At 62.9% G+C, this 50,132-nt stretch carries 45 protein-coding genes (1 of these 45 only partly in view); 27 read left to right on the forward strand and 18 right to left on the reverse strand.

Going from position 1 to position 50,132, the window contains the following annotated elements:
* The 4 genes from NKI73_RS12300 to NKI73_RS12315 form a co-directional block, all read right to left on the reverse strand.
* Positions 1-1,022: the start of a thiamine pyrophosphate-dependent enzyme gene (locus tag NKI73_RS12300; protein WP_352629874.1), read on the reverse strand. 1,132 nt of this gene lie to the left of the window's left edge; 1,022 of the gene's 2,154 nt are visible here — the first part of the coding sequence; its start codon is at positions 1,020-1,022; the stop codon falls past the left edge of the window.
* 45 nt (positions 1,023-1,067) lie between these two features.
* Complete coding sequence (locus NKI73_RS12305) at positions 1,068-1,550, reverse strand: MarR family winged helix-turn-helix transcriptional regulator (protein WP_352629876.1); 483 nt, start codon at positions 1,548-1,550, stop codon at positions 1,068-1,070.
* A complete protein-coding gene (locus NKI73_RS12310; RefSeq protein WP_352629877.1) occupies positions 1,550-3,121 on the reverse strand; it encodes a phytoene desaturase family protein in 1,572 nt (523 codons plus the stop codon). The genes NKI73_RS12305 and NKI73_RS12310 overlap by 1 nt, the downstream gene beginning before the upstream one ends.
* 311 nt (positions 3,122-3,432) lie before the next feature.
* Positions 3,433-4,224: a cyclase family protein gene (locus tag NKI73_RS12315; protein WP_352629879.1), complete on the reverse strand. Its 792-nt coding sequence runs from the start codon at positions 4,222-4,224 to the stop codon at positions 3,433-3,435.
* 119 nt (positions 4,225-4,343) lie between these two features.
* On the opposite strand from NKI73_RS12315, the gene NKI73_RS12320 reads away from it, so the two are divergent.
* The 13 genes from NKI73_RS12320 (at position 4,344) to NKI73_RS12380 (ending at position 18,492) form a co-directional block, all read left to right on the forward strand.
* Positions 4,344-5,918, forward strand: coding sequence for a phytoene desaturase family protein (locus NKI73_RS12320; RefSeq protein ID WP_352629880.1), 1,575 nt, complete (start codon positions 4,344-4,346; stop codon positions 5,916-5,918).
* A 114-nt stretch (positions 5,919-6,032) separates the two neighbouring features.
* A complete protein-coding gene (locus tag NKI73_RS12325) occupies positions 6,033-7,562 on the forward strand; it encodes an ABC transporter substrate-binding protein (RefSeq protein WP_352629882.1) in 1,530 nt (509 codons plus the stop codon).
* Between the two features lie 217 nt (positions 7,563-7,779).
* The gene (locus tag NKI73_RS12330; protein WP_352629884.1) at positions 7,780-8,787 is read left to right on the forward strand and encodes an ABC transporter permease; all 1,008 of its coding nucleotides are present in this window, start codon (positions 7,780-7,782) and stop codon (positions 8,785-8,787) included.
* Entirely contained in the window at positions 8,780-9,628 is an 849-nt protein-coding gene (locus tag NKI73_RS12335) for an ABC transporter permease (RefSeq protein WP_352629886.1), read from the forward strand. The genes NKI73_RS12330 and NKI73_RS12335 overlap by 8 nt, the downstream gene beginning before the upstream one ends.
* Positions 9,625-10,503: an ABC transporter ATP-binding protein gene (locus NKI73_RS12340; RefSeq protein ID WP_352629888.1), complete on the forward strand. Its 879-nt coding sequence runs from the start codon at positions 9,625-9,627 to the stop codon at positions 10,501-10,503. Before NKI73_RS12335 ends, NKI73_RS12340 begins: the two co-directional genes overlap by 4 nt.
* Positions 10,496-11,332 carry an ATP-binding cassette domain-containing protein gene (locus NKI73_RS12345; protein ID WP_352629890.1) on the forward strand — a complete coding sequence of 279 codons (837 nt, stop codon included), beginning with the start codon at positions 10,496-10,498 and terminating at the stop codon, positions 11,330-11,332. The genes NKI73_RS12340 and NKI73_RS12345 overlap by 8 nt, the downstream gene beginning before the upstream one ends.
* Positions 11,333-11,411: 79 nt before the next feature.
* Positions 11,412-12,011, forward strand: coding sequence for a VOC family protein (locus tag NKI73_RS12350; protein ID WP_352629892.1), 600 nt, complete (start codon positions 11,412-11,414; stop codon positions 12,009-12,011).
* A gap of 140 nt (positions 12,012-12,151) precedes the next feature.
* Positions 12,152-14,440 carry a bifunctional salicylyl-CoA 5-hydroxylase/oxidoreductase gene (locus NKI73_RS12355; RefSeq protein WP_352629895.1) on the forward strand — a complete coding sequence of 763 codons (2,289 nt, stop codon included), beginning with the start codon at positions 12,152-12,154 and terminating at the stop codon, positions 14,438-14,440.
* Positions 14,441-14,639: 199 nt separating this feature from the next.
* Entirely contained in the window at positions 14,640-15,398 is a 759-nt protein-coding gene (locus NKI73_RS12360; protein ID WP_352629897.1) for an SDR family NAD(P)-dependent oxidoreductase, read from the forward strand.
* Positions 15,392-15,862: a MarR family winged helix-turn-helix transcriptional regulator gene (locus NKI73_RS12365; RefSeq protein WP_352629899.1), complete on the forward strand. Its 471-nt coding sequence runs from the start codon at positions 15,392-15,394 to the stop codon at positions 15,860-15,862. The genes NKI73_RS12360 and NKI73_RS12365 overlap by 7 nt, the downstream gene beginning before the upstream one ends.
* The gene (locus NKI73_RS12370; RefSeq protein WP_352629901.1) at positions 15,859-16,671 is read left to right on the forward strand and encodes an enoyl-CoA hydratase family protein; all 813 of its coding nucleotides are present in this window, start codon (positions 15,859-15,861) and stop codon (positions 16,669-16,671) included. The genes NKI73_RS12365 and NKI73_RS12370 overlap by 4 nt, the downstream gene beginning before the upstream one ends.
* A gap of 213 nt (positions 16,672-16,884) precedes the next feature.
* Positions 16,885-18,033: an acyl-CoA dehydrogenase family protein gene (locus NKI73_RS12375; RefSeq protein ID WP_352629903.1), complete on the forward strand. Its 1,149-nt coding sequence runs from the start codon at positions 16,885-16,887 to the stop codon at positions 18,031-18,033.
* Positions 18,034-18,096: 63 nt separating this feature from the next.
* Positions 18,097-18,492: a RidA family protein gene (locus tag NKI73_RS12380; protein ID WP_352629905.1), complete on the forward strand. Its 396-nt coding sequence runs from the start codon at positions 18,097-18,099 to the stop codon at positions 18,490-18,492.
* A 24-nt stretch (positions 18,493-18,516) separates the two neighbouring features.
* Here the strand turns inward: NKI73_RS12380 and NKI73_RS12385 are convergent, their stop codons facing one another.
* Complete coding sequence (locus tag NKI73_RS12385) at positions 18,517-19,608, reverse strand: LLM class flavin-dependent oxidoreductase (protein WP_352629907.1); 1,092 nt, start codon at positions 19,606-19,608, stop codon at positions 18,517-18,519.
* A gap of 121 nt (positions 19,609-19,729) precedes the next feature.
* Here NKI73_RS12385 and NKI73_RS12390 point away from each other — a divergent pair, with 121 nt between their 5' ends.
* The 5 genes from NKI73_RS12390 (at position 19,730) to NKI73_RS12410 (ending at position 24,898) form a co-directional block, all read left to right on the forward strand.
* Complete coding sequence (locus NKI73_RS12390; protein ID WP_352629909.1) at positions 19,730-20,506, forward strand: HpcH/HpaI aldolase family protein; 777 nt, start codon at positions 19,730-19,732, stop codon at positions 20,504-20,506.
* A gap of 175 nt (positions 20,507-20,681) precedes the next feature.
* Positions 20,682-21,881 carry a pyridoxal phosphate-dependent aminotransferase gene (locus NKI73_RS12395; protein ID WP_352629911.1) on the forward strand — a complete coding sequence of 400 codons (1,200 nt, stop codon included), beginning with the start codon at positions 20,682-20,684 and terminating at the stop codon, positions 21,879-21,881.
* Between the two features lie 73 nt (positions 21,882-21,954).
* Positions 21,955-22,752, forward strand: coding sequence for an ABC transporter substrate-binding protein (locus NKI73_RS12400; RefSeq protein WP_352629913.1), 798 nt, complete (start codon positions 21,955-21,957; stop codon positions 22,750-22,752).
* A 151-nt stretch (positions 22,753-22,903) separates the two neighbouring features.
* On the forward strand, positions 22,904-23,578 hold the full coding sequence (locus tag NKI73_RS12405; protein WP_352629915.1) for an amino acid ABC transporter permease: 675 nt from the start codon (positions 22,904-22,906) through the stop codon (positions 23,576-23,578).
* 45 nt (positions 23,579-23,623) lie between these two features.
* Positions 23,624-24,898: a cysteine desulfurase-like protein gene (locus tag NKI73_RS12410; protein ID WP_352629917.1), complete on the forward strand. Its 1,275-nt coding sequence runs from the start codon at positions 23,624-23,626 to the stop codon at positions 24,896-24,898.
* A gap of 31 nt (positions 24,899-24,929) precedes the next feature.
* Here the strand turns inward: NKI73_RS12410 and NKI73_RS12415 are convergent, their stop codons facing one another.
* The 5 genes from NKI73_RS12415 to NKI73_RS12435 all read right to left on the reverse strand — a co-directional run bounded on the left by NKI73_RS12415 (position 24,930) and on the right by NKI73_RS12435 (position 30,193).
* Positions 24,930-25,760: a dipeptide ABC transporter ATP-binding protein gene (locus tag NKI73_RS12415; protein ID WP_352629919.1), complete on the reverse strand. Its 831-nt coding sequence runs from the start codon at positions 25,758-25,760 to the stop codon at positions 24,930-24,932.
* Positions 25,757-26,614, reverse strand: coding sequence for an ABC transporter ATP-binding protein (locus tag NKI73_RS12420; RefSeq protein WP_352629963.1), 858 nt, complete (start codon positions 26,612-26,614; stop codon positions 25,757-25,759). The genes NKI73_RS12415 and NKI73_RS12420 overlap by 4 nt, the downstream gene beginning before the upstream one ends.
* Positions 26,615-26,616: 2 nt before the next feature.
* A complete protein-coding gene (locus NKI73_RS12425) occupies positions 26,617-27,471 on the reverse strand; it encodes an ABC transporter permease subunit (RefSeq protein ID WP_352629965.1) in 855 nt (284 codons plus the stop codon).
* 70 nt (positions 27,472-27,541) lie between these two features.
* Positions 27,542-28,549, reverse strand: a complete 1,008-nt coding sequence (locus tag NKI73_RS12430) for an ABC transporter permease subunit (protein WP_352629922.1) — start codon at positions 28,547-28,549, stop codon at positions 27,542-27,544.
* 51 nt (positions 28,550-28,600) lie between these two features.
* On the reverse strand, positions 28,601-30,193 hold the full coding sequence (locus tag NKI73_RS12435; protein WP_352629924.1) for an ABC transporter substrate-binding protein: 1,593 nt from the start codon (positions 30,191-30,193) through the stop codon (positions 28,601-28,603).
* Positions 30,194-30,648: 455 nt separating this feature from the next.
* Here NKI73_RS12435 and NKI73_RS12440 point away from each other — a divergent pair, with 455 nt between their 5' ends.
* The 4 genes from NKI73_RS12440 (at position 30,649) to NKI73_RS12455 (ending at position 34,975) form a co-directional block, all read left to right on the forward strand.
* Positions 30,649-32,646 (forward strand): long-chain fatty acid--CoA ligase, encoded by a 1,998-nt coding sequence (locus tag NKI73_RS12440; protein ID WP_352629926.1) that lies wholly within the window; start codon positions 30,649-30,651, stop codon positions 32,644-32,646.
* 7 nt (positions 32,647-32,653) lie between these two features.
* Positions 32,654-33,388, forward strand: coding sequence for a class I SAM-dependent methyltransferase (locus NKI73_RS12445; protein ID WP_502905666.1), 735 nt, complete (start codon positions 32,654-32,656; stop codon positions 33,386-33,388).
* Between the two features lie 355 nt (positions 33,389-33,743).
* A complete protein-coding gene (locus tag NKI73_RS12450; RefSeq protein WP_352629930.1) occupies positions 33,744-34,223 on the forward strand; it encodes a MarR family winged helix-turn-helix transcriptional regulator in 480 nt (159 codons plus the stop codon).
* 17 nt (positions 34,224-34,240) lie between these two features.
* Positions 34,241-34,975 carry an NADPH-dependent F420 reductase gene (locus NKI73_RS12455; RefSeq protein ID WP_352629932.1) on the forward strand — a complete coding sequence of 245 codons (735 nt, stop codon included), beginning with the start codon at positions 34,241-34,243 and terminating at the stop codon, positions 34,973-34,975.
* Positions 34,976-35,159: 184 nt separating this feature from the next.
* Here the strand turns inward: NKI73_RS12455 and NKI73_RS12460 are convergent, their stop codons facing one another.
* Positions 35,160-35,786, reverse strand: a complete 627-nt coding sequence (locus tag NKI73_RS12460) for a TetR/AcrR family transcriptional regulator (RefSeq protein WP_352629933.1) — start codon at positions 35,784-35,786, stop codon at positions 35,160-35,162.
* 125 nt (positions 35,787-35,911) lie between these two features.
* Here NKI73_RS12460 and NKI73_RS12465 point away from each other — a divergent pair, with 125 nt between their 5' ends.
* The gene (locus NKI73_RS12465) at positions 35,912-36,790 is read left to right on the forward strand and encodes an SDR family oxidoreductase (protein ID WP_352629935.1); all 879 of its coding nucleotides are present in this window, start codon (positions 35,912-35,914) and stop codon (positions 36,788-36,790) included.
* A 212-nt stretch (positions 36,791-37,002) separates the two neighbouring features.
* Here NKI73_RS12465 and NKI73_RS12470 read toward each other — a convergent pair whose 3' ends face one another.
* Both NKI73_RS12470 and pgi read right to left on the reverse strand, forming a co-directional pair.
* Positions 37,003-37,725: an HAD family hydrolase gene (locus NKI73_RS12470; RefSeq protein WP_352629937.1), complete on the reverse strand. Its 723-nt coding sequence runs from the start codon at positions 37,723-37,725 to the stop codon at positions 37,003-37,005.
* A 5-nt stretch (positions 37,726-37,730) separates the two neighbouring features.
* A complete protein-coding gene (pgi, locus tag NKI73_RS12475; RefSeq protein ID WP_502905661.1) occupies positions 37,731-39,380 on the reverse strand; it encodes a glucose-6-phosphate isomerase in 1,650 nt (549 codons plus the stop codon).
* Positions 39,381-39,674: 294 nt separating this feature from the next.
* Between pgi and pdxR the strand changes: the two genes are divergently transcribed.
* The 3 genes from pdxR (at position 39,675) to NKI73_RS12490 (ending at position 44,242) form a co-directional block, all read left to right on the forward strand.
* A complete protein-coding gene (gene pdxR, locus NKI73_RS12480) occupies positions 39,675-41,168 on the forward strand; it encodes a MocR-like pyridoxine biosynthesis transcription factor PdxR (RefSeq protein WP_352629941.1) in 1,494 nt (497 codons plus the stop codon).
* Positions 41,169-41,358: 190 nt separating this feature from the next.
* Complete coding sequence (locus NKI73_RS12485) at positions 41,359-42,948, forward strand: trimethylamine methyltransferase family protein (protein ID WP_352629943.1); 1,590 nt, start codon at positions 41,359-41,361, stop codon at positions 42,946-42,948.
* 64 nt (positions 42,949-43,012) lie between these two features.
* Positions 43,013-44,242, forward strand: a complete 1,230-nt coding sequence (locus tag NKI73_RS12490) for an aromatic ring-hydroxylating oxygenase subunit alpha (RefSeq protein WP_352629945.1) — start codon at positions 43,013-43,015, stop codon at positions 44,240-44,242.
* Positions 44,243-44,288: 46 nt separating this feature from the next.
* Here the strand turns inward: NKI73_RS12490 and NKI73_RS12495 are convergent, their stop codons facing one another.
* The 5 genes from NKI73_RS12495 to NKI73_RS12510 form a co-directional block, all read right to left on the reverse strand.
* Positions 44,289-44,687 (reverse strand): hypothetical protein, encoded by a 399-nt coding sequence (locus tag NKI73_RS12495; RefSeq protein WP_352629946.1) that lies wholly within the window; start codon positions 44,685-44,687, stop codon positions 44,289-44,291.
* 99 nt (positions 44,688-44,786) lie between these two features.
* The gene (gene chrA / locus NKI73_RS12500; protein ID WP_352629948.1) at positions 44,787-46,178 is read right to left on the reverse strand and encodes a chromate efflux transporter; all 1,392 of its coding nucleotides are present in this window, start codon (positions 46,176-46,178) and stop codon (positions 44,787-44,789) included.
* Positions 46,175-46,669: a chromate resistance protein ChrB domain-containing protein gene (locus NKI73_RS33630; RefSeq protein ID WP_502905662.1), complete on the reverse strand. Its 495-nt coding sequence runs from the start codon at positions 46,667-46,669 to the stop codon at positions 46,175-46,177. The genes chrA and NKI73_RS33630 overlap by 4 nt, the downstream gene beginning before the upstream one ends.
* On the reverse strand, positions 46,630-46,998 hold the full coding sequence (locus NKI73_RS33635; protein WP_502909561.1) for a thiosulfate sulfurtransferase GlpE: 369 nt from the start codon (positions 46,996-46,998) through the stop codon (positions 46,630-46,632). Before NKI73_RS33635 ends, NKI73_RS33630 begins: the two co-directional genes overlap by 40 nt.
* A 489-nt stretch (positions 46,999-47,487) precedes the next feature.
* Positions 47,488-49,293, reverse strand: coding sequence for an IlvD/Edd family dehydratase (locus NKI73_RS12510; RefSeq protein ID WP_352629950.1), 1,806 nt, complete (start codon positions 49,291-49,293; stop codon positions 47,488-47,490).
* A 146-nt stretch (positions 49,294-49,439) separates the two neighbouring features.
* Here NKI73_RS12510 and NKI73_RS12515 point away from each other — a divergent pair, with 146 nt between their 5' ends.
* Positions 49,440-49,889 carry an SRPBCC family protein gene (locus tag NKI73_RS12515; protein ID WP_352629952.1) on the forward strand — a complete coding sequence of 150 codons (450 nt, stop codon included), beginning with the start codon at positions 49,440-49,442 and terminating at the stop codon, positions 49,887-49,889.
* Positions 49,890-50,132: the final 243 nt, after the last annotated feature.

Consider the following 50,132-nt stretch of genomic DNA (forward strand, 5'->3'; position numbering starts at 1 on the left):
CCGGCCTTGTGCAGCATCGCGGCGAAGGCCTGCTCGATGTAGTTGGGCTGGCCCTCCTCGACGACGAGTACGGATTGCTTTCCTTCGCAGAAGGACAGGAACTCGTCATCGATCAGCGGATAGACGGCGTTGAGCACGTAAAGCGGCACATCGGTGTCGCCATAGGTGTCGGCAAGGCCGAGACGCTGCAAGGCGCGGATGACCGAATTGTACATGCCGCCCTGCATGACGATGCCGACCGAACCATGATCCGAGCCGAAGAATTCATTGATCTTGTTCTTGCGGATGAAATCGACCGCCGCCGGCCAGCGCTTCTGCACCTTTTCCTTCTCGTGCAGGAAGGATGCGGGCGGCAGCACGATGCGGCCGGTGTCGCGGCGTGGTGCATCAAGCGCATCTGCGACCGTCATCGGCGGCCGCTTGTTGTCCTTGGCGATGAAATGGCCGTGGACATGGCAGCAGCGGATGCGAACCTGCAGCATGACCGGCGTGTTGGAGATCTCCGACAGCTCGAAGCCGTCCTCCACCGCCTTGACGATCGACGGCAGATTGGGGCGCGGGTCGAGCAGCCAAACCTGGCTTTTCATGGCGAAGGCATGGCTTCGCTCCTGCATGATCGAGGAGCCCTCGCCGTAATCCTCGCCGACGATGATCAGTGCGCCGCCGGTGACACCGCCGGACGCGAGATTGGCGAGCGCATCGGAGGCGACATTGGTGCCGACCGTCGACTTGAAGGTCGCAGCGCCACGGATCGGGTAGTGCACCGAGGCGGCCAGCATGGCGGTGGCGGTGGCTTCCGAGGCACTGGCCTCGAAATGCACCCCGAGCTCGCCCAGAATGTCCTGTGCGTCGGCCAGCACGTCCATCAGGTGGCTGATCGGCGCGCCCTGATAGCCGCCGACGTAGCCGACGCCGCATTGCAGAAGCGCCTTGGTGATGGCGAGGATGCCTTCGCCGGCAAACTCCTCGCCGGCGCCGAGCCTGAGTTTTTCGACTTCCTTGGCAAAAGACCGTTCGGCCATTTTGTGACTCCTTCCGTTACCGCCCGGGGTTGGCGGCGCGTAGGTCTAGATGTCGTGCTTGCGGATGTTCTTCAGCATCTTCAAAAGCGTGGCGATGAGTGCGGAATATTCGGCGTCGTCGATATCGTCGAACATCGCCTCGAACGCGTCATGCATGGCCGGCCAGGCGCGGGTGAACTCAGTGCGGCCGTCATCGGTCAGGAACACATGGCGGATGCGGCTGTCGGTGACGCCCTGCTCGCGCCGCACAAGGCCCTGGCCCTCCAGCGAGTCGAGCGTCCGGCTCAAGGTCGACTGCTCGATGACAGTATAGACCGAGAGGTCGTTGACGGTGATGCCGTCGGTGACCGACAGCACCGCCAACGTGCGGACCTGCGGGATGGTCAGGCCCTGCTTGCGGAAATCGTCGCGCAAGGTGGCGTTGTAGCGGCCCATGATGCGGTTCATCAGATAGGGCGCGAATTGCTGCAGGCCGATCTGCCCCAAGGTCGAAATGCGCTGGCGCTTTTCCGGAACTTTCTGTTCCATCACAGCCTCCCCGCCAGGAGAAAGCCGGAGCCGCCGCCGAGCCCCGCACCCGGATGGGTCGAGGCGCCGATATGGTAGAGACCCTTGATGCCGGTCTGATGGTTGCGGCTGGTCTTGAACGGCCGCCACAGGAACGACTGGTCGAGGGTCGAGGAGCCGCCATAAGGGTCGCCGCCGACCAGATTGATGTTCATCGCTTCGAGGTCGGCTGGAGAATAGGCCCGGCGCGCAATGACGCTATCCCTAAAGCCGTCGATGTGGCTGGCAAGGATCGCTTCTGCACGGTCGGCATAGGCATCGCGCAGCGCGTCGGTCCATTGCCCGTCAGCCGGCGCCTGCAGCTTGTCCGCCGCGTCACCCTTGATGTGGCGAGGTGCCTCGGGCAGTTGCAGCCACAGGATCGCCTTGCCCGGCGGACAGCGCGACGGATCGAGTGCATGCGGCTGGCCGACGCAGATGGTCGGCACCTCCGGCAGCATGCCGCGCGCTGCTTCGTTGCAGGCTTTCGACACGCCATCCAGTCCCGGCGTCAGGTGCAGCAACGCCACCTTGTCCAGCCCTTCGCCCGGCCATGCCGGCGGCTTGTTAAGCGCATAATGGACCTGGAAATTGCCTTTGCCGTAACGATATTTCTGCGTCGCCTCGACATCAGCTTTGGGCGCATCCGCGCCGAGCAGCCGGCCATAGAGCTGCGTCGGCGTGACCGAGCAGATAACGCTCTTCTTCGCATGGACGATTTCGCCCGAGGCCAGCCGCACGCCGGTGGCGCGGCCCCCGGTCTGGATGATGGAAGCAACGTCCGCTTCGGTGGAGATGACGCCGCCGCGCTCGGTAATGAGTGCTTCGAAGGCCGAAAGCAGGTTCTTCGCGCCGCCCTTGACGATCGGCGCGCCGGCCGCCTCGAGTGCAAAGGCGATCACCCTGGCGATCTGGCCGGAGAAGGCGTCTTCGGGACCGAGCCCGGCATGCAGCACCCAAGGTGCCCACAGCGCACGGATGGTCTCCGACTGGTAGGTGCTTTCGAGCCAGCTGCGCGCCGGCACCAGCGCTTCGCCGAGAAAGGCGGCAAGGCCGCGCGGGCCGCGCCGCCAGGCATCACCGGCCAGCAGCTTGGCGGTCGGATAGGACCACAGGCTGCCACCGAGCAGGCCGAACAGCAGACCGGCATTGCGCTCGATGCCGCCGACATCCTCCGCGTGCCGGTCACCGTCGCCTGCCGCGATCGCATTGAGGGCGGCGACATTGGCGGCGCGGTCGGTGCTGAGCACGGCATGGCTGCCGTCCGGCCGCAGCACGCCGGTTGGCGTGCCGGTATGGCAGAACTCCAGACCATGCCGCGCAAGGTCGGCGCCGAGTGCCGCAAAGGCCGGCGAGGTGATGAACAGTACGAAGGTCGTCGCCATCACATCATGGATGAAGCCGGGCGCGGTGATCTCCTCGGTGCGCATACAACCGCCAATGCGGTCGTTGCGCTCGAGGACGAGCACCTTGGCACCCTTGCCGCCGAGCATCGCCGCGCAGACCAGCGCGTTGATGCCGCTGCCGACGATGATGTGATCCGGCGCGTTCATTGGGGGATGCTCTCAGTCGGCAGGCAGTGGGGTTCAATTGCGTGGAATTGCGCTCTACGGCGCCCCCCTCTGTCCTGCCGGACATCTCCCCCTCTTGGGGGGAGATTGGCAGCTTTGGCGCTCCGCTCATTCCTGCGACTTTGGAGATTGGCTAAGATGGCAATGACAGTCGATCTCCCCCCTTGAGGGGGAGATGTCCGGCAGGACAGAAGGGGGCGCCGTAGAGTGGCGGCGTTGCAAGGCTGCCACCCTCCACCCGTCATCGGGACATTGCCTACACACATGATCTTCACCCGAAGACCCACCTCGTCCTATTGCTTCGACACCAGCGCCAGCGCGCGGATCGGGCTGCCTGTGCCGTGCTCGATCTTCAGCGGTGCGGCGATCAGGATGGCGCCCTTCGGCGGCAGCTGGTCGAGGTTGCAAAGGCTGGCGAGGCCATAGCGGTTGGCCTTGTGCATCAGCGTGTGCGCCGGGAATGGCGGCTCCATGCCGCCGGCCTTGCCGGCATCGGTGCCGATCGTCTCTGAGCCCCAGCCCTTGATGTCCTTGCTGATCAGGAACTGGATGGCTTCGGCGGTCGGGCCGGGCGTGTGCGGGCCGGTCTCGTTGGCGTTGAGGAACTCGGCTTCCGAGCCGTTGCGCTTGTACCAGTCGGTGCGCATCACCACCCATTCGCCAGCATTGATGGCGCCATGCTTGGCTTCCCACGCCTTGATGTGGTCGACGGTGAGCAGGAAATCAGGGTCGGCGGCGGCTTCCTTCGAACAGTCGATGACATTGACCGGGCCGACGAAATTCTGCGCCGGAATGGTGTCGGTGGCGCCGTCGGCATAGTCCTTGCCGGAGATCCAGTGCTGCGGCGCGTCGAAATGCGTGCCGGAATGCTCGCCGAGCTTCAGCCAGTTCCAGGCCCACCAGGGACCGTTCTTATCATAGCGGGAGATCGAGTGGATCTCGATCTTGGGCGTGTCGACGGCGAGTTCCGGCGGCAGCTTGATCAGTGGCGTGTCCGGTCCTAGCGGCGCTGTCAGGTCGACCACCTTGATGGCGCCTAAAAGAAGCTGGCCGGCGACTTCGCCGAGGAGTTTTTGGGTGTCCATGGTCTCTGTTCCCTCTTTCGTGATGATCATCAAGGCTCGTCTCGGCCCTTAATATCCTACTAGACGAAAACATATGCATCTGCAATTATCTTTAAGCATAAAGGAAATGGGAACGGGGCGTGAGCGAGTTCGACGCCATCTTTGTCGGGGCGGGCCACAACAGTCTGGCATGCGCCGCGCATTTGGCGCTCAAAGGCTGGAAAACCGGGATTTTCGAGCGCAACGCAACAATAGGCGGCGCCGTCCAGACGCGCGAGTTCACCCTTCCCGGCTTCCGCCACGATTTCGGCGCGATGAATCTCAGCCTGTTCGCCGGCTCGGCCTTCCACCGTAAATATGCAAATGAATTGAAAGCACAGGGGCTGGAGTTCGCGCCGGTCGCCGATTGTTTCGCCAGCGCCTTTCCGGACGGTCGCTGGTTCGGCGTCAGCAACGATCTGGAAAAGACCACTGCCCGCATGGCCGCCTTCTCCGCCGCCGATGCCTCGACATGGCGCAGATTGGTCGCCGCCTTCCCGGCGGAGGCCGAGCATCTGTTCCGGCTGCTGGGTTCGCCGATGAGCGCACGTGCTCTTGCCGGCACCGCCTGGAACCTGTGGCGCAAGAAGGGCATGTCGGGGGTGCTCGGTACGGGACGGCTGCTGCTGTCATCGCCCCGCGCCTGGCTCGAGGAGACTTTCGAGTCGCCTCATATCAGGGCAACGCTCGCCACCTGGGGCATGCATCTCGACTTCGCGCCCGACATCGCCGGGGGTGCCGTGTTCCCCTATCTGGAGTCGATGGCCAACCAGAGCTTTGGCATGGTGCTGGGCAAGGGAGGCGCCGACACCATTATCCGCGCCCTGTCAGGCATGGTCAGGTCTGCCGGCGGCAAGATCGTCACCGGCGCCGAGGTGGCCGAGATCACGGTTTCCGCTGGCAAGGCGGCCAGCGTGCGGCTCGCTTCCGGTGAGATCCACACAGCGACCAAGGCGGTCATCGCAGGCGTCGCGCCCAAGGCGCTGACCGGCAAGCTGCTGCCCAATGGTTCGGGTGACGCCGGCTTCGATAGGGCGATGCAAAAATTCCGCCATGCGCCGGGCACGATGATGATCCATCTGGCGCTCGATGAATTGCCGGACTGGCGCGCCGGAGTGGAGCTGCGGCAGTTCGCCTATGTTCATCTGTCGCCGTCGCTCGATGCCATGTCACGCACCTATCAGCAGGCGATGGCGGGCATGCTGCCTGACGAGCCGGTTCTGGTCGTCGGCCAGCCGACTGCGATTGATCCATCGCGGGCGCCCGAGGGCAAACATGTGCTGTGGGTGCAGGTGCGCATGCTGCCCGCTGAAATCACAGGCGATGCCGCCGGCAAGATCGCGCCCGCGCATTGGGACCAGGTCAAGGAGGTCTACGCCGACCGTGTCCTCGACATCATCGAGACCTATGCACCCAGCCTGCGAAACAATATCCTCGGCCGCGCTGTCTTCTCGCCCATCGATCTCGAGCGCGAAAATCCGAACCTCGTCGGCGGCGACCAGGTTTGCGGCAGCCATCATCTGGCGCAGAATTTCCTGTTTCGCCCGGCGCGCGGCTACGCCGGCTGGAACACGCCGATCGGCAATCTCCATCTCACGGGTGCCGCGACATGGCCTGGTGCCGGCACTGGTGCGGCTTCGGGCTACATGCTCGCGCAACAGCTTGGCGGGAGGTAGGAGCGACGATTCCGTAGAGGCGACGAAAGGCAAGGCGCTGCTGCCCACGAAGCCTGAACCAATAAAGTGACATTGCCGCGCGACGAAAACAGAAAACCAACAAGGGGAACGACCATGACAATCAACAGACGCGAATTGCTGGGATACAGTGCCGCGGCACTCGGGGTGGCGGCAGTCGGCCTGCCGCAGATCGCCAAGGCGGCTGCCGGTGAACTGACCATCGCCTATAACGTCAACCTGCCGTCCTGGGACCCGACCACCGGACCTTCGGCCGTCAACCCGACGATCCAGGGGCTGTATCAGTCGGTATTCGACCAGTTCATCCCGCAGAAGCCCGATTTGTCCTTCGCGCCAGGGCTGCTCACCGAATGGGGCTGGAACGACGACCGCACCAAGATCACGATGACGGTGCGCGAAGGCGTGACCTGGCATGACGGCTCGCCGTTCACGGCGGAAGACGTAGTCTGGTCGCTGCAGCGGGCGGGTGACGAAAAGACCGGCAACCCTATCCAGTTCGTCTGGAAGAACGTCAACAATTTCAAGATCGACGGCAACAAGATCACCGGCGACGTCGTGCAGTTCGACCCGGTCTATTTCAAATGGATGTCGTTCCTGACCGGCTACATCCTGCCGAAGGCCTATTACGAAAAGGTCGGCGCCGAAGGCTTCGAGAAGGCGCCGATCGGTACCGGCCCCTACATGGTCGAAAAATTCGAGCGCAACGCCTTCCTGCGGCTGAAGGCCAACCCGAACTACTGGGGCGGCAAGCCGGCCTTCGAGAATGTGACGATCAAGTTCGTCGCTGATGCGGCAAGCCGCGTCGCAGAGATCGAGTCCGGCTCCTCGCAGGTGACGCTTGAAATTCCCTATGAGGAATATGACCGGCTGATCGCCAAGGACGGGCTGGCCGGCTCGTGCAAGAACGTCTCCGACATCGGCATGATCTTCTTCAACGACATCGAGGCGATGCTGGACAAGAACGTCCGCCAGGCAGCCGTCATGTCGATCGACAAGAAGCTGCTGGTCGATCGCCTGCTGCGCGGCTACGGCCAGCCGATCGACACGCTGGAGACGCCGGAATACACGGCCTATGATGCGTCGATCAAGGTCGAGCACAATCCGGAAAAGGCCAAGGAATTGCTGGCCGCCTCCGGCTACTCGCCGGAAAAGCCGGTCAAGTTTACCATCCAGACCACCAAGGGCTTCAAGCCCAAGGACTATGAGATGATCCAGGCGATCGTCGGCATGTGGCGCAAGGTCGGCATCGAGGCGACGATCGAGGTCTATGAGATCGCCAAGCACTACGAGTTGCGCGCCGCCGACAAGCTGGCGCCGGCCGCCTTCTACAACTGGGGCAATGCTATCGGTGACCCGACCACCTCGACCGGCTTTGCCATGTACGGCCCGAGCCCGCATTCGGTGTGGGACAGCCAGGACCTGATCGACATGATCAACCCGCTATGGGGCGAGAAGGACGAGGCCAAGCGCATTGCTGGCTGGAAGGCCGTCGACAAATACATCGCCGATCAGGCCTATGTGCTGCCGCTGATGCAGTATGCGCAGCCGATCGTGCATGCCAAGAGCGTCAATGTGGTGCAGCATGTGTCCGGCGCGCTGCTGCCGGCCCTGATGACTCCGGCCTGATATCGGCGAGGAGACGCTGTCGCGAGACGGCGTGTCCTTTCCAACTGCGCAGGCCCCCTCATCCGGCCCTTCGGGCCACCTTCTCCCCGCTGGGGAGAAGAGACTGGCTCAGCCGTCTGCGACCTCTTCTCCCCTCGGGGGAAGGTGGCCGCGAAGCGGCCGGATGAGGGGGCTGTTCGTTCCATCAGTCACTGAAACGCATTGGGCCTACGCCAGAATGCTCCTGCAAAGATTCCTGGTCCGTCTTCTGGCGATGCTGATCACGCTGTTCGGCGTGGCCGTCGTCGTCTTTGTCGTGATCCGTGTCGCGCCCGGCGATCCGATCGCCATGATGCTGCCGCCCGGCGCAACGGATGCCGACATCGACCGGCTGCGGGCGCTCTACGGGCTCGACAAAACCATCGTGCAGCAGTTCTTCATCTGGCTGTCCGGCGTCGTCAGGGGCGATTTCGGCACCTCGATCTCGCTCAGGCAGGACGTACTCGGCCTTGTCTTCAACCGGCTGCCGGCGACGCTGGAACTCGCCATCGTCGCGCTTGTGATGGCGGTGGCACTCGGCGGCACGACGGCGGTCATCGGCGCACGCGAGCGCGGCACGGCGATCGAGGCCGGCATCGACATCGCCAGCGGTGCGGCGCTTTCCATTCCCGATTTCCTGTGGGGCCTGGTGCTGATCCTGTTGTTCGGTGTGCTGGTGCCGATCTTCGACATTTCCGGCCGGGTTTCGCCGCAGCTCGACCTGCCCTTCGTCACCCAGTTCTATCTGTTCGAGAGCTTGCTTCGCCTGCGCCTCGACCTCACCTGGGATCTCCTGAAACACATGCTGATGCCGGCGGTGGCGCTGGCTCTGCCATTGGCGGCGATCATCTCGCAGCTGTTGAAACAGTCGCTGAAGGAAGTGCTCGACCTCGACTATGTCGTGCTGGCACGGGTGAAAGGGTTTTCGGAAACGCAGGTCATCCTGCGCGAGGCGCTGAAGAATGCCGCCCTGCCGACGCTGACGCTGGTCGGCGTGCAGTTCACCTTCCTCATCGGCGGCACGGTCATCGTCGAACGGCTGTTTTCCTATGAGGGCCTCGGCAACATGGCGATCGATGCCGTCATCAACCGCGACCTGCCGCTGATCCAGGGCATCGTGCTGGTCTTCGCGCTGCTGTTCGTGCTGATCAACCTCACCGTGGACATGATGTATGCGCTGCTCAATCCGAGGCTGCGCCATGGATGAGGGCCGTGCTCGAAGGCGTGGTGTGTCGCCGCGCTTGTGGCTGGCCGGCGGCTGGCTGCTGCTGGCGCTTCTGGCCGCGATCTTTGCGCCGTTGGTCGCGCCGCAGGATCCGCTGGCGCAGGATCTGATGCTGGAACGGCTGCCGCCGTTCTGGATCAGCGGCGCCGAACCCGGCTATTGGCTGGGCACCGACAGCCTCGGCCGCGATCTGTTGTCCCGGCTGATCTTCGGCGGCCGCATTGCCTTCATCGTCGCTTTTGCGGCTGCGATCGCCGCCTGCCTGGTCGGCTCGATGCTAGGACTGGTCGCCGGCTATTTCGGCGGCTGGGCCGATCGCATCATCTCGCGCATCGTCGATGTCTGGATGGCGTTTCCGCCGGTGCTGTTCGCTATCCTTCTGGTGGCGGTGCTCGGCACTGGGCTCAGCTCCGTGATCCTCGCCATCGCCATCATCGACTGGACGCGTTTCTGCCGGGTGATCCGCGCCGAAACGATGGGCCAAGCGCGCATGGATTATGTCGAGAATGCCCGCATCGCCGGTTATGGCCGCATCGGCATCATGCTGCGCGAGGTTCTGCCCAATGTGCTGCCGTCGATCGTGGCGCTGCTGTCGCTGGAAATGGGTATCGCCGTCATCGTCGAGGCGATCCTGTCCTTCGTCAATCTGTCGATCTCGACCGACGACCCGACCTGGGGCGGCATCATCGCCGAGGGACGGCTGTCGATCCACCAGGCCTGGTGGGTGCTGGTGTTCCCGCTGATCACGCTGATCCTGACCGTGCTGTCGTTCAGCCAGTTCGGCGAGGCGCTGAAGACGCGTTTCGATCCGGTGCTGCGATGAGCGCCTGTCTCGACATCAGGGATCTGAGCGCCGTGCTGCCCAACGGCCAGCGCGTGCTGCGCTCAGTGTCGCTTGCCGTCCAGCCCGGCGAGGTCCGCGCCCTGGTCGGCGAGAGCGGCGCCGGCAAGACGATGATCGGCAAGGCGGTGCTCGGCGTGCTGCCGTCGAGCGTGCGCATCGTCGAAGGCGATATGCTGCTCGAAGGCGAGGATCTCGGCCGGCTTCAGCCAAAGGCAAGGCGCACGCTGATTGGCGCCCGCACGGCGCTGATCCCGCAGGATCCGCTGACCGCGCTCAACCCGTCGCGCCGCATCGGCTCGCAGATGACCGACCGGCTGGTGCGCATTCTCGGCTGGAGTGGCGAGAGGGCCGATACCCGCATTCGCCAGTTGCTCGACGAGGTGCAGATCCGCGACCCCGACCGCGTGCTCAAAAGCTATCCGCACGAGCTTTCCGGCGGCATGCGCCAGCGGGTGCTGATCGCCGCTGCCTTCGCCGCCGAGCCCCGGCTGATCGTTGCCGACGAACCGACGACGGCGCTCGACGTCACCGTGCAGAAGCAGATCCTGCGGCTGATCGTGCAGTTGCAGCGCGAGCATGGCACGGCGATCCTGTTCGTCACCCACGATCTCGGCGTCGTCGCCAAGATCAGCCAGAAGGTCTCGGTGCTCTATGCCGGCAAGGTCGTTGAAGAGGCCGAGACGGCTGCTCTCTTCGCTGCCCCGCAACACCCCTACACGCGCGCGCTGATGGCTGCGACGCCGCGCTACACCGACCCGTTTGCCTCGCTGAAACCAGTGGATGACGCTGTGCTGGCCGGGCTTGCTTCAGAGATCGCTGCCGCCGATCAGGCTTGGAGGCGGCCGCATGGTTGAGCCGCTGTTTTCCGTGCGCGGGCTGAAGGTCGCGCTGCCCGACATGACGCGCAAACCGCTGATCGGCCGCGCGCCGCTGGCCGAGATCCTGAAAGGCCTGGATTTCGACCTGCCCAAGGGCTCGGTGACCGGGATCGTCGGCGAATCCGGATCCGGCAAATCGACGCTCGGCCGCGCTTTGGTGCGCCTCTTGGAGCCCAGCGCCGGAAGCATCAGCTTCGACGGCCGCGATATCACCCATCTGCCGGAAGCGGAGCTCAGGCCACTGCGGCGCAATCTGCAGATGATCTTCCAGGATCCTATGTCGTCGCTCAACCCGCGCCGCACCATTGCCAGCATCATCGCTGCACCGCTGAAACAGAATGGCCTTGGCAACAATCTGAAGGCGCGCGTCGCCGAGGCCTTGCAGCGCGTCGGCCTGCCGCAAAGCTTTGCCGGCCGCTACCGCCACGAACTGTCGGGCGGCCAGCGACAGCGCGTCGGCATTGCCCGCGCGCTGGCGCTGTCGCCGAAATTCGTGCTGGCCGATGAAATCGTCTCCGGCCTCGACGTCTCGACGCAAGCGCAGATCCTCACCCTGCTGGAGAAGCTTGCGGCGGAGATGGGGCTGACGGTCGCTTTCATCAGCCACGATCTGTCCGTCATTCGGCGGCTGTGCCGGCAAGTGATCGTCATGCGCGAAGGCGTGATCGTCGAAGCCAGCGCCACCGACGCCTTGTTCGAAAACCCGCGGCAAAGCTACACGCGCGACCTAATCGCAGCCATTCCGCTGCCCGAGATCGACCCGGGCTGGCTGGACATCCCTGCCGCCGCCAAGGCTCCGACATGAATGCACACGCACGCCGAAAAGCGGGCCTCGGACGTGCGACCGGCAAAGACCCAAGTCCCGCCAATGGAGGAGGACTAACATGAAGAGGATACTTCGAAACGCAACGCTCGCAGTGGCGATGTTGGGCAGCGCCGGCATCGCCACCGCCAGCTCGATCCCGGGCATGCGCGGCCATGATCACACCGGCATCACGGTGCCCGACATGAAGCAGGCGGTCGACTTCTTCACCGAAGTGGTCGGCTGCAAGAAGGCGATGTCGTTTGGCCCGTTCGCCGACGACAAGGGCACCTTCATGCAGGATCTTCTGGGCGTCGACCCGAAGGCGGTGATCGAAGAGGTCACCATGGTGCGTTGCGGCTATGGATCGAACATCGAGCTGTTCAAATACACAGCGCCCGACCAGAAGGACCTGACGCCGAAGAACAGCGACATAGGCGGCTTCCACATCGCCTTCTATGTCGACGATGTCGCCGCCGCCAAAGCCTATCTCGACGGCAAGGGCGTCAAGACAAGGATGGGACCATTGCCGGTCAAGGAAGGACCGGCCGCCGGCCAGACCATCCTCTACTTCCAAGCGCCCTGGGGGCTGCAATTGGAAGCGATCAGCTATCCCTCGGGGATGGCCTACGAGAAGGGTGCGGAGACCGTTTTGTGGAGCCCGAAGAGCCCGGAAAAATGATGGGAATGCGTGCTTGCGGATGTCCCGCAAGCACGCCACACAGATGCGACGTTGAATCATTTCGATATGAAACTTTAAGCTTGAAATAATTTGCCGCCGGCGCGATACTGAAACCAGCAAGCGAAGAGGAGATCGCAGACATGAAGGTTGCGGTTCTCGGCGGTGGACCAGCCGGCCTCTACTTTGCCATTTCGATGAAACTCAGGGACGCCGCGCACGATGTGACGGTGTTCGAGCGCAACCGCGCCGACGACACGTTCGGCTGGGGCGTCGTGCTGTCGGCCGAGACGCTCGACAATCTGTCGAAGAACGATCCGGTCAGCGCCGTCTGGATCAAGAAGCACTTTGCTTACTGGGACGACATCGCTGTCATCCATGACGGCGTGCGAACTGTTTCGACGGGGCACGGTTTCTGCGGCATCGGCCGCAAGCGGCTGTTGGTCCTGTTGCAGCGCCGGGCGCGCGAACTCGGCGTCAAGCTGATGTTCGAGACCGATATCGCCGACCCGAAACCCTACATGGAAACGCATGATCTTGTCGTCGCTGCCGACGGGCTGAATTCCAGGGCGCGCAACACCTTCGTTGACGTCTTCAAACCCGACATCGACACCCGCAAATGCAAGTTCGTCTGGCTCGGAACCAACCAGAAATTCGACGACGCCTTCACCTTCATCTTCGAGAAGACCGAGCATGGCTGGGTGTGGGCGCACGCCTACCAGTTCGACAGCGATACCGCGACCTTCATCGTCGAATGCAGCGAACAGACCTGGGCTGCCTTTGGCTTCGGCGCGATGTCGCAGCAGGAATCGATCGCTGTCTGCGAGCGCATCTTCGCCAAGCATCTCGGCGGCCACGCGCTGATGACCAATGCCAACCATATCAGGGGTTCGGCCTGGATCAATTTCCCGCGCGTGCTGTGCGAGCGCTGGTCGTACAAGAATTTGGCCTTGATGGGCGATGCGGCGGCGTCAGCGCATTTCTCGATCGGCTCCGGCACTAAACTCGCATTGGAAAGCGCGGTGGCGCTGGCCGAGTATGTCGAGTCCGAACCGGACCTTGAGGCCGCGTTCCGTAGATATGAGGATGCTCGCCGCACCGAGGTGCTGAAGCTGCAATCGGCGGCGCGCAATTCGCTCGAATGGTTCGAGGAGGTGGAGCGCTATCTCGGCCTCGATCCGGTGCAGTTCAACTATTCATTGCTGACCCGCTCGCAGCGCATCAGTCACGAGAATCTGCGGCTGCGCGACGCCGAATGGCTTGGCGGTGCGGAGGAATGGTTCCAGCGCCAGGCGGGCGCCGGCGGCATGCGCCGCGCGCCGATGTTCGCGCCGTTCAAGCTGCGCGACCTGACGCTGCAGAACCGCATCGTCGTCTCGCCGATGGCGCAGTACAAGGCCGTCGACGGCTGTCCGACCGACTGGCATTTCACCCACTATGCCGAGCGCGCCAAGGGTGGCGCAGGCCTCATCTATATCGAGATGACCTGCGTCAGTCCCGAGGGTCGCATCACGCCTGGCTGTCCCGGATTCTACGCGCCCGAACATGAAGTGGCGTGGAAACGGCTGGTCGATTTCGTCCACGCCGAGACCGAAGCCAAGATCTGCGCCCAGATCGGCCATTCCGGCGCCAAGGGCTCGACCCGGCTTGGCTGGGAAGGCAACGACGTGCCGCTGGTATCAGGCAACTGGCCTGTCATGGCGGCCTCGGCCGTCGCGTGGTCACCTGAGAATCAGGTGCCGAAGGCGATGGACCGCGCCGATATGGACAGGGTGCGCGACGAATTCGTGGCTTCGGCCGAGATGGCCGATCGCTGCGGCTTCGACATGCTCGAAATCCACGCCGCGCACGGCTATCTCCTGTCGTCGTTCATCACGCCGGTCACCAACCGGCGCACGGATGCCTATGGCGGCTCGCTGGAAAACCGCATGCGCTATCCCCTCGAAGTCTTCCGCGCGGTGCGCGCCGCATGGCCGGCCGAGAAGCCGATCTCGATGCGCATTTCGGCTAATGACTGGGTCGGCATCGAAGGCGTGACGCCTGCCGACGCGGTCGAGATCGCACGGCTGCTGCATGAGGCCGGCATCGACATCTGCGACGTCTCGGCCGGCCAGACATCGGCGCTGGCAAAGCCCGTCTACGGCCGCATGTTCCAGACGCCGTTTTCCGACCGCATCCGAAACGAGGTCGGCATGGCCACCATGGCGGTCGGTAACATCTACGAGCCGGACCATGTCAACTCGATCCTGATGGCTGGTCGCGCCGATCTGGTGGCGCTGGCACGGCCGCATCTCGCCGATCCCTACTGGACCTTGCATGCCGCGGTCACGCTCGGCGACCGCGGCGTCAAATGGCCGGATCCCTATTTGCCTGGGCGCGACCAGCTCTACCGGCTGGCCGAGCGCGATGCGGCGGCGGGGCTGAAAGTATGAGTGCTTTTCGCTTGCTACGTCGGCGCTGTACCCCCATCCCTAGCCCCTCCCCACAGGGGGGAGGGGGACTATGTTGCGTTCGACCCAGCGGAAACCGCATAAGTTTGCGATCGATAGGTGCTGCTGCTGCCTTCTCCCTCCCCCTAGTGGGGAGGGTTAGGGGTGGGGGTACTTGGCGCCAAGTTTCGAGGATTGGCGCATGATCGCGGGCAAGCATGCGCTGGTCACTGGCGGCGGCTCCGGCGTTGGCCGAGCCATCGCGCTGGCTCTGGCGGATGCCGGCATCGACGTGACCATCTGCGGCCGCCGGGAAGCGGAGCTTGCCAAGGTCGCCGGCGAAAACGACCGCATCTCCGGCATCGCCGCCGATGTCACCGATGAGGCGGCGATGGCGTCGCTTTACGAGAGGGCGGAAGCCGTGCGTGGGCCCTTCGACATCGTCGTCGCCAATGCCGGCATGGCCGGCAGCACGCCGGCCCACAAGACCACCCTTGCCGACTGGCAGCGGACACTCGACGTCAATCTGACCGGCGCCTTCCTGACGGTGAAACCGGCGCTGGCCGGCATGGCCGCGCGCAAGGCGGGGCGGATCGTCTTCATTGCCTCCACGGCAGGGCTGAAAGGCTACGCCTATGTCGCGCCTTACGTCGCCGCCAAGCATGGCGTCGTCGGCCTGATGCGGGCTCTTGCCGCCGAGACGGCGAAGTCCGGCGTCACCGTCAACGCGGTGTGCCCGGGCTTTGTGGAAACCGAAATGCTGGAGGAATCCATCCAGCGCATCATCGATAAGACCGGCCGTTCGGTCGAACAGGCGCGGTCGAGCCTGGCCTCGACCAATCCGCAAGGCCGCTTCATCCAACCGCGAGAGGTCGCCGCCGCCGTGCTGTGGCTGTGTGGCGACGCCGCCCAATCGATCACCGGACAGGCGATTTCCATCTCAGGAGGCGAAACATGGTAGCCGGCCCCCTGCCCGCGCCGTCGGGACCCGGCAAGGACCGCTTGCGTCTGTGGATCAGGCTGCTGCGTGCCTCGCGCACGATCGAGGCCGAGCTGCGCGAGCGCCTGAAGAAGGAGTTCAACACGACGCTGCCGCGCTTCGACGTGATGGCAGCCCTTTATCGGGTGCCGGAAGGCATGCTGATGAGCGACCTGTCGCGCTTCCTGCTGGTGTCCAACGGCAATGTCACCGGGATCGTCGACCGGCTGGTTTCGGAAGGACTAGTGGCGCGTGCGAGGCGCAATGGCGACCGCCGCACCTCGATGGTGCGGCTGACCGAGGAAGGCACGCAAACCTTTGCCGCCATCGCCGCGGCGCATGAAGGCTGGATCGGCGAATTGCTGGGCAAGGTCAGCGAGGACGACGCGCGCCGGCTGACCGGCATGCTGACCTCGTTCCGCAGCAACTGGGAGGGACGCGAATGACCGAGATGGCCGGGCGCAAGCCGAAGCATTTCCTGTGGGAGGTCGATGGCAGGATCGCCAAGGTCCGGCTCGACCGGCCGGAGCGCAAGAACCCGCTGACCTTCGACAGCTATGCCGAACTGCGCGATACGTTCCGCGACCTCGTCTATGCCGACGACGTCGACGCCGTGGTGTTCCTGTCCAATGGCGGCAATTTCTGCTCCGGCGGCGATGTCCACGACATCATCGGCCCGCTGGTCAAGATGGACATGAAGCAGCTTCTCGCCTTCACCCGCATGACCGGCGATTTCGTCAAGGCCATGCTGAATTGCGGCAAGCCGATCATTGCGGCGGTCGATGGCGTCGCGGTCGGCGCCGGCGCCATCATCGCCATGAGTTCGGACATCCGCATCGCTACGCCGGAAGCGAAGACGGCGTTCCTGTTCACCCGCGTCGGCCTCGCCGGCTGCGACATGGGCGCTTGTGCGATCCTGCCGCGCATCATCGGCCAGGGCCGCGCCGCAGAACTGCTCTACACCGGCCGCACCATGACGGCTGATGAAGGCGAGCGCTGGGGTTTCTACAACCGGCTGGTCGATGCCGCAGCGCTGGAGGCAGACGCGCTCGACATGGCGGCGCGCATCGTCTCCGGCCCGACCTTCGCCCACGGCATCACCAAGACGCAGCTCAACCAGGAATGGTCGATGGGCCTCGACCAGGCGATCGAGGCGGAAGCGCAGGCGCAGGCGATCTGCATGCAGACCCGCGACTTCGAGCGCGCCTACCAGGCGTTCGTGGCCAAGGAAAAGCCGGTGTTCGAGGGGGATTGAGGATGGTAGGTTTGCGCCCAGGCACCCCCCTCTGGCCTACCGGCCATCTCCCCCGCAAAGGGGGAGATCGGCTGTACGTCTTGTTTTCGCCAATCTCCAACGTTGCCAGGTCGAAGCCGTCGGCAAGGCTGCCAATCTCCCCCCTTGCGGGGGAGATGTCCGGCAGGACAGAGGGGGGTGCGACGGATCGCGACGAAAATCGAGGGCGCGCCCATGCCTGACCGTTCCTTCCTCAACTGGCCGTTCTTCGAAGACCACCATCGCGCGCTGGCCGACCAACTGGAGGCGTGGTGCGCAAAAAACCTGCCGGTCGATCACCATGATGTCGATGCCGCCTGCCGCGAGCTGGTGGCCAAGCTTGGCCGGGACGGCTGGCTGAAGCCGACGGCTGTCGACACCGACAATCCGGGGCCACTCGACGTCCGCACATTGTGCATTACGCGCGAGACGCTCGCGCGCCATGACGGGCTCGCCGATTTCGCCTTCGCCATGCAGGGGCTGGGCACCGGGGCGCTCAGCCTGTTCGGTACGCCGCAGCAGCAGCAATGGCTGGCAAAGACACGTGCCGGCAAGGCGATTTCCGCCTTTGCCCTGTCGGAGCCGCGCTCGGGATCGGATGTCGCCAACACCGAAATGACGGCGACCCGCGACGGCGACAGTTACGTTCTGTCCGGCGAAAAGACCTGGATCTCCAATGGCGGCATCGCCGATCTCTACGTCGTCTTTGCCCGCACCGGCGAGGCGCCGGGCGCCAAGGGGCTCTCCGCCTTCCTCGTGCCTGATAACACCAAGGGCCTTGGCATTGCCGAACGGCTCGAAGTGATTGCGCCGCATCCGCTGGCGCGGATGTCGTTCGATCAGGTCCGGCTGCCGGCCGCGGCGCTGATCGGCAGACCGGGCGACGGCTTCCGCATCGCCATGTCGGTGCTCGACGTGTTCCGCTCGACTGTCGGTGCGGCAGCCCTCGGCTTTGCCCGCCGCGCGCTGGATGAAAGCATCAAACGCGTAGCCGAGCGCAAACTGTTCGGCGCGCCGATGGGCGAACTGCAGATGGTGCAGGGCCATATCGCCGACATGGCGCTGGACGTGGATGCGGCGGCGCTGCTGGTCTACCGCGCCGCATGGACCAAGGATATGGGTGCGCCCCGCGTCACCCGCGAGGCGGCGATGGCCAAGCTGTTTGCCACCGACAAGGCGCAAGAGGTGATCGACAAGGCCGTGCAGCTGCATGGCGGCGACGGTGTCCGCAAAGGCCATATCGTCGAAAGCCTGTATCGCGAGATCCGCGCGCTGCGCATCTATGAGGGTGCCTCCGACGTGCAGAAGGTGGTGATCGCGCGACAAGTGATGGGCGCGGCCTGACGGCAGAGATTTGACGGGCATTCGATTTTGAAAATTGGTTTTTGGAATACCGGGAGGTTTTGAATGCACACGATTCTGCAGCCGGAAGGCTGGGCAAAACCTGTCGGTTACGCCAATGGCGTCGCGGCACGCGGGCAACTCGTCTTCGTTGGCGGACAGGTCGGCTGGAACGGCCAATGCCAGTTCGAGACCGACGACTTCGTCGGCCAGGTGAAGCAGACGCTCGAAAACATCGTCGCGGTGCTGGCCGAGGCCAGCGCCGGACCGCAGCACATCACCTCGATGACCTGGTATTTTACCGACAAGGCCGAATACCTCGCCAGCCTCAAGGGCATTGGCGAGGTCTATCGCGAAGTGATCGGCCGGCACTTTCCGGCGATGGCCGCCATGCAGGTGATGGCGCTGGTCGAGGATCGCGCTAAGGTGGAAATCCAGGCGACCGCCGTCATTCCGGAATAATCTATTGGCTGGCCTAGGAATAAATTATTCGCGCAGGCCCGCCTGTCTCAAAATCGGCAGCACGTTATCGCAGAAATAGGGCAGCTCCTGCGTGTAATTGACGAAGGACAGCGCGATGCCCTGATAGCCGTGCCCGGCAATGGCGACCATGTCGGCGGCGATTGTTTCCGGCGTTCCAATCAGCGGGTAGGTGCCGGCGCCGCCGGCGAAACGCTGCCGGTAACGGTCATAGGCATGCGGGTCGTGCGATTGCGAGAATTCCTTCTTGCCGGCCATGTGGGCATCGACTGCATCGTGGTCCGCCATCTCAACCGCGTAGCTGTTATAATAGGCCTGCGACTCTTCCATCGTCGGGCGGCAGACGACATGCGCAACGGTATAGACGCCGACGTCGCGGCCTGCCTTGTCGGCCCGCTCGCCGATGTCGGCGACATGCTTGCCGGCATCGCTCATTTCCGAAAAGGTCGTGAACAGATAATCGCATCGGGCGGCGGCGAAATCTCGGCCCGGCCCGCCGAAAGCAGCGTTCATGGTCACGGGTCGCGGAACTTGCAGACTGGCCGGTCGGCTCACCGCTTCCTTGAGGTGATAATAGGTGCCTTCGTAATCGAGCGGCTCAGCCGACGCATAAAGCTTTTCGAGGATTTCAATCCATTCCGCCGCCTGGTCGTAGCCCTTCTCGACCAGCGGCGTGCCGAACATGCCGAATTCCTTCGGGTTCCAGCCGCAGACGATGTTCAAGCCGGCGCGGCCCTGGCTGATATGGTCGACCGTCGCCAGCGCCTTGGCGGCATAGAGCGGATGCACCAGCGGCACATGCACGGTCATGAACAGGCCGATCTGTTCGGTGGCGACCGCAAGAGCCGCCGCCCAGGTGAAGGTCTCGAACGACCATTCGCGCACCTTGTTGCGACCGCCAAAACCGCGCCAGCGCGCGATCGGCAGCATGAACTCCAGGCCTGCGCGGTCAGCGATCTGCGCGGCCGTGAGATTGTCCTGCCACCTCGCCGTCCAGCGTTCCGGAACATCGGTGATGGCAAGCCCGCCATCGGCATTGGTTGAAAAAACACCAAGCTTCAGCCTGTTCGGGCCGTGCAAGGGATGTGGTTTGTTCATGTCGCGACCTCCCGGCGAAGATCGCACGCTACGGCTCCGCGAAAATATTTCAAGCATGAAATAGCTTCGCCTCGCGATGGTTTGCGGATATGGATTCCGGCAGGAGGAGAAAGGGATCGGCATGAGCGAGTTCCGCCAGAAATGCATCGGCAAGACGAGCCTTGTCGGCTCCTTTGTCGCTATTCCCCATCCCGTCGCGGTCGAAGTGATGGCGCAGTCGGGCCTCGATTTCCTCTGCATCGACTGGGAGCATGCGCAGATCTCGCGGGACATGATCGAGACCATGGTGCGCGCGGCCGACGTGCATCGCGTGCCGGCCATGGTGCGCGTTCCCGGCCATGCGCCGGAAGCAATCCAGGCGGCGCTGGACAGTGGCGCGCAAGGTATGCTGGTGCCGCGCGTCTCGACCGCCGCCCAGGCCGAAGCAGCGGTGAAGGCCTCGCGCTATCCGCCCAGGGGCGAGCGCGGCGTCGGACCCGGCCGCGCCGCCGGCTATGGCTATCACATTCCCGAATATTTGGCCGGCGCCAACGACAGGATCGTCGTCGCGATCCAGGTCGAGACCGCGGAAGGGTTGGCCAACATCGACGCGATCGCGGCCGTCGACGGCATCGATGTGATCTTCGTCGGCCCCGGCGATCTTTCGGTGTCGATCGATGCACTCGGACCGAAAGGCGCTGACAAGCTCAATGCGGCGATCCGGACGATCGTCGGCGTGACGATCGCGCACGACAAGGCCGCCGGCATTTTTTGCGCCAGCCCGCAGCCTGTCGGGCAATGGGCAGCTATCGGCGCCAGCTTCTTCATCCTGGCCAGCGACACGATGTTTCTCGGGGCGGGTGCGGCCGCCGGTTCTTCCGCCGCGCGGGCCGAACTGGCACGAGGCGAGCGCGGCTAGCACAAAAAGGCGTATCGTCGGGGCAACATTCCGGCCAAACTTTTTAAGCTTAAAACTTTCGCCTTGAAAACCGCCGCACTTTGGATAAGCATTCCAAAATCGATGGCGATTGCCGTGCCGGAGGGGCTTGCCGGCCTGTTCATCGTGGTGTTCCGGGTGGGAGGGGTTTCAGTCCTTGTCGTTCATACTGCCCCAGTCATCGTCCAGCGCGCGCTATGCCTTCGATGGCGTGCGCGCACAAATCCGCGATCTGCACACAGAAAACATCGCCAACCTTGCCGTGCGGGCGCGTGAACTCGGCGATGTGATCGCGCTGTGGTATGGCGAAGGCGATATGGTGACGCCGGCCTTCATCCGCGACGCTGCCAAGGCCGCCTTCGATGAAGGCCTGACCTTCTACGTTCCCAACATGCGCGGGCACGCCCCGTTGAACGAGGCGCTGTCGGAGTACCAGACGCGCATCCATGGCCGGCCGATCCCGATCGCGCGCACTACGGTCACGCCGGGCGGCATGCAGGCGCTGTATCTGGCGCTGGAACTGCTGGTCGATACTGGCAGCAACGTCGTCTATGTCGCGCCGCAATGGCCCAACATCCACAACGCCATCCACCTGATCGGCGGCGAGCCACGGCCGTTTTCGCTCGACTTCAAGGGCGACTGGCATCTCGATCTCGACCGGCTGTTTGCGACCTGCGACGCACGCACGCGCGCGATCTTCCTGTCGACGCCATCCAACCCGACCGGCTGGACCGCATCGCGCGAGGAGATGCAGGCGCTGCTCGATTTCAGCCGGCGCACCGGCATCTGGATCATCTCCGACGAGGTCTATGGCCGGCTCTATTTCGACGGCAACGTTGCCCCTTCCATCCTGCAGATCGCCGAGGACGGCGACCGGGTGCTGTCGGTCAACAGCTTCTCCAAGGCCTGGGCAATGACCGGCTGGCGTATCGGCTGGCTGACGCATCCGTCCGGGGTGGCCGAGCAGCTCGGCGCCATGACCCAATATGTCAACAGCGGCACGGCAGCCCCCATCCAGGCCGGTGCGGTCGCAGCGATCCGGCAGGGCGAGCCGCTTGTCGAGGAGATCCGGCAGCGGATCAGAACCGGCCTTGACCTAGCCTATGACAGGCTGGCGGAAATTCCGGGCATCATCTTACCGACCAAACCGCGCGGCGGCATGTATGCCTTCTTCGCCATGGACGGCGAAAGCGACGCACGTCGCGCCTGCGCCAAGATCCTGGAGACGGCGCGCGTCGGGCTGGCGCCCGGCCATCTCTTTGGAAGTTCGGCCACGGCCTTCCTGCGGATGTGCGTGTGCCGTGAGCGTGACCAGATAGCGACCGCGCTCGACCGCATGGTCGCTGCCATGAATTGACGCCCTGCCTGAAGCGGGGCGGCAAAAAACCGTGCGGGAGCAACCCGCCCGATCAACAACAGAGGGAACACAAATGAGCTTCACTCGCCGTAAATTGCTTCTTCTCGCCGCCGCCATCGGCATCGCCGCCGGCCCCGCCACCGCCTATGCCGCCGACGTGCTGAATGTCGGCGCCTACCCGACCAATCCGCCGTTCGAATACAAGAACGAGAGCGGTACCTTCGAAGGCTTTGAAGTCGACATCGTCAACGAAGCAGCCAAGCGCGTCGGCATGACCACCGACATCGCCGATCTCGGCTTCCAGGCGCTGTTTGCCGCCACCACGTCGAAGCGCATCGACGTCGCCATTTCGTCGATCACCATCACGGCGGAGCGGCTGAAGTCGCAGTCGTTCACCCAGCCCTATTATGATTCAGACATGGGCATCGCCACCAAGACCGACAGCGCGATCAAGGCCGAAGCCGACCTCAAGGGCAAGATCGTCGGCGTGCTGTCCGGCTCGACCGGCGAGACCTGGGTCAAGGCGCATCAGGAAGCCGACGGCTTCAGCGACGTGAAGGGTTACGACACGCAGCAGAACCTGTTGCTCGACCTCAGCGCCGGACGCGTCGATGCCGCCGTCAGCGACATTCCAGGCATGGAGTATTCCTTCACCAAGATGAAGGACCTGGTCGTCAAAGAACGCATCAAGACCGGCGAACAATACGGCCTGATGATGACCAAGGACCACCCGCTGCTCGGCAAGCTGAACGACGCGCTGAGCGCGATGAAGAAGGACGGCACGCTGGCCGCCATCCACAAAAAGTGGTTCGGCAGCGACGCGCCCGCCGACTCTTCGACCATGAAGGAAATGCCGCTGCCGAAGGCCTGAGTGGTAATGCATTGAAATCGTGCCGGCTTTCCAGGCCGGCACGATTCATTTCATGCTCCAGCGCCGGCTTCCGCCGCAGGCACCTCGCCGTCGGTGAGGTCAATCGATTTTAACGTGAGCATTCTTTGCTCTGGGGTTCGGGAACGCTCCCATGTCGCTGCTCGACACCTTCTTCAACCCCGATGTCATCATGTCCAGCCTGCCGGCGCTGCTGCGCGGCTTCCTGAACACGCTGCTGCTCGGCATCTTAAGCATCGGCATCGGCATCCCCATCGGCCTGGTGATCAGCCTGGTGCGGCTCTATGCGCCGAAGCCGCTGCGCTGGCTCGCGGTCGGCTACACCGACATCTTCCGCGCCCTGCCGGTGCTGGTCGTGCTGATCCTGATCTACTACGCGCTGCCGTTCCTCGGCATCCGTCTGTCGTCCTGGGCGTCGGCGGTGACGGCGTTCGCCTTCATCATGTCGGCCTATTCGACCGAGGTGTTCCGCTCCGGCATTGAAAGCATTCCACGCGGCCAGTTCGAGGCATCACAGGCACTCGGCCTGCCGTTCCTGCTGACACTGCGCAAGGTGGTGCTGCCGCAAGCGATCCGCGTCGTCATCCCGCCGATGACCAGCAACTGCGTCTCGATGTTCAAGGACACTTCGCTCGCCTCCACCGTGGCGCTGCCGGAACTGTTGAAGGAAGCGACCAACGCGCAGTCGCTCTATGCCAACCCCTCGCCGCTAATCGGCGCGGCGCTTGTCTATCTCATCTTTCTCTGGCCGATGGTGCGCCTCGTCAGCCTGCTTGAAGAGCGCTTCAAGACCGAGAAGAAGCGCTGACGTCACCAACTGATCCCCGCCCAAGTCCTTTGCAGGAGCCTACCCGTGAACAGACATCAAACCGACAATGCGAGCGCAGCCGCGTTTCCCGTCGACACCATCCGCGCAATGTTTCCCGCTCTGCAGCGGGCCGGCGATTTCATTTTCTTGGACAACGCCGCCGGCGCGCAGATCCCGCAGAGCGTGCTCGACGCGGTGACCAACCATCTGGTTTCGCACAATGTGCAGCGTGGCGGCCGCTATCGCCGCAGCGTCACCGTCGACCAGTCGGTCGCCGATGCGCGGACAAGTGTCGCGCTGCTGATCAACGCCTACAGCCCGGCGGAAATCTGCTTCGGCATGAACGCCACTTCGTTCATCCGCCTGGTTAGCCTCGGCATCGGCCAGATGCTTCAGGAGCGTGATGAGATCGTCATCACCGACATGGACCACGACGCCAACATCGCGACATGGCTGGCGCTGGAATCCGCCGGCGCCAAGTTCAAATGGTGGCGGATGCGCGAGGACGGCAATCTGCATGTCGACGATCTGCGCCCGCTGGTTTCTGACCGCACCCGCCTCGTCGCCTGCACTGTCACCGCGCATTCGATTGGCTCGATCGTCGATGTCGCTTCCGTGGCTGGGATCGCGCACGCGGCCGGCGCCGAAGTGTTCCTCGACTGCGTGCATTACGGACCGCACGGGTTGATCGACGTGCAGGCCTGGGACTGCGACTATCTCGTCTGCTCCGGCTACAAGAACTTCTCGCCGCATATGGGCTTCCTGTGGGGCCGTTTCGAAACGCTGAAGCGGCTGCCGACCTTCCGCGAGGATTTCATCCCCGACGAGCCGCCCTACAAGGTCGAGGCCGGCACCTTCATCTACGAGAACGTCTCGGGGATGGATGCCGCTGTGCAGTATCTGGAACTGATCGGCCGCAATCTTGCGCCCTCCAACAACCGCTCGCGGCGTGAAAACATCGTCGCCGGCATGAGCGCCATCCGCGACTACGAGCTGGTGCTGGCGCGCGAGATGCTTGCGGTGCTGAAAGGTTGCGGCGCGACCATCTATGGCGTTGCCGACGAGGCCCGCATCACCGAACGCGTACCGACCTTCTGCTTCAACATCGGCAAACTGTCGCCGCAGCGGATCGTCGAGGAAATGGCCGAACTGCAGATCGGCATCCGCGACGGCCACATGTACGCGCCACGGCTGATGAAGCGCCTCAACCTGTCAATGGACAGCGGCGCCATCCGCGCCTCGCTGGTCCACTACAACACACTCGAGGAAGTCCGGCGCTTCGGCGAAGCCCTGCGCGCCATCATCGCCAAATTGTCCTGAATAAAGGTGAGCCTGACGCTGCCGTGCGGCGTCAGGCCACCTTCTTCTTCGCAAGCCTTGCCTTGATCGAGGCCACGTCGGCACGCGGCGTCGCGGCGAACAGCGTCCTGGTGTAGCCGTGCTTGGGGTCGGCGAAGACCTCGTCGCGCGAGCCGTATTCGACCGCTTCGCCGAAATACATCACCATCACATCGTCGGCGATGTAACGCACCACGGACAGGTCGTGGCTGATGAAGACGTAGGTCAGCTGGAACTCGTCCTGCAGGTCGGCAAGCAGGTTGAGCACCTGCGCCTGCACCGACAGATCGAGCGCCGAGACCGGCTCGTCCAGCACCAGCAGGCTCGGGTTGAGCATCAGCGCGCGGGCAATGGCGATGCGCTGGCGCTGGCCGCCGGAGAACATGTGCGGATAACGGTTGTAGTGCTCGTGGCCGAGGCCGACCTTCTTCAGCATCTTCATCGCCAGGTCGCGCCTCTCGGCCGCCTGCTTGTCGGTGTTGATCAAAAGCGGTTCGCCCAGCACGTCGCCGATCTTCTGGCGCGGATTGAGCGATCCGTACGGATTCTGGAAAACGATCTGCACCTTGCGGCGCATCTCCTTCGTCAAGGCGTTCCTGGCGATATCGACCTTGTTGCCGTCGATGAACAGCTCGCCCGCTGTCGCCGGATCGATGAGGGTGATGATGCGGGCAAGCGTGGACTTGCCGCAGCCGCTTTCGCCGACGATGGCCAGCGTCTTGCCCTTGTCCACCTTGAAGGAGACGCCCTTGACCGCATGCACCGTGCGCGGCCCGGTGAACAGGCCACCACCGATGTGGTAGTCGCGCACGATGTTCTTGCCTTCGAGAACGGTGATGCTCATGAGGTGGCTCCCGTTGCAGAGGGGGCCGGCTCGAACAGCATGTCGGACACGGTCGGCAACCGGTCGCCGACAGCATTTTCCGGCAGCGCCGAGAGCAGGGCGCGCGTGTAGTTGCTTTTTGGCGACTCGAACAGCGACAGCACGTCGGCCTCTTCCATCTTGCGGCCCTTGTACTGGACGATGACGCGGTCTGCGGTTTCGGCAACCACGCCCATATTGTGGGTGATCATGATCAGGCCCATGCCGTATTTGGCCTGCAGCGAAACCAAGAGATCGAGGATCTGTTTCTGGATGGTGACATCAAGGGCCGTGGTCGGCTCGTCGGCGATCAGCAGTTTCGGATTGCAGGCAATGGCAATGGCGATCATGACACGCTGGCACTGGCCGCCGGACATCTGGTGCGGGAACGAACTCAGCCGTTCTTCCGGATCGGCAATGCCGACCAGCTTCATCAGTTCGATGGCCCGCGCCCGGCGCTGGGCGCGATCCATGCCCATGTGGAAGCGCAGCACCTCCTCGATCTGGAAGCCGACGGTGAAGCACGGATTGAGGCTGGCGATCGGCTCCTGAAAGATCATCGAGATGTCCTTGCCGACGATCTTGCGGCGTTCGGACGGGCTAAGCTTCAGGAGATCGACGCCGTCGAAGGCCATGCGGTCGGCCTTGACCGTCGCCGTCTTGGGCAACAGCCCCATCACCGCCAGCATCGCCACCGATTTGCCGGAGCCGGACTCGCCGACGATCGCCAGCACCTCGCGCGCCTCGACCGACAGGTCGATGCCTTGCACGGCCATGAACGGTCCGGCCGCGGTGTCGAAGGAAACGGTGAGGTTCTTGATCTCGAGCAGTGGCATGCTCACGACCTCTTCAGCTTGGGGTCGAGCGCGTCGCGCAGGCCGTCGCCGATCAGGTTGATGGCGAAGACGGTGATCAGGATGGCAAGACCGGGGAAAGTCACCACCCACCAGGCGCGCAGGATGAACTCGCGCGCTTCGGCCAGCATGGTGCCCCATTCCGGCGTCGGCGGCTGCGCGCCCATGCCAAGGAAGCCAAGGGCGGCTGCCTCAAGAATGGCGTTGGAGAAGGACAATGTCGCCTGCACGATCAGCGGTGCGATACAGTTGGGCAGGATGGTGACCAGCATCAGCCTGAGATGGCTGGCGCCGGCGACCTTGGCCGAGATCACATATTCGCGGGTCTTCTCGGCCATCACGGCGGCGCGGGTGAGCCGGGCGAAATGCGGCTGCAGCACGAAGGCGATGGCGATCATGGCGTTGACGAGGCCGGGGCCAAGCACCGCGACCAGCACCAGCGCCAAGAGAAGCGACGGGAAGGCCAGGATGATGTCCATAATGCGCATGATCAGCGTGTCGACCCAGCCACGGCAGTAGCCGGCAAGCAGGCCGAGGATGACGCCGGAGATCAGCGCTGACGTGACGACGACGAAGCCGATGGCGAGCGAGAAACGCGAGCCGTAGATCAGCCGCGACAGCATGTCGCGACCGACTGCGTCGGTGCCGAGCAGGAACTGCGCGTTGCCGCCCTCCTGCCAGGCCGGCGGCGTCAGGAAGAAGTCGCGGAACTGATCGTCCGGCGAATGCGGCGCCAGCAGCGGTGCGAAGATGGCGATCAGGATCAGCAGCGCGAAGACGAAGAGCCCGATCACCGCGCCCTTGTTGACGGAGAAGTAGTGCCAGAACTCGCCGAACATCTGCAGCCTTGCGTCCTGCGGCTTGACGACGGTCGCGGCTTCGATGGTGGCTGGGCCTTCGTTGCTCATGTCAGTTGGCCCGGATGCGTGGGTTGATGACGGCGTAGAGCACGTCGACGATGAGGTTCACCGACATGACGATCAGCGCGATCAAAAGCAACCCGCCCTGCACGGTGAAATAATCGCGCTTGGAAATGGCGTCGATCATCCATTTGCCGATGCCGGGCCAGGAGAAGATGCTCTCGGTCAGGATGGCGCCGGTCAACAGCGTTCCGACCTGCAGGCCGATGGTGGTGACGACCGGGATCAGCGCGTTGCGAAAGGCATGCAACCCGATGACGCGGCGCGGCGCCAGGCCCTTGGCGCGCGCGGTCCGCACATAGTCTTCGCCGAGCACTTCAAGCATCGCCGACCGCGTCTGCCTGGCGATGACCGCCAATGGGATGGTGCCGAGCACGACGGTCGGAAGAATGAGGTGCGACAGCGCCGAACGGAAGGCGCCCTTCTGCCCCGAGATCAGGGAATCGATGGTCATGAAGCCGGTCACCGGCTTGAAGAAATAGAGAAGGTCGATGCGTCCGGAAACCGGTGTCCAGTGCAGCGTGCCGGAGAACACGATGATCAGCAGCAGACCCCACCAGAAGATCGGCATGGAATAGCCTGCCAGCGCCGTGCCCATGGTCATCTGATCGAACCAGGAGCCGCGGCGGATGGCGGCGAAGATGCCGGCGGCGACACCCAGGATGACGGCAAAGATCATGGCGAAGATGGCGAGCTCGACCGTTGCCGGGAAGCGCACCAGGAAATCCTTGAGCACCGGCGTCTTGGTGGAAAACGAGGTGCCGAAATCGCCGCTGAGGATGTTGGTCAGATAGGTCAGGTATTGTTGCCAGATCGGCAGATCGAAACCGAACTGGTGCATTAGCGCCGTGTGGCGTTCGGGCGACAGGCCACGTTCGCCCGCAAGCACCAGCACCGGATCACCGGGCAGGATGCGCACGAAGCCAAAGGCGAGGATGGTTATCCCGATGAAGGTCGGGATGATGAGGGCGAGCTTGCCGAGGATATAACGCAGCATGGCGGGCGAGTGGGGACGGCACTTTGTGGCGCCGCCCCCGTTTCGCGAACCTTATTCGGCGATATCGACGCCGTCGAAGCGATGGATACCGAGCGGATCCATCGCAAAGCCGGTGACGGTCTTCTGCATCGGCATGAACACCTTGGAGTGAGCGAGCGTCGCCCAGGGTGCCTGTTCCTTGAAGATGACCTGTGCCTGTTCATAGAGCTTGGTGCGCTCGGCCTGATCCGAAACGGTCTTGGCCTTGTTGATGAGCGCATCGAAGTCCTTGTTGCACCATTCCGCGCGGTTGTTCGAACCGACGGAAGCGCAGCTCAGGAGCACGCCGAGGAAGTTGTCCGGATCGCCATTGTCGCCGGTCCAGCCGACGATGACAGCGCCGTCGTGATCGACCGCGGAAGCGCGCTTGAGGTATTCACCCCAATCATAGCTGACGATGTTGACGGTGACGCCGACCTTGGCGAAGTCCGACTGGATCAGTTCGGCGGTGCGGCGCGCGTTCGGCATGTAGGGGCGCGACACCGGCATGGCCCAGACGTTCATCTTGAGGTCCTTGACGCCGGCCTCTTCGAGCAGCTTCTTGGACGCATCCGGATCGTACGGATCGTCCTTCACTTCCTTGTTGTACGACCACATGGTCGGCGGGATCGGGTTGACCGCCACCTGGCCGGCACCCTGGAAGACGGCGTCGATGATGGCCTTCTTGTTGATGGCCATGTTGAGCGCCTTGCGGACGCGCACGTCGTCAAACGGCTTCTGCTGGGTGTTGTACATCAGCGCGCCGACATTGAGGCCTTCCTGCTCGTCGACCTTCAGGCTCGCTTCAGCCTGCAGGCCGGCAATGTCGGCCGGTGCCGGGTATGACATGATGTTGCATTCGCCGGCCTTGAGCTTCTGCGCGCGCACCGCCGGATCGGTGGTGATGGCGAAGACCAGATCGTCGATCTTCTGCTTGCCGCCCCAATAGTCCGGATTGGCCTTGTAGCGGATGGCCGCGTCGGTCTGGTAGTCGACGAAGATGAACGGGCCGGTGCCGATCGGCTTCTGGTTGAACAGTTCCGGTGTCTTGTCCGCCTGCAGCTTGTCGGCATATTCCTTGGAGACGACCGAGGCGAAGTCCATGCCCAGCGTCGGGATGAAGGTGATTGCCGGTTCCTTGAGGGTGAACTTCACCGTCAGGTCATCGACCTTCTCGACCTTGGTGATGTTCTCGCCGAACTGGTCATTGTAATACTGGTAGGCGATGCCCGGGATGTACTGGAACCAGGGGCCGTTCTTGTCGACCTGGCGTTCGAACGAGAACACCACGTCGTCGGCGTTGAAGTCGCGCGTCGGGGTGAAATAATCAGTGGCGGCGAACTTGACGCCCTTGCGCAGCTTGAAGACGTATTCCTTGCCATCGTCGGAGATCGTCCAGCTTTCGGCAAGGCCCGGCGAGGTCGTTGTCTTGCCGTGATCGAATTCGACAAGGCGGTTGAAGACGGTACGCGAGGACGCGTCGAACGTCTGGCCGGCGGTATACGGCGCCGGATCGAAACCTTCCGGCGAAGCTTCCGCGCAATAGACCAAGGTTTTCGCGTTGGCCACGCCGCCCAGGACGCTTGCAGCCAGCAACGCGGCTACAAAAGTCAGTTTCTTCTTCATTGAGCACTCCCTGATGTTATTCCAAGCCCCTCTGTCAGGCTCGCGAAGCGCGCATATAAGCACCGTTTTTCCGGCTTTGGAACACCCCGTTTGCTTACCCCGCGGGAAGCAGGAAAAAAATCCGCAATTTTGCTAAATAGCAGAAAAAATTAGCAGTTTTTTCCATTCACGGGATTATTAACGACCGCATTTTTTTATTGATCGCCAATCCGGCGATATCGATACCGTGCGCGCTTCCGTGCGGCCGAGGATACGGCAGGATAGCGGTTGGGAGTGTCGGCGGCAGGAAGACTTTTCGACGGCAAATCTTTCGCCGCCTTGCCGCAGGGGCAAGACTTGCACGGTCACCAATGGAGGCAATACATAGGTGGCATAGCGGCAGCAGCGGAGGACGTCTCTGTCAATTCAGGGGCGAGCGCGGCGCGGGCGAACAAGAATTGTCGAGGGAGGAACGGGTGGCAAAAGCATCAAGGACAAGGGCGCCGGTGAAAGCGGCAGCCAAGGCGGTTCCCAAGGCAGCCGGCGCGGCCAAGCCGAAAGCGCCCGCTACCAAATCCGTCGCGGCCAAGCCGAAGGCAGCCACCGTGCCGGCAAAGGCAAGCACAAAGCCCGCGGCCAAAGCCCCGACCAAGACCGTTGCCGGAAAGACAGCGTCTACGGCAAAGCCCGCCGCTGCCAAGCCGATGCCGAAGGCTGCAGCGGCCAAGGCCCCGCCGGCAGCGAACCCTGCCAAGGTTGTCGCCAAGCGATTGCCGAATACACTGACGGCGCTTGCCGCGGGCCTGCCGGACAAGCCGTGGCTCAAGAGCTATCCCAAGAACGTCCCAGCCGAAATCGGCGCCCTGCCCTACAGCTCGATCGGCGATTTCCTGGTTGCCGCCTGCAAGCAATTTTCCGCGCAGCCGGCCTTCACCTGCATGGACAAGTCCATCAGCTACAACGATGTCGAGCGGCTGTCGGCGGCCTTCGGCGCCTACCTGCAATCGAAAGGCCTTCAGAAGGGCGCGCGCGTCGCGCTGATGATGCCGAACGTGCTGCAGTATCCGGTGGCGATGATGGCCGTCTTGCGAGCCGGTTATGTCGTGGTGAACATCAACCCGCTCTACACGCCGCGCGAGCTCGAACATCAGCTCAAGGACTCCGGCGCGCAAGCCATCGTCATCCTGGAGAACTTCGCCAACACCTTGCAGGCGGTGATCGCCAGGACGGCGGTCAAGCATGTGGTGGTCGCTGCGATGGGCGACATGCTCGGCGGCCTGAAAGGCACTATCGTCAATTTCGTCGTGCGCCGCGTGAAGAAGATGGTGCCGGCATGGTCGCTGCCCGGCCATGTCCAGTTCAATGCCGCAATGAAGGCCGGCGCCGGCATGGGCTTCAAGCCGGCCAAGGTGGCAGCCGACGATGTCGCCTTCCTGCAATATACGGGCGGTACCACGGGCGTCTCAAAGGGGGCCACGCTGCTGCACAGCAACGTGCTCGCCAATGTCGCACAGAACGCGCAGTGGATGGAAGACGCCTATACGATCAAGCCGAAACCGGCGCATCCCAACTTCATCTGCGCGCTGCCGCTCTATCATATCTTCGCGCTGACGGTGAACGCACTGATGGGCATGCAGCAAGGCGCCCGCAATGTCCTCATTCCCAACCCGCGCGACATTCCCGGCTTCGTCAAGGAGCTGCAGAAATATCCGGTACACATCTTCCCGGGCCTCAACACGCTGTTCAACGCGCTGCTCAACAATGAGGATTTCCGCAAGCTCGACTTCAAGCCGCTGGTGTTGACGCTGGGCGGCGGCATGGCGGTGCAGAAGGGCGTCGCCGAACGCTGGAGAGCGCTGACCGGTTGTCCGGTCACCGAAGGCTACGGCCTCTCGGAAACCTCGCCGGTGGCCACCGCCAACAAGTTCACTGCCGGCGACTTCACCGGCACGATCGGCCTGCCGCTGCCCTCGACCGAGATCGCCATCCGCGACGATGACGGCAACAACCTGCCGCTCGGCGAGGTCGGCGAAATCTGCATCCGAGGACCGCAAGTGATGGCGGGCTACTGGAACCGGCCGGATGAGACCGCCAAGGTGATGACCAAGGACGGTTACTTCAAATCCGGCGACATGGGCTTCATGGATGAGCGCGGCTACACCAAGATCGTCGACCGCAAGAAGGACATGATCCTGGTCTCGGGCTTCAACGTCTATCCGAACGAGGTCGAGGAAGTCGTGGCGATGCATCCGGGCGTGCTCGAAGTTGCGGCGATCGGCGTGCCGGACGAGCATTCCGGCGAGGTGCCGAAACTGTTCGTGGTCAGAAAGGATCCCGCTCTCACCGCAGAGGCGCTTACCGCCTTTTGCCGCGAGAACCTGACCGGCTACAAGCGGCCCAGATACATTGAGTTCAGGACTGAACTGCCGAAGACGGCGGTCGGCAAGATCCTGCGCCGAGCGTTGCGGGAATAGACGCGATTTGAAGGATGGCCTTGGCAATGGCGGGTTCGCGGACGATGGTCGACGTCCCGACGCGGCCACGTTCATCAAAGCGAATATGCGCCTTGTGCCTGTTCCGGCACTTCCCGAAATCCTGCTCTACACGGCGCATCCGGCAAGCGGTCTCAGGCGGCTGGTCGAATGGCTCGAGCCGGAAGACAACATCGAGGCCGACGAGGACGGGACCGAAGCGCAGCCGCCCTACTGGGCCTATGCCTGGGCCGGCGGCGCGGTGCTTGCCCGCTTCATACTCGACCGACCGCAGACGGTAATCGGGCGGCGTGTGCTCGATCTCGGCGCCGGTTCAGGCCTCGTCGGTATCGCCGCCACCAAGGCCGGCGCCCGCGCGGTGCTTGCGGCCGAGATAGACCGTAACGGCGTTGCAGCGATCGGCCTCAATGCCGCCGCTAACGGCGTCACGATCACCGTTGTCGACAAGGATATCACCACTGGCCCGCCACCGGCCGTCGACCTTGTGCTCGCAGGCGATGTTTTTTACGGCCATGAGGTTGCCTCACGCGTTACCCCATTCCTCGACCGCTGCCTGGCCGCCGGCATCGAGGTTCTGGTCGGCGATCCCCGTCGCACCGATCTGCCGCTGTCACGGCTGCGATTGCTCGCCGAGTACCAGGTGCCGGATTTCGGCGACGCGAAGGGTGTCGCGACTAAACCGAGCGGTGTGTTTTCCTTTGAAGCGGATGACCGCTGCCGCTGAGATCAAAACCCAGTCACTCCGCGCGACCGAGTTCGACCCATCTCGGTCATTCCAGCCCTAAGCTCAAAATCGTAAAAGCTGCCATTTCCCTCGCTGCGGGCCACATCAACAACGCGCCCCTCCAGTCGTTTGGGGCCGCGGCATCCTCTCCCGAAAGCTGCCATTGCCCAGCGTCCCCGATGCCCACCCGAGGGACCCTGCCGGGCATATGTCGATCAGGTTTTCGAGAACCCCAGGCCCTCCAAGGCGCATTCGCCGGAAGATTAGTCGCGCATGCGGTCAGACTCCAAGTGCAGCTGGAGGGTTGCAATCCTCCATAGTTACATTATCTAGTGCACTAGATACTAGTTCGCCAGTGAACTCGATTTGTCTCTTTGGGCTATGGTATGGCACCGGTGGCACCTCAAAAAAGCGCGTCACATTTGGTTCGAATGCAAATCTCGTTCGCCCTGTACGGGGCGGCGGGCCGGATGGCACGCATGCCAAGCCGTTCCTCGATCCGCTGGGCCTGACCTTTCCCCAATACCTTGTGATGCTGGAGCTCTATGCATCCGCGCCCCGGTCCGTAGGTGATCTTGGAAACTCTTTGGGCATGGACACCGGCACGATCACCCCATTGCTCAAACGGCTCGATACCTGCGGGATGGTGACGCGAATGCGCGATCCCGAGGACGAACGCCGGGTCCTTGTCGATCTCACACCTGCCGCTCACAGCATCAAGGACGAGGTCTGGACCATCTCCGGCAAGATCAAGAGTGCCTGTCAAATGTCCGAGGACGAGATCATTGCGTTGCGAGACACCCTTCATGACTTCGCTCACCCTGCTAAAATTTGAAAACCAAAGGATGTAAAATGAAAATCGGAATCATTGGGGCCGGCAACGTCGGCTCGCTGGTTGCAAAGAAGCTGGACGCCGCTGGCCACCAGGTGAAACTGGCGAACTCGCGTGGCCCCGAAAGTCTTGCGGACACAGTTGCCGGCACCGGCATCCAGGCCGTTGGGAGAGAGGCGGCAGTACTGGATGCCGATGTGGTCATCCTGTCAGTGCCCTTTGCCAAGAACCCAGACCTGGCAACGATTCTTGCCGGCGCCCCTGCTGGCGCAATCGTGGTGGACACCTCCAATTACTATCCAACCCGTGACAGCAAAATCTTCGAGGTTGATAGCGGCAAGCCGGAGACCGTTTGGGCCAGCGAGCAGGTGGGGCGCCCCCTTGTTAAGGCTTGGAACGCGCTGCTAACGCAGACATTGGCAGAGGCCGGTTTGGAGGCCGGTGCTCCAGGTCGCATTGCCATCCCGATTTCGGGTGACGACGCCGCGGCCAAAGCACTTGTATCCGATCTCATCAGCGTCACTGGCTTCGATACGGTGGATGCGGGTACTCTTGAGGAGTCCTGGCGACTGCAGCCGGGCACTCCCGCCTATTGCACTGAGTTGACCGCCCACGAACTCAAGGCTGCGCTCACCGCCGCTGACAGGAAACGCGCTCCTTCGAACCGCGACGCCATCATGGCATCGTTCTCCAAGCCGGATGCAGAGTTCATCCGAGCTGGCGCAGTCGCAACCAATCGGTCTCTCTCTGCCTGATTTAGATTGCGGCCGCCCGCGATAAGCGGGGGGCCGCAATCTCGCCAACTTACTGGGGCGCCTCTTTCACTAGGGCCATCGCCATGGACCCTCGCTCTCCACTGCCCTGAAAATTTCTGAAAGGGTTGAAGCCTTCACGAAGCCGTGGCCCATGGCGTCATTGACCGCCGCACTAATCCTTCGATCAGCCGCGCTCAACCGCAGCCTCGAGCAGCATCTTGGCCGCATCGCGCGTTGCAAGAGGTTCAACGCCCCCCCTCATGGCTTGTGCGTTCACGAGCGAGCCCTGGATGAGCGCTAGGATCTGAACGACCACGCTCTCTTGATTTTTTAACTTCAAGGGCTGGACGAGCGACACGACAAACTCATGTAAGTCATGGAAATATGCTGCGAGCGTTGCCTGCACCTCTGGGGTTTCCGCATCCGGTCCGAACTCGGCCAGCCCTCGAACGAAAGGACAGCCGCGAAAAGTAGGCGCCTGGAAGGACTCGTTCAGTGCGTCGAATATGGCCAGCACGCGATTCAGCGGCACCGGTCCGGCCTGTTCGGTCGCAGTCGCCAGCATGTCGAACCACAGCGCGCTTTTATGGCGCAGATAGGTAGCTGCAAGATTGGCCTTCGAGGGGAAGTGCTTATAGAACGTCATCTTTGCGACACCGCTCTCGGCGATGATGCGATCTATTCCCACCGTATGGATGCTGTTCCGGTAAAATAGTTCGGACGCCGTTTTCAGAATTCGCTCTCGCGGAGCCAAGGCGTCCAGCGGCAGCGGTTCCAGGTCGACGTACTCACTTACATCCAAAGTTTTCATTTCAGCCTGCCATTGCGCGTTCGCTGCAGAAACAGAATAGTCTGTCTATTTTCCGTTTGCAAGAACAGACAGGTCTGTATATACCCATTTTCGTCCCATCGGAGGGACAACGAAAGGATCGAGAAATGAGCAGTAAGGTTGTAGTTGTTACCGGCGCGAGCAGCGGTTTTGGAAAGCTCACCGCCTTGGAGTTCGCCAGGCGCGGGCACGTGGTGGTCGCGACCATGCGCGACATCGAAGGCAAAAACAGCCAGATAGGCGGTGAGCTAATCAACGCTGCAAAAGCCGAAGGGCATGAGCTGCAGGTCATTGAGATGGATGTGACGGACGAAGCGTCGGTCAACGCTGCGATCGATCGGGTCGTCGAGCAACACGGCAGGATTGATGCGCTAATCAACAACGCAGGCACGATGTTCGTCGGCGTGACCGAAGCCTACACGGTGGCAGACATCGAGCAGCAATTTGCGGTGAACTTTTTTGGAGCCGTAAGGGCCGACCGCGCCGTCCTACCCCATATGCGTGCTGCGGGTAGCGGCGTGCTGATCCATGTCACCTCGTTGATGGGGCGCGTCATCTTTCCGTTCTTTGGTGTCTATTCCGCGAGCAAGTTCGCGCTTGAAGCGCTTGCCGAGGCATATCGATATGAACTGTCCAGCTTCGGCGTAGACTCGGTGATCGTGGAACCCGGGCCATTTCCGAGCAATCTGCTTCCATCTAGCCCAGCGCCCTCGGACGAGCAGGTCTTGGCGACATATGGCGCAGTTGCGTTGGTCCCAGGCCAAATCAAAAACAACTCCGATCAGGGACTTGATCCCGCGAATCCACCCCGCCCTCAGTTGGTGGCTGACGCCATCGCACGGCTAGTCGAGGCTACGGAACGGCGCCCATTGCGCACCGTCGTCATGCCAGAGGGCCTGGACTTCGGGGTGGAGGGACTGAATCAGGCCATCGCTCCTATTCAAAACAACCTGCTTACCGCGCTCGGTATGTCGAACATGATCTGATAGCGGAAGCGCCATCACGTCGCGGCCTATGACCTCAACGTCAGCTTTCGGCGCACGGGCGTCGAAAGCCGTCGGTCTGACTGCGGGCCCAAATTACCCAATCGCCGAAGTCTGCAATTCAGGGCGGCCGATGCAGGAGCGGACTGTCCGCAACCCACCCAATCTCAGCCGTTGGCGGGAAAGCCCAAGTTGATTTGCCAAGCCTAGCTCGGTCAGATCGTCTCCTTGACCCGTGCCGAAAGGAAGTCGGGCAGATCGGCAACCGAATCAAGAACAACGTCGGCAATCCCGGCCAGCGATTCGCGGGTGCCGGTGCCGGAGAGCACGCCGACCGCCAGCCCGCAGCCGCCGGCCCGCGCCATTTCGAGATCATGGCGGTTGTCGCCGACCATGGCGATCTCCGCCGGCTTCAGCCCGGTGAGATCGCTGAAGGCCAGGATGGTGTCGGGCGCCGGTTTCGGATTGGCGACCGCGTCGTAGCCATAGGCAGCGTCGAACAGCTGGGCGACGCCGAGCGTGACCAGCGTTTTTTCCGCGCCGCTGGTCGAATCGTTGGTGGCGACGCCAAGACGGTAGGATTTTCTGTGCAATGCCGTCAGCGTGTCGACGATGCCCGGCAACGCCACCGCCATTGCCGACCCCTGCACCGAGGTGATCTCGTTGAAACGGGCAACCGCAAGCATCTGGTCCTCGTTGGACAGGCGCGGAAACCACAATTCGACGACGTCGAGATTGGTGCCGGACGCAAAGATGGAGTCCGGCTTGAATCGCCTGTTGGCGAAATCGAAGCCAGCAGCCGCCAGCAGCCTGTCGGCTTTCCAGCGATCGCCTTCCGACGCATCCATAGCCATGAAATCTGCGACGCCAAGCCAGGTCGCGTTGAAGTCGACAAGCGTTCCATCCTTGTCGAACAATATTCCCTTGATGTCTGCCAAGCTTTTCACTCCGATCCACGCAAATGGTGGATGAATCCCACAAGGCCAGCGGTCGATGCATCCCGCTTGGCGGCACTTTCCTTGCCCTCCACGACAGGCAAAAGGCCGGTGGCCAGTTCCTTGCCGAGTTCGACGCCCCACTGGTCGAAGGAATTGATGTTGAACAGCGTTCCCTCGACGAAGACGCGGTGCTCGTAGAGCGCGATCAGCCGGCCGAAGGTGCGCGGGTCGAGTTTGCGGTAGAGGATGGTGACCGAGGGCCGGTTGCCGGAGAAGACGCGATGCGGGGCGATTTTGTCGACCTCGGCCGGCTTCATGCCCTTGGCCAGCATCTGGGTACGGGCCTCCTCCAGCGTGCGGCCCTTCATCAGCGCTTCCGACTGCGCCAGGCAGTTGGCGAGCAGCAGATCGTACTGATGCTTGAGATCGGGCTCATGCCCGACGGCCGCGGCAAGGAACTCGACCGGGATGAAATCGGTGCCCTGGTGCAGCAGTTGGAAGAAGGCATGCTGGCCATTGGTGCCGGGCTCGCCCCAGACCAGCGGCCCGGTCGGCGTCGTCGCCGCCGTGCCTTCGAGGGTGACGCTCTTGCCGTTCGATTCCATGTCGAGCTGCTGCAGATAGGCCGGCAGCCTGGACAGGCGCTGGTCATAAGGGATGACGGCGCGCGCCGGGTATCCGCAGATCACCCGATGCCACCAGCCGACCAGCCCCAGCAGCGCCGGCAGGTTCTCCTGCACGGGTGCGGTGCGGAAATGCTCGTCCATCTCGTGTGCGCCGTTGAGGAAGGCGCGAAAATTCCGCGGGCCGACAGCGATCATCACCGGCAGGCCGATCGCGCCCCAGAGCGAATAGCGGCCGCCGACCCAGTCCCAGAAGCCGAAGACGCGATCCGGCGCGATGCCGAACTTGGCCACCAGGTCGAGCGCGGTCGAGACGGCGGCAAAATGCTTGCCCACCGCTTCCTTGCCGAGCGCTTCCTGCACCCATTTGCGCGCCGTCTGTGCATTCGTCATCGTCTCGACGGTGGTGAAGGTCTTGGAGGCGATGATGAACAGCGTGGTTTCGGCGGACAGGCCCTTCAGCGTGTCGTGGATATGGGCGCCGTCGATATTGGAGACGTAGTGCGCGCGCGGCCCGTCATGATAGGGCGCCAGCGCCAGCGTCGCCATGGCCGGGCCGAGATCGGAGCCGCCGATGCCGATGTTGACGATGTCGGTGATCTTCTTGCCGGTGGCGCCGGCCGCCTTGCCCGATCGCACGGCATCGGCAAAGGCGCCCATGGCGTCGAGCACGGCGATGACATCCGCCTTGACGTCCTGGCCGTCGACGGTGACACCCTTGCCGGTCAGGTTGCGCAGTGCCGTGTGCAGCACGGCGCGGTCCTCGGTGAGGTTGATCTTCTTGCCGGCGAACATGGCGGCGCGGCGGCCTTCGAGATCGGCCGCCTCGGTGAGCTTCTCCAGCAGATCCATGGTGAGCGCATCGACGGCGCATTTCGACCAGTCGAGCAGAAGGTCGCCGTCTGTGGCGGAGAATGTCACGAACCGCTTGGGGTCGGCGGCGAAAGCCTGGCGCATGCTGGCGGGCGCCGCCGCGCGATGATCGCGCAACGCGGCGAGCTGTCTTTGAAAGGACGATTGATCCACTGCCAAACTCCGAAACCTAGAGCCATCATTACGGACCGGATGTTTCCGGCGCGTGTCGTCGCGACAATCTATCGAGCCTAATTCCACCCGTTTCAATGCGCAGCTTGACGCACGGAGTCATCGCCGGGATGACGCGCCGCGTCACCCTGGGATGCCGCAGCGCAGCATCAAAATGGCGTGAAGGATCACTGGCATAAATCCCAACGATCAGAAAAATTGATTGGCGCAACCCCTTGTGCCACGGCTACCTTCGGCTGGTCCAGCCAAGCGAAAAAGGCTGGCCATCGAGGAACATCTCCCATGCCACAGCGTAACGACACGGCCATATGGTCCGGCCTGTTCCGGATTTCGGCGGAATCGGGCCAGACCCTGCAAGCGCAGATCCGCCAAGCCATCGTAGCCGCCATTCTCGACCGCCAGATCGCCGCTTCGATGCCGCTTCCTTCCTGCCGGATCCTGGCCGAAAAACTCGGTGTGGCGCGCGGAACCGTGGTGCTGGCGTTCCAGCAGCTCGTCGACCAGGGCTTCCTGGTGGCCCGCGAGCGGCGTGGCCATTTCGTCAATCCTGATGTGCTGGCGACGCCGGCCAAGCCGCACCAGAAGGCGCCCGACCAGGCCAACGAGATCGACTGGAAGGCACGCCGCAAGATCGCCGCCAGCGACATGCCGCCGCCGGCCAAGCACGAGAACTGGATCAAGTCGTCCTACCCCTTCGTGTACGGCCAGTTCGATCCGGCGCTGTTCCCGACCGCCGAGTGGCGCGAGTGCAACCGCATGGCGCTTGCCGTGCTCGAAATCCGCAACTGGGCGTCCGACATGGTCGACCGCGACGATCCGCTGCTGATCGAGCAGATCCAGGCGCGGCTGCTGCCGCGGCGCGGCATTTTCGCCAACCCGGACGAGATCATCGTCACGCTGGGCGCCCAGAACGCGCTCTACATGCTGGCGACGCTGCTGATGTCCAAGGGCTCCAAGGTGGCGATGGAGGACCCCGGCTACCCCGACGCCCGCTCGATCTTCCGCCTCGCGGGCGCCGAGATAGAGCCGGTACCGGTCGACCAGTCCGGCATCGTAACCGCTTCTATTCCCAGTGATTCCGGTTTCGTCTTCGTTACGCCCAGCCATCATTGCCCGACCATGGTGCCGCTGTCGGCGGAACGGCGGCAGGATCTTCTGGCGCGGGCCAATCGCTACAACCAGATCATCATCGAGGACGGCTATGACAGCCAACTTCTCGATGAAGCACCGCAGCAGGCGTTGAAGAGCCTCGATCGTTCCGGCCGCGTCGTCTATGTCGGCTCGATGTCGAAGACGCTGGCTCCGGGCCTGCGGCTCGGCTACATCGTCGCTTCGGCTGGCCTGATCTCGGAACTCAGGGCGCTTCGCCGCTTCATGCTGCGTCATCCGCCGGCCAACAACCAGCGCGCCGTAGCGCTCTTCCTGTCGCTCGGCCATCATGAGGCGTTGGTGCGGCGGCTGTCGTCGGCCTTCGACGAGCGGCGCAAGCGCCTGGTCCATGCGATTTCCGCCTTCTTGCCGGAATGGCGCTCGACCGACTCGGCAGGTGGCACGTCGCTCTGGCTCGAAGGGCCGCGCGGCACCGATTCGCGCAGTTTGGCCGAGGCGGCTGCCTCGCGCAGTGTCATCATCGAGCCTGGTGACCGGTTCTTCGACCGCACCGAAAAGCCTTCGCGTTTCATGCGGTTGGGCATTTCCTCGATCGCGCTGCAGCACATCGAGCCGGGCATCCGTGAACTCGCCACCGCAGCCGGCCGCAGGCCGGCCGCTGCCTGATCCATCATCCATGTCTCGTGACCGGAGCCGTTCGCAGCAGCTCCGGTTACTTTAGCGCTGGCACATGCAACTGGGCCAGCTGGCTCATAGGATGGGCCAACGCCGGCGGCATAGTCGGCGTCAGGGGAAGAAGCAGGCCGATGGTGGACCAACCGCCACGAGTTCCTGCCGACGAAGGTGGAGTGCTTCCATGCCAGTGGCTGTCGAACAGCAAGATACGCCGGCAAACCGTCGTTCACAGCGCTCCAGTCTTCGCGAAACAGGACATGCCATGCGATCAGCTCCTCTGATGGAGGATACCGGACCACAGCACCAGGCCATCGAAGGCGGCAGCTACGGGCCGCTGCGCGGTGATGACTGCGAGCGCATCCACGAGGGCGTGCTGACGCTCCTGGAGACGGTGGGCTTCGCCAATGCCATCCCCTCCTGCATAAAGGTGCTGACCAGGGCGGGGGCGGTCCATGGCGACGATGGCCGTGTCCGCTTTCCGCGCGCGCTCGTGCTCGACACGATCAAGCGGGCTGCACGACATTTCACACTTCATGGCCAGGACGCCAGGCACGACATGGTTGTCCAGGGCAAGCGTGTACACTACGGCACCGCGGGTATCGCCGTGCACCTGGTGGACCTGGAGAAGCGTGAGTACCGCGAATCCAAGCTGCAGGACATTTATGATGCCGCCCGCATCGTCGATGGGCTGGACAACATCCATTTCTTCCAGCGGCCGATGGTGGCGCGCGACATCGCTGATCCGCTCGAGATGGATTTCAACACGCTCTATGCCTGTGTGATGGGGACATCGAAGCACGTCGGAACGTCCTTCACGGTGCGTGAGAACGTGAAGCCGGCGCTGGAAATGCTCTATGCCATCGCCGGCGGCGAGGAGAATTTCCGCGCCCGGCCCTTCGTTTCCAACTCCAACTCATTCGTCGTGCCGCCGATGAAGTTCGCCGAGGATGCCTGCGGCGTGCTCGAGGCCTGCGTTGAAGGCGGCATCCCGATCCTGCTCCTGTCGACCGGCCAGTCCGGCACGACGGCACCCGCTGCGATGGCCGGCGCCGTCGTGCAGGCGGTGGCCGAAGTGCTGGCCGGCCTGGTCTATGTCAACGCGCTCAAGCCCGGCCATCCGGCGATCTTCGGTGCCTGGCCATTCATGTCGGACCTGCGCACCGGCGCCATGGCCGGCGGGTCGGCAGAGCAGTCGGTGGCAACGGCGGCCTGCGCCCAGATGGCACAATTCTACGACCTGCCCGGCGGTTCGGCCGCCGGTATGACGGATTCGAAACTGCCCGACATTCAGTCCGGCTACGAAAAGGGCATCACCAATGTGATGGCCGGCCTCTCCGGCCTCAACCTCGTCTACGAGGCGGCCGGCATGCATGCCTCGCTGCTCGGCTTCTGCCTGGAAAGCCTGGTCATCGACAACGACATGCTCGGTCATTGCCTGGGCTGCGCGCGTGGCATCGACGTGACTGACGAGGCCTTGTCGATCGACAGCATCGCCGAGGTCTGCCTCAAAGGCCCGGGCCACTACCTCGACAACGAACAAACGCTCAAGCTGATGCAGACCAGGCATTTCTATCCCGCCCTCGGCGATCGTTCTTCGCCGAAGGAATGGAACGAAAAAGGCCGGCCTGATATATTGCTGCGTGCGATCACCGAGAAGAAACGCATTCTTGCCGAACGATTTCCGCGCCACGTGCCAAAACAGGTCGACGACAGATTGCGTGCCCGCTTCGGCAGCCTGATCCACCTGCCGCGCACGCACATGGGCGGCTGACCGGAGACGAGTTCGTGCAGCCATACCGCCACCACCCAGGACCAACCATCGGGCAGAACGACAAATGAGTGTGCATCCTATCCAGCAAGCCCCTACCGACGGCGACGCGATCGATCGGCTGGTGACATCTCATCGGCCCGGCCACGGCCTGGTGCGCGCCTTCTATCACGACCCAGCGATCTTCGAGCGGGACATGGAACGTGTCTTTCGCCGACACTGGCACTGCCTGGCGCATGCCAGTGTCATCCCGAACCCCGGCGACTTCGAGTTGTTCAAGCTCGGCGACGAGGCGGTCATCCTGACACGCGGCATGGATGGCACCGTGCATGCCATGCTCAATGTCTGCCGCCACCGCGGCGCCGAGGTCTGCACCAAGGAGAAGGGCAACGCGAAGATGTTCGTGTGCCCCTATCACGCCTGGACCTATTCCAATGACGGGTCGTTGCGCGCTGCCCGCCTGATGCCGAAGGATTTCGACCGCACGGCGCACGGGCTGAAGAAGCTTCATGTCCGCGTTGCCTCTGGGCTGGTCTTCATTTCCTTCGCCGAGACGCCGCTCGATTTCGACCCGATCGAACAGTCGCTGCGCACCAGTTGCGGCCAGTATGGCTGGGGCGACGCCAACGTGGCGTATCGTCAGTCCTATCCGCTCGACGCCAACTGGAAGCTCGCCGTCGAGAACTATGTCGAATGCTACCATTGCGGGCCGGCGCATCCGGAATACTCGCAGACGCATGCGCTGGAAAAGCCGGCCGAGATGATCGAGCAGCTCAATGCGGCGATGGAGCAGCGCACCTGCGCACTCGGCATCGAGATCGGCAGCGCCAACCGCTGGCAGAACTCGGCGGCCGGTCAGGAAGCAATCCACACCTTCCGCTACGCGCTTTATGATGGCGTTTCGAGCGGCAGCCAGGATGGATCGCCGGTGGCCCCGCTGATGGGCCGCTTCACCGACTATGACGGTGGCGTCACCTCCATCCATCTCGGCGGCACGACCTTCCTCGTCTGCTATCCCGATCACGGCATGATCTACCGCTTCATCCCGAAAACGGCTGATACCTGCGAGATGGAACTGATCTGGCTGGTGCGCGGCGATGCCGTCGAAGGCCAGGACTACGATTTGGAGAAGCTGACCTGGCTGTGGAAGGTCACCACCGAAGAGGACAAGAAGATCATCGAGCACACCGCGCGTGGCGTGCGTTCGCACTACTTCGTGCCCGGGCCGATCGCGCCGATGGAATACAATGAACTACGCTACATCGGCTGGTATCTCGAGGAGATCAGCCGGGCCTGATCGGCTCGGCCGCCGCAGGAAAATCCGGCAGATCTTGCCTTTCGCGTCATTCCGCGCTGAGCCCGTATCGGTCGACGACTTCAGCGTTGATGAGCTTGGCATGCAGCGTCATCAGCACGATCTGTGCGTCGAAGCTGTCGCCGGCTTCAAGTGCTGCCTCGATGCGACGCTCGGCTTCCAGCGTCCGCTCCCGGCCATTGGCCTGCTCGAAGGTTTCGGGACCCGCAATGCAATAGCTGCACAATTGTGCCACCGACACGTAGGTGCCCGGCGGCGGCTCGTCGGGCCAGCGATCCTTCATCAGATTGACGATGGTAAGCTTCACGCCCTCCGGCACGAGGGCTGGATGCAAATCCGCGCCGCGCAAAGCATCGTCGAGTTGCCTCAAGTCGCCCGAGCGGCCGAACATTCCAAGGAAGCCGAGGGAAGAACGCCGTCCTGCCATAGTGGTCCAATCCGTTTCCAACCAGTTAGGTGGTTCACAGGCGGAATACAAAGGCAGTTAAAGTGGATTCGGGCGATACGCTTCAGGTCCTTGCAGGCATCAGCCGCTCGCCGCCAGCAGCAAGACACCGGCAAGGGCCGATCCGGCGAGCGTCGGCAGCATGCCGATCTTCAGCCTCAGGATGGCGATCATCGTGGCACAGGAAAGCAGTGCCGCGCGCCAGTCGATCGACGAAAGCACCGGCACATTCATGCCGAAGCCGATGTTGCGGACTTCGTGGAAGATGACATGCAAGGCAAACCATAGAGCGAGATTCATGATGACGCCGACAACAGCGGCGGTGATCGCGCCCAGCGCAGCCGACAATGCCTTGTTGCCGCGCAGGGCCTCGATGTAGGGCGCGCCGAGGAATATCCAGAAGAAGCAGGGCGTGAACGTCACCCACAGAGTGAGCAACGCCCCCAGCGCTCCGGCAAGCAATGGATCCAGCGGCTCGGCGTGGCGAAACGCGGCGATGAAGCCGACAAACTGCAACACCAGGATGAGCGGGCCTGGCGTCGTTTCGGCAAGCCCAAGACCATCGACCATTTCACCGGGGACGAGCCAGCCGAACGACTGGACGGCTGCCTGCGCGACATAGGCAAGCACCGCGTAGGCGCCACCGAACGTGACCACAGCCATGAGACTGAAGAACCGCCCTATCTCGGTCCAGACGCTTGCGGACCCGGTGAACCACCAGATCACAAGAACGGGCCCGAGCCAGAGCGGCAGCCAGATCGCAACTGTGCGCGGCGCATGCCATTTGGTCGGTTTGACATGGGCCAGCTCGCCGCGTTCGAACATCAGATCGACCGCTCCCTTGAAGTCGGCAACATCGCCCTTGCCATGGGCGGAGCTGGAAAACAGGCCGGGAGCAATGCGGTCTCCCAGCCATCCGGTCAGGCCGGCGAGCAGGACGATGAGCGGGAACGGCACATTCAACGCATAGATGGCGATGAAGGCCACGACCGCGATCGATACCATGACGCGGTTCTTCAGCGCGCGCCGCCCGATCCGGATCACCGCCTCGATGACAATGGCGAGCACCGCCGCCTTCACCCCGAAAAACAGCGCTGCGACGAGAGGCATGTCGCCATAGAGCACGTAAAAGCTGCTCAAGGCGAGCATCACGAGCGCGCCCGGCACGACGAACAGGATGCCGGCGACAAGGCCACCGGCCGTCCTGTGCAACAGCCAGCCGATGTAGATGGCGAGTTGCTGGGCTTCCGGGCCAGGCAGCAGCATGCAGTAGTTCAGCGCATGCAGGAAACGCTGTTCACCGATCCAGCGCCGCTCCTCGACCAGTTCCTTGTGCATCAAGGCGATCTGCCCTGCCGGTCCGCCGAAGCTGAGCAGTCCGATTTTTGCCCAGACCTTCAGGGCTTCGGTGAAAATCGGTGCAGTCGGCACCGGCACGTTTCCCGCGGTATCCGCCGGGACAAGAGCACTCATGTCGGTTTACCCATGCCGGCTGCGGGCCAATTGTGCGTTTCTTCCGTGGCGTCGCGACACCAGCGGAAGAACGCATCGTAGAGCAGCATACCTGCTTCCAGTTGTTCCAGATCGTCGCGAAACATACGCGACAGACCAAGCGAGGCAGCCAGAAAGCCGGCAGCCTGGGGAGCCAGATCGAAGCTTGCCGTGTCGGCCGCGCGGATGATTACGGCAAGGCGATCGAGCGCCTCTGATTCCAGCCCGAACTCCTCGATCATCGTGTCGAAGGTGCAGCGTTCGCCGCGATGGCTCCAGAACACATTGTCGATGTCGAAACGCACGGCCTGAAAGCGGTCGGCAACAGCCAATACTTCTGCGGGTTCGACAAACAGGAACACCGCGTCGGGGTCGAGAAAACGCCGGATCAGCCAAGGGCATGCGATGCGGTCGACCTTTGGGCGTGATCGCGTCACCCAGACGGTGGCGCCCCTTTCATTGCGTGGAGGCATCTTGTCGGTACGAACCAGAAGCCCCCGGCATCGCGCCAGGCTTCAAAGCCGCCTTCAAGGGATTCGGCGGAAATCCCCTCATGGCGCAGCCATGCGACTACCCCCTGCGAGAGCTTTTGCCCCTTCTGGCAGACAACGGCCACTGGCTTGCCGGCGAATGCGGCCGCCCAGTTCGAAACGCTTTTGAAGTCGCGCCGGCACGAGGCCGGCAACAGGCGCGGATCGGCGTCGAAATCTTCATCGATGCGAACATCGATGATGACAGGGGCGCCCGGTAAACCGATGAGCCGGGATAGTTGCGATACGGTGATAGCTGTTGTTGACGGCATGGCGTCCACCTCCTGAAAAGAGAAGCTTGGACGCGAACGTTGGGCTGACGCCTCACGGGGTCGTCGCGATGCACCCCATGTCGTGATGGTGGAATTGTTGCGTGCGCTTGTCAAGGATGGTTTCTCGACCCTCAGGGCAATGAACTCGGGTTAACGGGTTCCTTCGCAGCCTTCGCCGGCGCGTTGGCTGACGGAGCATCAAACGAAAAACCCGCCTGTGCGGCGGGTCACTGGCGCAAATCAGCACCATGGACGAATATGTACCATAGCTGCGGTCACGGAGTCAAGAAAAAATTCCTATCGTGAAAAGCTACCGGCACAAAAGCTGCCGACACCAACGAACTGGCTGTCGTCAGGTCTTTTGTTAACCTGAGTTTGGAACCCTATCTCGACCCTCGGCCGGGACACGCTGAACGGAACCCGAGAGGCAGCCTGATTGTTCAGGCCGCCTCTCAATGATCCAGCATCAGCAATCGTCGCCAGGAATAATCAGTGGTTGTCCCTGGGGACACCGCTGGTATGCGCGACGTCCTGGTATTTCACCGCCGGCTCCAGCACCATTCCCTCTGAGAACTGCGCAACCATGCCGCGCTGGATCTCCTGCCAGGGCGTCTGGTGCTTGGGATAATGAAAGCCACCATTGTTCTGCAGTTCGGCACGGCGCCGGGTGATCTCGTCATCGGTGACGAGGATGTCGGCCGTACCCTTGCGCAGATCGATGCGGACACGGTCGCCCGTCTTGAGCAGCGCCAGCCCGCCGCCGATCGCGGCTTCCGGCGAGGCGTTGAGGATCGACGGCGAACCCGACGTGCCCGACTGGCGGCCGTCACCGATGCAGGCTAGCGCGTGGATGCCTTTCTTGATGAGGTAGGCCGGCGGCTGCATGTTGACGACCTCGGCACCGCCGGGATAGCCGATCGGACCGGCGCCACGCATGAATAGGATGGTGTGTTCGTCGATGCCTTGCGCCGGGTCGTCGATGCGGGCGTGGTAATCCTCAGGCCCGTCGAAAACCATGGCGTTGCCTTCGAAAGCCTCGGGATCTTTCGGGTTGGACAGATAGCGCTCGCGGAACTCGGGCGAGATGCCGCTGGTCTTCATGATCGCCGAATCGAACAGATTGCCCCTGAGGTTGATGAAGCCGGCATTGGCCTTCAGCGGCTTGGCGACAGAGCGGATGACATCGGGGTTTTCGTTGGCGACGCCATCGCTATTCTCACCGATCGACTTGCCGTTGACAGTGCGCGCGCCGGGATGCGGCAACAGCCCGCCCTTCATCAGTTCGGCAATGACCGCCGGCACGCCGCCGGCGTGGTGATAGTCTTCGCCGAGATATTCGCCTGTCGGCTGCAAATTGACCAGCAGCGGCACATTGAGGCCGACCGTCTGCCAGTCGTCATTGTCGAGCTTGACTCCAAGGTGGCGGGCGATGGCGTTGAGATGAATAGGCGCATTGGTCGAGCCGCCAATGGCCGAATTGACGACGATGGCATTCTCGAAAGCCTCTCTCGTCATGATGTCGGACGGCTTCAAATCCTCATGCACCATCTCGACGATGCGTTTTCCGGTCTCATAAGAAATCTGGCCACGCTCGCGGTACGGTGCGGGAATGGCAGCCGAGCCCGGCAACTGCATGCCAAGCGCCTCGGCCAGCGAATTCATCGTGGTGGCGGTGCCCATGGTGTTGCAATAGCCGGTGGATGGCGCCGACGACGCGACGATGTCCATGAACTCGTCATAGCCGATCTCGCCGGCCGACAGGCGCTGGCGCGATTCCCAGACGATGGTGCCTGAGCCGGTGCGCTTGCCCTTGTGCCAGCCATTGAGCATCGGGCCGACCGACAGCGCGATGGCCGGGATGTTGACCGTGGCTGCGGCCATCAGCAGGGCCGGCGTCGTCTTGTCGCAACCGATGGTGAGCACGACGCCATCGAGTGGATAGCCGTAAAGCACCTCGACTAGGCTGAGATAGGCAAGGTTGCGGTCAAGTGCTGCGGTCGGACGCTTGCCGGTCTCCTGGATCGGATGGCAGGGGAACTCGAAAGGGATGCCGCCCATCGAAACGATGCCTTCGCGCACGCGCTTGGCCAGTTCGATATGGTGGCGGTTGCATGGCGAGAGATCGGAGCCGGTCTGGGCGATGCCGATCAGCGGCTTGCCGGACATCAGTTCGGCGCGCGTCAGGCCGTAATTGAGGTAGCGTTCGAGATAGAGTGCCGTCATACCCGGATTGTCGGGATTGTCGAACCACTCCTGCGAGCGAAATTTTTTCTTCGTGGTGGGGGCGCCTGCCATCGTGGTCTCCGTATTTGTAAGACAAATCGATATGGCAACGCGCGGAAGCAGGCAAGAGGGTGTGCGGTCGCAACCGGACTTTGGTGTGATAGACACGCACCCAGCCGTGCGTTAGGGCTTCAGGCAGTCTTGTCCGGGAGGTTTTCATGGCTTTGGTGATCGAAGGCGAGGAGCGCATTGCCGCCCCCCTGCAAAAAGTGTGGGAAGCGCTGAACGATCCCGAGGTCTTGAAGGCGACGATTCCCGGCTGCCAGAGTCTCGACATGAAGTCGCCGACCGAAATGGCGGCGACCGTGGTGGTGAAGATCGGGCCGATCAAGGCGACATTCAACGGCGAAGTGACATTGAAGAACCTGAAGCCGCCGCACTCCTACACCATCCAAGGTGAGGGCAAGGGCGGCATTGCCGGTTTCGCCAAGGGCGGTGCGGACGTGACGCTGACATCAGATGGAGCGGATAGCACGGTGTTGAGATACGCGGCCAAGGCAGATGTCGGCGGCAAGATCGCCCAGCTCGGCAGCCGGCTGATCGAATCGACCTCGAAGAAACTGGCCGGACAGTTTTTTTCGAGCTTTGGGGAAAAGGTGGGCGGTTAGCCCTCCCCCTTGAGGGGAGGGTGCCTCGCGAAGCGAGGCGGGAGGGGTCGCCTCAGCTGACTCAACTTTTCACTGAAACTGCCTCGACCTTCGACAGAAGAAGTTGGAGCGCGTGACCGCGGACCCCACCCGGCCCTTCGGGCCACCCTCCCCTCAAGGGGCAGGGGAATCGCACATGAGTACAAACGGACTCTTGTGTGGTGTGCGGAAATCGATTCTGAGAGGACCTCTGAATGATCGGAG

The sequence above is a fragment of the Mesorhizobium sp. M0496 genome (assembly GCF_040321205.1).
Classification (GTDB): domain Bacteria; phylum Pseudomonadota; class Alphaproteobacteria; order Rhizobiales; family Rhizobiaceae; genus Mesorhizobium.

What these genes read in the sequence shown, in the direction of transcription:
- NKI73_RS12305 (WP_352629876.1), bottom strand. Translation starts at nt 1,550, where the DNA reads ATGGAACAGAAAGTTCCGGAAAAGCGCCAGCGCATTTCGACCTTGGGG.
- NKI73_RS12310 (WP_352629877.1), bottom strand. Translation starts at nt 3,121, where the DNA reads ATGAACGCGCCGGATCACATCATCGTCGGCAGCGGCATCAACGCGCTG.
- NKI73_RS12315 (WP_352629879.1), bottom strand. Translation starts at nt 4,224, where the DNA reads ATGGACACCCAAAAACTCCTCGGCGAAGTCGCCGGCCAGCTTCTTTTA.
- NKI73_RS12325 (WP_352629882.1), top strand. Translation starts at nt 6,033, where the DNA reads ATGACAATCAACAGACGCGAATTGCTGGGATACAGTGCCGCGGCACTC.
- NKI73_RS12330 (WP_352629884.1), top strand. Translation starts at nt 7,780, where the DNA reads ATGCTCCTGCAAAGATTCCTGGTCCGTCTTCTGGCGATGCTGATCACG.
- NKI73_RS12335 (WP_352629886.1), top strand. Translation starts at nt 8,780, where the DNA reads ATGGATGAGGGCCGTGCTCGAAGGCGTGGTGTGTCGCCGCGCTTGTGG.
- NKI73_RS12340 (WP_352629888.1), top strand. Translation starts at nt 9,625, where the DNA reads ATGAGCGCCTGTCTCGACATCAGGGATCTGAGCGCCGTGCTGCCCAAC.
- NKI73_RS12345 (WP_352629890.1), top strand. Translation starts at nt 10,496, where the DNA reads ATGGTTGAGCCGCTGTTTTCCGTGCGCGGGCTGAAGGTCGCGCTGCCC.
- NKI73_RS12350 (WP_352629892.1), top strand. Translation starts at nt 11,412, where the DNA reads ATGAAGAGGATACTTCGAAACGCAACGCTCGCAGTGGCGATGTTGGGC.
- NKI73_RS12355 (WP_352629895.1), top strand. Translation starts at nt 12,152, where the DNA reads ATGAAGGTTGCGGTTCTCGGCGGTGGACCAGCCGGCCTCTACTTTGCC.
- NKI73_RS12360 (WP_352629897.1), top strand. Translation starts at nt 14,640, where the DNA reads ATGATCGCGGGCAAGCATGCGCTGGTCACTGGCGGCGGCTCCGGCGTT.
- NKI73_RS12365 (WP_352629899.1), top strand. Translation starts at nt 15,392, where the DNA reads ATGGTAGCCGGCCCCCTGCCCGCGCCGTCGGGACCCGGCAAGGACCGC.
- NKI73_RS12370 (WP_352629901.1), top strand. Translation starts at nt 15,859, where the DNA reads ATGACCGAGATGGCCGGGCGCAAGCCGAAGCATTTCCTGTGGGAGGTC.
- NKI73_RS12375 (WP_352629903.1), top strand. Translation starts at nt 16,885, where the DNA reads ATGCCTGACCGTTCCTTCCTCAACTGGCCGTTCTTCGAAGACCACCAT.
- NKI73_RS12380 (WP_352629905.1), top strand. Translation starts at nt 18,097, where the DNA reads ATGCACACGATTCTGCAGCCGGAAGGCTGGGCAAAACCTGTCGGTTAC.
- NKI73_RS12385 (WP_352629907.1), bottom strand. Translation starts at nt 19,608, where the DNA reads ATGAACAAACCACATCCCTTGCACGGCCCGAACAGGCTGAAGCTTGGT.
- NKI73_RS12390 (WP_352629909.1), top strand. Translation starts at nt 19,730, where the DNA reads ATGAGCGAGTTCCGCCAGAAATGCATCGGCAAGACGAGCCTTGTCGGC.
- NKI73_RS12400 (WP_352629913.1), top strand. Translation starts at nt 21,955, where the DNA reads ATGAGCTTCACTCGCCGTAAATTGCTTCTTCTCGCCGCCGCCATCGGC.
- NKI73_RS12405 (WP_352629915.1), top strand. Translation starts at nt 22,904, where the DNA reads ATGTCGCTGCTCGACACCTTCTTCAACCCCGATGTCATCATGTCCAGC.
- NKI73_RS12415 (WP_352629919.1), bottom strand. Translation starts at nt 25,760, where the DNA reads ATGAGCATCACCGTTCTCGAAGGCAAGAACATCGTGCGCGACTACCAC.
- NKI73_RS12420 (WP_352629963.1), bottom strand. Translation starts at nt 26,614, where the DNA reads ATGCCACTGCTCGAGATCAAGAACCTCACCGTTTCCTTCGACACCGCG.
- NKI73_RS12425 (WP_352629965.1), bottom strand. Translation starts at nt 27,471, where the DNA reads ATGTTCGGCGAGTTCTGGCACTACTTCTCCGTCAACAAGGGCGCGGTG.
- NKI73_RS12430 (WP_352629922.1), bottom strand. Translation starts at nt 28,549, where the DNA reads ATGCTGCGTTATATCCTCGGCAAGCTCGCCCTCATCATCCCGACCTTC.
- NKI73_RS12435 (WP_352629924.1), bottom strand. Translation starts at nt 30,193, where the DNA reads ATGAAGAAGAAACTGACTTTTGTAGCCGCGTTGCTGGCTGCAAGCGTC.
- NKI73_RS12455 (WP_352629932.1), top strand. Translation starts at nt 34,241, where the DNA reads ATGAAAATCGGAATCATTGGGGCCGGCAACGTCGGCTCGCTGGTTGCA.
- NKI73_RS12460 (WP_352629933.1), bottom strand. Translation starts at nt 35,786, where the DNA reads ATGAAAACTTTGGATGTAAGTGAGTACGTCGACCTGGAACCGCTGCCG.
- NKI73_RS12465 (WP_352629935.1), top strand. Translation starts at nt 35,912, where the DNA reads ATGAGCAGTAAGGTTGTAGTTGTTACCGGCGCGAGCAGCGGTTTTGGA.
- pdxR (WP_352629941.1), top strand. Translation starts at nt 39,675, where the DNA reads ATGCCACAGCGTAACGACACGGCCATATGGTCCGGCCTGTTCCGGATT.
- NKI73_RS12485 (WP_352629943.1), top strand. Translation starts at nt 41,359, where the DNA reads ATGCCAGTGGCTGTCGAACAGCAAGATACGCCGGCAAACCGTCGTTCA.
- NKI73_RS12490 (WP_352629945.1), top strand. Translation starts at nt 43,013, where the DNA reads ATGAGTGTGCATCCTATCCAGCAAGCCCCTACCGACGGCGACGCGATC.
- NKI73_RS12495 (WP_352629946.1), bottom strand. Translation starts at nt 44,687, where the DNA reads ATGGCAGGACGGCGTTCTTCCCTCGGCTTCCTTGGAATGTTCGGCCGC.
- chrA (WP_352629948.1), bottom strand. Translation starts at nt 46,178, where the DNA reads ATGAGTGCTCTTGTCCCGGCGGATACCGCGGGAAACGTGCCGGTGCCG.
- NKI73_RS33630 (WP_502905662.1), bottom strand. Translation starts at nt 46,669, where the DNA reads ATGCCTCCACGCAATGAAAGGGGCGCCACCGTCTGGGTGACGCGATCA.
- NKI73_RS33635 (WP_502909561.1), bottom strand. Translation starts at nt 46,998, where the DNA reads ATGCCGTCAACAACAGCTATCACCGTATCGCAACTATCCCGGCTCATC.
- NKI73_RS12510 (WP_352629950.1), bottom strand. Translation starts at nt 49,293, where the DNA reads ATGGCAGGCGCCCCCACCACGAAGAAAAAATTTCGCTCGCAGGAGTGG.
- NKI73_RS12515 (WP_352629952.1), top strand. Translation starts at nt 49,440, where the DNA reads ATGGCTTTGGTGATCGAAGGCGAGGAGCGCATTGCCGCCCCCCTGCAA.